This window comes from Hydrogenophaga defluvii (assembly GCF_042665235.1).
Lineage (GTDB): Bacteria > Pseudomonadota > Gammaproteobacteria > Burkholderiales > Burkholderiaceae_C > Hydrogenophaga > Hydrogenophaga defluvii_A.
Genome location: NZ_JBHTBZ010000032.1, coordinates 1 through 55,690, shown reverse-complemented (window position 1 = coordinate 55,690; position 55,690 = coordinate 1). Strand labels below are relative to the sequence as shown.

At 64.5% G+C, this 55,690-nt stretch carries 55 protein-coding genes (1 of these 55 cut by a window edge); 26 read left to right on the top strand and 29 right to left on the bottom strand.

Going from position 1 to position 55,690, the window contains the following annotated elements:
• From ACFQU0_RS12010 to ACFQU0_RS11965, 10 genes are all read left to right on the top strand, one after another.
• Positions 1–241 carry the final stretch of a PulJ/GspJ family protein gene (locus ACFQU0_RS12010; RefSeq protein ID WP_382201037.1) on the top strand. 449 nt of this gene lie to the left of the window's left edge, so the window shows 241 of its 690 coding nt (coding positions 450–690); the start codon falls outside the window, past its left edge; the stop codon is at positions 239–241.
• The gene (gene gspK, locus ACFQU0_RS12005) at positions 238–1,263 is read left to right on the top strand and encodes a type II secretion system minor pseudopilin GspK (protein WP_382201035.1); all 1,026 of its coding nucleotides are present in this window, start codon (positions 238–240) and stop codon (positions 1,261–1,263) included. The genes ACFQU0_RS12010 and gspK overlap by 4 nt, the downstream gene beginning before the upstream one ends.
• 28 nt (positions 1,264–1,291) lie before the next feature.
• Positions 1,292–2,500 carry a type II secretion system protein GspL gene (gene gspL / locus ACFQU0_RS12000; RefSeq protein ID WP_382201033.1) on the top strand — a complete coding sequence of 403 codons (1,209 nt, stop codon included), beginning with the start codon at positions 1,292–1,294 and terminating at the stop codon, positions 2,498–2,500.
• Positions 2,500–3,027: a type II secretion system protein GspM gene (gene gspM / locus ACFQU0_RS11995; RefSeq protein ID WP_382201031.1), complete on the top strand. Its 528-nt coding sequence runs from the start codon at positions 2,500–2,502 to the stop codon at positions 3,025–3,027. The genes gspL and gspM overlap by 1 nt, the downstream gene beginning before the upstream one ends.
• The gene (gene gspN, locus ACFQU0_RS11990) at positions 3,024–3,833 is read left to right on the top strand and encodes a type II secretion system protein N (RefSeq protein WP_382201029.1); all 810 of its coding nucleotides are present in this window, start codon (positions 3,024–3,026) and stop codon (positions 3,831–3,833) included. The genes gspM and gspN overlap by 4 nt, the downstream gene beginning before the upstream one ends.
• A gap of 5 nt (positions 3,834–3,838) precedes the next feature.
• The gene (gene gspD / locus ACFQU0_RS11985; RefSeq protein WP_382201027.1) at positions 3,839–6,046 is read left to right on the top strand and encodes a type II secretion system secretin GspD; all 2,208 of its coding nucleotides are present in this window, start codon (positions 3,839–3,841) and stop codon (positions 6,044–6,046) included.
• A 10-nt stretch (positions 6,047–6,056) separates the two neighbouring features.
• The gene (locus ACFQU0_RS11980; RefSeq protein ID WP_382201025.1) at positions 6,057–7,460 is read left to right on the top strand and encodes a GspE/PulE family protein; all 1,404 of its coding nucleotides are present in this window, start codon (positions 6,057–6,059) and stop codon (positions 7,458–7,460) included.
• A 13-nt stretch (positions 7,461–7,473) separates the two neighbouring features.
• Positions 7,474–8,697 carry a type II secretion system inner membrane protein GspF gene (gene gspF / locus ACFQU0_RS11975; RefSeq protein ID WP_382201023.1) on the top strand — a complete coding sequence of 408 codons (1,224 nt, stop codon included), beginning with the start codon at positions 7,474–7,476 and terminating at the stop codon, positions 8,695–8,697.
• A 106-nt stretch (positions 8,698–8,803) separates the two neighbouring features.
• Positions 8,804–9,700, top strand: coding sequence for a 5'-nucleotidase (locus ACFQU0_RS11970; protein ID WP_382201022.1), 897 nt, complete (start codon positions 8,804–8,806; stop codon positions 9,698–9,700).
• Positions 9,697–11,427, top strand: a complete 1,731-nt coding sequence (locus ACFQU0_RS11965) for an ABC transporter ATP-binding protein/permease (RefSeq protein WP_382201020.1) — start codon at positions 9,697–9,699, stop codon at positions 11,425–11,427. Before ACFQU0_RS11970 ends, ACFQU0_RS11965 begins: the two co-directional genes overlap by 4 nt.
• Positions 11,428–11,447: 20 nt before the next feature.
• Here the strand turns inward: ACFQU0_RS11965 and ACFQU0_RS11960 are convergent, their stop codons facing one another.
• Both ACFQU0_RS11960 and ACFQU0_RS11955 read right to left on the bottom strand, forming a co-directional pair.
• On the bottom strand, positions 11,448–11,744 hold the full coding sequence (locus tag ACFQU0_RS11960; RefSeq protein WP_382201018.1) for a hypothetical protein: 297 nt from the start codon (positions 11,742–11,744) through the stop codon (positions 11,448–11,450).
• 91 nt (positions 11,745–11,835) lie between these two features.
• Positions 11,836–13,476 (bottom strand): S8 family serine peptidase, encoded by a 1,641-nt coding sequence (locus tag ACFQU0_RS11955; RefSeq protein ID WP_382201017.1) that lies wholly within the window; start codon positions 13,474–13,476, stop codon positions 11,836–11,838.
• A gap of 127 nt (positions 13,477–13,603) precedes the next feature.
• Between ACFQU0_RS11955 and ACFQU0_RS11950 the strand changes: the two genes are divergently transcribed.
• From ACFQU0_RS11950 to arsC, 6 genes are all read left to right on the top strand, one after another.
• Positions 13,604–14,647, top strand: a complete 1,044-nt coding sequence (locus ACFQU0_RS11950; protein ID WP_382201016.1) for an ArsJ-associated glyceraldehyde-3-phosphate dehydrogenase — start codon at positions 13,604–13,606, stop codon at positions 14,645–14,647.
• Positions 14,648–14,660: 13 nt separating this feature from the next.
• On the top strand, positions 14,661–15,893 hold the full coding sequence (arsJ, locus tag ACFQU0_RS11945; RefSeq protein ID WP_382201014.1) for an organoarsenical effux MFS transporter ArsJ: 1,233 nt from the start codon (positions 14,661–14,663) through the stop codon (positions 15,891–15,893).
• On the top strand, positions 15,890–16,216 hold the full coding sequence (locus tag ACFQU0_RS11940) for an ArsR/SmtB family transcription factor (RefSeq protein ID WP_382201012.1): 327 nt from the start codon (positions 15,890–15,892) through the stop codon (positions 16,214–16,216). The genes arsJ and ACFQU0_RS11940 overlap by 4 nt, the downstream gene beginning before the upstream one ends.
• 28 nt (positions 16,217–16,244) lie before the next feature.
• Positions 16,245–16,745: an arsenate reductase ArsC gene (locus ACFQU0_RS11935; RefSeq protein WP_382201010.1), complete on the top strand. Its 501-nt coding sequence runs from the start codon at positions 16,245–16,247 to the stop codon at positions 16,743–16,745.
• A 97-nt stretch (positions 16,746–16,842) separates the two neighbouring features.
• Positions 16,843–17,847: an ACR3 family arsenite efflux transporter gene (gene arsB, locus ACFQU0_RS11930; protein ID WP_382201008.1), complete on the top strand. Its 1,005-nt coding sequence runs from the start codon at positions 16,843–16,845 to the stop codon at positions 17,845–17,847.
• Between the two features lie 4 nt (positions 17,848–17,851).
• Complete coding sequence (gene arsC, locus ACFQU0_RS11925; protein ID WP_382201006.1) at positions 17,852–18,229, top strand: arsenate reductase (glutaredoxin); 378 nt, start codon at positions 17,852–17,854, stop codon at positions 18,227–18,229.
• 56 nt (positions 18,230–18,285) lie between these two features.
• Here the strand turns inward: arsC and ACFQU0_RS11920 are convergent, their stop codons facing one another.
• The 14 genes from ACFQU0_RS11920 to flgB all read right to left on the bottom strand — a co-directional run bounded on the left by ACFQU0_RS11920 (position 18,286) and on the right by flgB (position 33,026).
• Positions 18,286–20,352 (bottom strand): PhoX family protein, encoded by a 2,067-nt coding sequence (locus ACFQU0_RS11920; RefSeq protein WP_382201005.1) that lies wholly within the window; start codon positions 20,350–20,352, stop codon positions 18,286–18,288.
• A gap of 96 nt (positions 20,353–20,448) precedes the next feature.
• Positions 20,449–21,177 (bottom strand): 7-cyano-7-deazaguanine synthase QueC, encoded by a 729-nt coding sequence (gene queC / locus ACFQU0_RS11915; protein ID WP_382201157.1) that lies wholly within the window; start codon positions 21,175–21,177, stop codon positions 20,449–20,451.
• Between the two features lie 62 nt (positions 21,178–21,239).
• Positions 21,240–22,478: an HDOD domain-containing protein gene (locus tag ACFQU0_RS11910; RefSeq protein ID WP_382201003.1), complete on the bottom strand. Its 1,239-nt coding sequence runs from the start codon at positions 22,476–22,478 to the stop codon at positions 21,240–21,242.
• Between the two features lie 45 nt (positions 22,479–22,523).
• Positions 22,524–23,828 (bottom strand): flagellar hook-associated protein FlgL, encoded by a 1,305-nt coding sequence (gene flgL / locus ACFQU0_RS11905; protein WP_382201001.1) that lies wholly within the window; start codon positions 23,826–23,828, stop codon positions 22,524–22,526.
• A gap of 20 nt (positions 23,829–23,848) precedes the next feature.
• Positions 23,849–25,777 (bottom strand): flagellar hook-associated protein FlgK, encoded by a 1,929-nt coding sequence (gene flgK, locus ACFQU0_RS11900; RefSeq protein WP_382200999.1) that lies wholly within the window; start codon positions 25,775–25,777, stop codon positions 23,849–23,851.
• 26 nt (positions 25,778–25,803) lie between these two features.
• Positions 25,804–26,694: a flagellar assembly peptidoglycan hydrolase FlgJ gene (flgJ, locus tag ACFQU0_RS11895; RefSeq protein ID WP_382200997.1), complete on the bottom strand. Its 891-nt coding sequence runs from the start codon at positions 26,692–26,694 to the stop codon at positions 25,804–25,806.
• Positions 26,694–27,815 (bottom strand): flagellar basal body P-ring protein FlgI, encoded by a 1,122-nt coding sequence (locus ACFQU0_RS11890; RefSeq protein WP_382200995.1) that lies wholly within the window; start codon positions 27,813–27,815, stop codon positions 26,694–26,696. Before ACFQU0_RS11890 ends, flgJ begins: the two co-directional genes overlap by 1 nt.
• Positions 27,816–27,884: 69 nt before the next feature.
• Positions 27,885–28,598: a flagellar basal body L-ring protein FlgH gene (locus ACFQU0_RS11885; protein WP_382200993.1), complete on the bottom strand. Its 714-nt coding sequence runs from the start codon at positions 28,596–28,598 to the stop codon at positions 27,885–27,887.
• A gap of 23 nt (positions 28,599–28,621) precedes the next feature.
• Positions 28,622–29,407, bottom strand: a complete 786-nt coding sequence (gene flgG / locus ACFQU0_RS11880; RefSeq protein ID WP_382200991.1) for a flagellar basal-body rod protein FlgG — start codon at positions 29,405–29,407, stop codon at positions 28,622–28,624.
• A gap of 15 nt (positions 29,408–29,422) precedes the next feature.
• Entirely contained in the window at positions 29,423–30,163 is a 741-nt protein-coding gene (gene flgF / locus ACFQU0_RS11875) for a flagellar basal-body rod protein FlgF (RefSeq protein ID WP_382200989.1), read from the bottom strand.
• Positions 30,164–30,200: 37 nt separating this feature from the next.
• Positions 30,201–31,493, bottom strand: coding sequence for a flagellar hook protein FlgE (gene flgE, locus ACFQU0_RS11870; protein ID WP_382200988.1), 1,293 nt, complete (start codon positions 31,491–31,493; stop codon positions 30,201–30,203).
• A gap of 18 nt (positions 31,494–31,511) precedes the next feature.
• The gene (locus ACFQU0_RS11865) at positions 31,512–32,171 is read right to left on the bottom strand and encodes a flagellar hook assembly protein FlgD (RefSeq protein ID WP_382200987.1); all 660 of its coding nucleotides are present in this window, start codon (positions 32,169–32,171) and stop codon (positions 31,512–31,514) included.
• Between the two features lie 14 nt (positions 32,172–32,185).
• Complete coding sequence (gene flgC, locus ACFQU0_RS11860) at positions 32,186–32,590, bottom strand: flagellar basal body rod protein FlgC (protein WP_382200986.1); 405 nt, start codon at positions 32,588–32,590, stop codon at positions 32,186–32,188.
• A gap of 28 nt (positions 32,591–32,618) precedes the next feature.
• A complete protein-coding gene (gene flgB, locus ACFQU0_RS11855) occupies positions 32,619–33,026 on the bottom strand; it encodes a flagellar basal body rod protein FlgB (protein WP_382200984.1) in 408 nt (135 codons plus the stop codon).
• Between the two features lie 196 nt (positions 33,027–33,222).
• Here flgB and flgA point away from each other — a divergent pair, with 196 nt between their 5' ends.
• From flgA to ACFQU0_RS11840, 3 genes are all read left to right on the top strand, one after another.
• Entirely contained in the window at positions 33,223–34,002 is a 780-nt protein-coding gene (gene flgA / locus ACFQU0_RS11850; RefSeq protein ID WP_382200982.1) for a flagellar basal body P-ring formation chaperone FlgA, read from the top strand.
• A 91-nt stretch (positions 34,003–34,093) separates the two neighbouring features.
• Complete coding sequence (gene flgM / locus ACFQU0_RS11845) at positions 34,094–34,408, top strand: flagellar biosynthesis anti-sigma factor FlgM (RefSeq protein ID WP_382200980.1); 315 nt, start codon at positions 34,094–34,096, stop codon at positions 34,406–34,408.
• Between the two features lie 74 nt (positions 34,409–34,482).
• Positions 34,483–34,872, top strand: a complete 390-nt coding sequence (locus ACFQU0_RS11840; protein ID WP_382200978.1) for a hypothetical protein — start codon at positions 34,483–34,485, stop codon at positions 34,870–34,872.
• Between the two features lie 14 nt (positions 34,873–34,886).
• Here the strand turns inward: ACFQU0_RS11840 and ACFQU0_RS11835 are convergent, their stop codons facing one another.
• The 11 genes from ACFQU0_RS11835 to flhD all read right to left on the bottom strand — a co-directional run bounded on the left by ACFQU0_RS11835 (position 34,887) and on the right by flhD (position 45,375).
• The gene (locus ACFQU0_RS11835; RefSeq protein ID WP_382200976.1) at positions 34,887–35,606 is read right to left on the bottom strand and encodes an RNA polymerase sigma factor FliA; all 720 of its coding nucleotides are present in this window, start codon (positions 35,604–35,606) and stop codon (positions 34,887–34,889) included.
• Positions 35,606–36,436, bottom strand: coding sequence for a hypothetical protein (locus tag ACFQU0_RS11830; protein WP_382200974.1), 831 nt, complete (start codon positions 36,434–36,436; stop codon positions 35,606–35,608). The genes ACFQU0_RS11835 and ACFQU0_RS11830 overlap by 1 nt, the downstream gene beginning before the upstream one ends.
• Complete coding sequence (flhF, locus tag ACFQU0_RS11825) at positions 36,429–37,898, bottom strand: flagellar biosynthesis protein FlhF (RefSeq protein WP_382200972.1); 1,470 nt, start codon at positions 37,896–37,898, stop codon at positions 36,429–36,431. The genes ACFQU0_RS11830 and flhF overlap by 8 nt, the downstream gene beginning before the upstream one ends.
• Before the next feature lie 49 nt (positions 37,899–37,947).
• Positions 37,948–39,978, bottom strand: coding sequence for a flagellar biosynthesis protein FlhA (gene flhA, locus ACFQU0_RS11820; RefSeq protein WP_382201155.1), 2,031 nt, complete (start codon positions 39,976–39,978; stop codon positions 37,948–37,950).
• A 59-nt stretch (positions 39,979–40,037) separates the two neighbouring features.
• Positions 40,038–41,192 carry a flagellar biosynthesis protein FlhB gene (flhB, locus tag ACFQU0_RS11815; RefSeq protein ID WP_382200970.1) on the bottom strand — a complete coding sequence of 385 codons (1,155 nt, stop codon included), beginning with the start codon at positions 41,190–41,192 and terminating at the stop codon, positions 40,038–40,040.
• 130 nt (positions 41,193–41,322) lie between these two features.
• Positions 41,323–41,967 (bottom strand): protein phosphatase CheZ, encoded by a 645-nt coding sequence (locus ACFQU0_RS11810; protein WP_382200969.1) that lies wholly within the window; start codon positions 41,965–41,967, stop codon positions 41,323–41,325.
• Positions 41,968–41,993: 26 nt separating this feature from the next.
• Positions 41,994–42,380: a chemotaxis response regulator CheY gene (cheY, locus tag ACFQU0_RS11805; RefSeq protein ID WP_382200967.1), complete on the bottom strand. Its 387-nt coding sequence runs from the start codon at positions 42,378–42,380 to the stop codon at positions 41,994–41,996.
• Between the two features lie 56 nt (positions 42,381–42,436).
• Entirely contained in the window at positions 42,437–43,462 is a 1,026-nt protein-coding gene (motB, locus tag ACFQU0_RS11800) for a flagellar motor protein MotB (RefSeq protein ID WP_382200965.1), read from the bottom strand.
• Between the two features lie 65 nt (positions 43,463–43,527).
• A complete protein-coding gene (gene motA / locus ACFQU0_RS11795; protein WP_382200964.1) occupies positions 43,528–44,385 on the bottom strand; it encodes a flagellar motor stator protein MotA in 858 nt (285 codons plus the stop codon).
• Positions 44,386–44,460: 75 nt separating this feature from the next.
• The gene (gene flhC / locus ACFQU0_RS11790; RefSeq protein WP_382200962.1) at positions 44,461–44,991 is read right to left on the bottom strand and encodes a flagellar transcriptional regulator FlhC; all 531 of its coding nucleotides are present in this window, start codon (positions 44,989–44,991) and stop codon (positions 44,461–44,463) included.
• A gap of 54 nt (positions 44,992–45,045) precedes the next feature.
• The gene (gene flhD, locus ACFQU0_RS11785; protein WP_382200960.1) at positions 45,046–45,375 is read right to left on the bottom strand and encodes a flagellar transcriptional regulator FlhD; all 330 of its coding nucleotides are present in this window, start codon (positions 45,373–45,375) and stop codon (positions 45,046–45,048) included.
• Between the two features lie 341 nt (positions 45,376–45,716).
• Between flhD and rfbF the strand changes: the two genes are divergently transcribed.
• From rfbF to ACFQU0_RS11750, 7 genes are read left to right on the top strand one after another with little or no spacing between them, the layout of a single operon-like run.
• Positions 45,717–46,487: a glucose-1-phosphate cytidylyltransferase gene (rfbF, locus tag ACFQU0_RS11780; RefSeq protein WP_382200958.1), complete on the top strand. Its 771-nt coding sequence runs from the start codon at positions 45,717–45,719 to the stop codon at positions 46,485–46,487.
• Entirely contained in the window at positions 46,487–47,572 is a 1,086-nt protein-coding gene (gene rfbG / locus ACFQU0_RS11775) for a CDP-glucose 4,6-dehydratase (protein ID WP_382200956.1), read from the top strand. The genes rfbF and rfbG overlap by 1 nt, the downstream gene beginning before the upstream one ends.
• Positions 47,569–48,132 (top strand): dTDP-4-dehydrorhamnose 3,5-epimerase, encoded by a 564-nt coding sequence (gene rfbC / locus ACFQU0_RS11770; protein WP_382200954.1) that lies wholly within the window; start codon positions 47,569–47,571, stop codon positions 48,130–48,132. Before rfbG ends, rfbC begins: the two co-directional genes overlap by 4 nt.
• Positions 48,129–49,355, top strand: coding sequence for a class I SAM-dependent methyltransferase (locus tag ACFQU0_RS11765; RefSeq protein ID WP_382200952.1), 1,227 nt, complete (start codon positions 48,129–48,131; stop codon positions 49,353–49,355). Before rfbC ends, ACFQU0_RS11765 begins: the two co-directional genes overlap by 4 nt.
• A 39-nt stretch (positions 49,356–49,394) precedes the next feature.
• Positions 49,395–50,468: an FkbM family methyltransferase gene (locus tag ACFQU0_RS11760; protein WP_382200950.1), complete on the top strand. Its 1,074-nt coding sequence runs from the start codon at positions 49,395–49,397 to the stop codon at positions 50,466–50,468.
• Between the two features lie 30 nt (positions 50,469–50,498).
• Complete coding sequence (locus ACFQU0_RS11755; protein ID WP_382200948.1) at positions 50,499–51,338, top strand: NAD-dependent epimerase/dehydratase family protein; 840 nt, start codon at positions 50,499–50,501, stop codon at positions 51,336–51,338.
• Positions 51,335–51,988, top strand: coding sequence for a hypothetical protein (locus ACFQU0_RS11750; RefSeq protein WP_382200947.1), 654 nt, complete (start codon positions 51,335–51,337; stop codon positions 51,986–51,988). Before ACFQU0_RS11755 ends, ACFQU0_RS11750 begins: the two co-directional genes overlap by 4 nt.
• Before the next feature lie 13 nt (positions 51,989–52,001).
• On the opposite strand, the gene ACFQU0_RS11745 is transcribed toward ACFQU0_RS11750, so the two are convergent.
• A complete protein-coding gene (locus ACFQU0_RS11745; protein WP_382200945.1) occupies positions 52,002–54,191 on the bottom strand; it encodes an O-linked N-acetylglucosamine transferase, SPINDLY family protein in 2,190 nt (729 codons plus the stop codon).
• A gap of 30 nt (positions 54,192–54,221) precedes the next feature.
• On the bottom strand, positions 54,222–55,690 hold a 1,469-nt coding region (locus tag ACFQU0_RS11740), incomplete at its 5' end, for a flagellin N-terminal helical domain-containing protein (protein ID WP_382200944.1).

The following is a 55,690-nucleotide window of genomic DNA, read 5'->3' as shown; positions in this document are numbered from 1 at the left end:
GCCGGGCGAAGTCCGGCTGATGCCCTTGGTGTCGTGGGAGCTGTTCTACTACCGCAACAACGCCTGGGCCAACCCGCTGTCGGCCAGCGGTGCACCCACAACGGGAGCCGAGGGCGCGGGCGATGCCTCGCCGCTGCCCGACGGTGTGCGCCTGGTGCTGCAGTTGCCCCCCAACGCCGCCATGCCGGGGCGGCTGCAGCGCGACTGGGCCCGTGCCACGGTGACGAGGCGACGCTCATGACCCCCGGTGTGCGCGCACCCCAACGCCAGCGCGGCGCCGCGCTGCTGCTGGCCATGCTGACGGTGGCCCTGGTGGCCACGTTGAGTGCGGCGGCGCTGTGGCAACAATGGCGGGCGCTGGCGGTGGAAAGCGCCGAACGCCAACGCGTGCAGGCCAGCTGGATCTTGGCCGGGGCCCTGGACTGGGCCCGGCTCATCCTGCGCGAAGACGGGATCAACAACAACCAACGCCCCGCTGACCACCTGGGCGAGCCGTGGGCCCTGCCACTGGCCGAGGCACGCCTGTCCAGCTTTCTGGCAGCGGATCGTGACCAGAGTGCCGACAGCACCCTGGAGGCCTTTCTGTCGGGCGAGATATTTGACCTGCAAGGCCGCCTGAACCTGCGCAACCTGGTGAAGGAGACCGATGGCAAGCAGGTGGTGTCCGAGGTGGACAGCCTGGCCTTTGCCCGCCTGTTCCAGCAGCTCGGGCTGCCCGAGGCCGAACTGGCACGCGTGGAACAAAACCTGCTGGCCGCCAGCGCCGCCCAAACCACCGGCACACCTGCGCCCGGTGTGCCCTTGCTGCCGCAGCGGTGGTCACAGGTGGGCTGGCTGGGCCTGTCGCTGCGCAGCGCAATGGCCCTGGCGCCACACGCCACCTGGCTGCCCCAGCGCACCCCACTCAATCTCAACACCGCCACCGCCGAGGCCTTGCACGCGGCGCTGCCCGATGCCGACATGGCCCTGGCCCGCAACCTGGTGGAACAACGCAAAAGCGCCCATTTCACCAGCCGCGAGAACCTGCGCCAGCGGTTCCCCGCCGTCAGCGCCGCCGTGCTGCAAAGCGAACATTTCGACACACAAAGCCGGTTTTTTGAGGTCCACGGGCGCCTGCGGCTGGACGACACCCTGATCGAAGAGGTCTCACTGATCGAACGCCGGCCCGGTGGCCCGACCAGCATCGAACTCACGCCGCTGTGGCGCGAGCGTCGTGCGGCCACGGTACCGCCCCCGACCGGTCACAGCGCGTCCCTACAATGAGCCTCGAACCGAAAGCCGAGAACCGCCTGTGCTCCTTCTGACCCCCAGCGCCACCACCGATGCCCCCGGCCCTGCCACCGAGTGGTTGTGGGCGCGGACGACCGATGGCCAGCGCGTTGATGCCCACGGCAGCGCGCCTGCCAGCCGTCTGCCCGCCGACGGTGAAATGGTGTTGCTGCTGCCACCACAACTGCTGTCGTGGCACCAGGTGGCCGTGCCCAAGGTCGCCCCCTCGCGCCTGCGCGCCGTGCTCGACGGCCTGCTTGAAGACCGCCTGCTCGACGACGCTGGCCAACTGCACTTTGCGCTGGCACCCGGCGCCAAACCCGGCCAGACGCTGTGGGTGGCGGCGCTGCGGGCCGACTGGCTGCGCGCTGCCCTGGCCGCCCTGAAAACGGCCGGCCACGCCGTGGCGCGTGTGGCGCCGCTGCTGTGGCCACAGCCAGAACCCACACAACGCGCCTTCGAGCGCGGTGGTCAGGTCTGGCTGGCCGCCGCCGGCCCCTTGGGCGTGGTCTGCGCCCCCTGCCCACCCGACTCAGCCTCCACGCCTTGGGCCACCCTGCTCGACCGCGTGGCCGACAGCCCCAATGGCCCAGCGCCCACCTGCATCAGCGAACCCGCCAGCGCGGCCCTGGCCGAACAGATGCTGCAACGCCCCCCCGACATCGTGGGCACGGCCGAACAATTGGTGCGCGCAGCGCAGGGCCCGTGGGATCTGGCGCAGTTCGAATTCAGCCAATCGGCGCAGGCCAGGCGCGGCCACTGGTTGCGCGACACCGCGCGCACCCTGCTCCACGCACCGGCGTGGCGACCGGTGCGCTGGGGCCTGGCGGCCTTGGTGCTGCTGCAGATTGCCGCGCTCAACATCACGGCTTGGCGCAGCCAGCAGGCGCTGGCCGCCAAACAGGCGCAGATTCGACAAACCCTCACCGAACGGTTTCCGCAGATCACGCTGGTGCTGGACGCACCGGTGCAGATGCGCCGGGCCGTGGCCGATCTGCGGCAATCCAGTGGCGAAGCCTCGCCGCGCGATCTGGAGGCCCTGCTGCAAGACCTGGCACCGGCATCCGCTCAATGGGACACGCTGGAATACGGCCTTGGCCAGGTCACGTTGTCGGGTTTCCGTGTGGCGCCCCAGGCCGACAGCAACTGGAAAGACCGCTTCGAAGCCGCTGGCTGGAGCGTGCAACTTGCTGGCGAGCCGCCGGTGCTGACCCTGAAAGCCCGCCCCTGATGCGCACCGTCTCCACCACACACACGGCCGCGATCAGCCGACTTTTTCAAGGCCTGCAACCACGGGAACGTGTGGCCGTGGGGCTGGCCATCGGCACCGTTGTGGCCTACCTGCTGTGGGCGCTCGCGCTGGCACCGGCGTGGCGCCACCTGCAAGCCGCGCCCGCACGCCATCAGGCAGCCGATGCCCAACTGGCCGAGGTCACGGCCCTGGCGCAAGAAGCCCAAAGCTTGTCGGCGCAACGTGGCGCCCAAACCGTGTCGCGCACCGACGCGGTCCGCGCCATCGAATTGGCCACACAACAGACGCTTGGCGCCACCGCTCGTTTGAACGTGAGCGGCGACCGTGTCACGGTGCAGCTCACCGCCGCCACGCCCGACACCTTGGCGCGATGGCTGTCCCAGGCCCGTCTCAATGCGCGGTTGATGCCCACTGAAACCCGGCTGCAGCGCAGCGGCGAAGGCGCAGCGCTGCGTTTGAGCGGTACCGTGGTGTTGGCAGGCCCCGCCCTGGGCGGGGCGCCATGAGGGCAAGCCGCGCCCCTGCGGCACCTGCGGCCCCGTGGCGCGTGGCCATGGTGGCCACGCTGCTCGGTGGGCTGCTGTCGCTCCTGTTGTTTGCACCGGCGCGTTGGCTGGGCTGGGCGTTGGGCACCGCCAGCGGTGGGCGGATCGAACTGACCCAACCCCAGGGCACACTGTGGCAGGGCCAAGCCAACTTGTTGCTGACCGGTGGGCCTGGCAGCCGCGACATGGCGGCCCTGCCAGACGGTGTGCGCTGGCGGTTGAGCCCCACCTGGGCAGCCGGTCCGGCGTTGCGCCTGAACCTGCAGCTGCCTTGTTGTGCACCTGGCGGTCTGCAGGCGACGCTGCGCCCGCTGGGAGGCGGTTTCGAGCTGGCCCTGTCGCCACAACAAAGCCGCTGGCCCACGGCGCTGTTGGCCGGGCTGGGCACGCCCTGGAACACGCTGCAGCTGCAGGGGCACTTGCGCCTGGACAGCCCAGGGCTTAAGGCCCGGTGGGTGCAAGGCCGCCTGCAGCTCGACGGCCGCTTGCAGGTGGACGCGCTGGACCTCAGCTCGCGCCTGTCCACCCTGGCCCCGCTGGGCAGCTACCGGCTGACGTTGACCGCCCCTGCTGGCCAAGACCCGCAACTTGACCTGGCCACGCTGACCGGTGCCTTGCACCTGAGCGGCACCGGCCAGTGGGTGGGCGGACGCCTGCGCTTCAACGGCGAGGCCCAGGCCAGCGAAGCCCACGAAGCCGCCCTCTCCAATCTGTTGAACATTGTGGGCAGACGCAGCGGTCGCCGCTCGCTGATTGCCCTAGGATAAAAGCCATGTCTGGAATGCCGCACCCCTTCTCGCCCCGTCCCCTGCGGGTAGCCCTGCTGGCCGCCCTGCCCCTGCTGGCGGTGGCACAAACGCCGCTGCCCGTGGTGCCTGCACCCGCTGTGGCCGCGCGCCCGGGTGGGCCGATCACGCTCAATTTTGTCAACGCCGACATCGAAGCCGTGGCCCGCACCATGGCCACCCTGACCGGGCGCAACGTGGTGGTGGACCCGCGCGTCAAGGGCAACATGACCTTGTCCTCCGAAACCGCCGTCAGCCCCACCCAGGCCTTCAACCAGTTCACGGCCGCACTGCGGCTGCAGGGTTTTGCGATGGTGGAGGCGCAGGGCCTGTACAAGGTGGTGCCCGAGGCCGAGGCCAAGTTGCAGAGTTCCGCTGTCTCGGTGGCCAACGAGGGCGCGCGTGCGCCAGCCGGCAACCAGATCGTGACGCAGATCTTTCGCCTCAACCACGAGTCGGCCAACAACCTGGTGGCGGTGCTGCGTCCGCTGATCAGCCCCAACAACACCATTAACGTCAACCCTGGCACCAATGCGCTGGTGATCACCGACTACGCCGACAACCTGCAGCGCATCGGCCGCATCGTGGCCGCACTGGATGTGTCCAACGCCAGCGACGTCGAGGTGATCCCGCTGCGCCATGCGCTGGCCGCCGACCTGGCCCCCATGGTCCTCAAGCTGATCGAAAGTGGCCCCAGCGGCACACCCACTGCGGCGGCGGCTGGCCAGGGCCAGACCGACAGCAGCTTTCGCACCACCTTGTTGGCCGAACCGCGCAGCAACGCCCTTGTGCTGCGTGCGGCCAACCCGGCGCGTGTGGCCCTGGTGCGCTCGCTGGTCGACAAACTGGACCAGCCCAGTTCGGGCAACGCCAGCGGCAACATCCATGTGGTCTACCTGAAAAACGCCGACGCCGTGCAACTGGCAGCCACCCTGCGAGCGGCCATGGTGGCCGACGGCGGGGGCAACACGCCGGCCAGCAGCGGTGCTGCGGGCAACATGAACACCAGCAACACGCCCCGCACAGCGGGCATCCTGGGCACAGGCAACGCGGCCGCCACCGCACCCGTGAGCACCAACGCGGGCCCCAGCACCGGCGGCCAGATCCAGGCGGACCCCACCACCAATTCGCTCATCATCACCGCGCCCGAACCCCAGTACCGCCAGCTGCGCGCGGTGATCGACAAGCTGGACACGCGCCGCGCTCAGGTCTATGTGGAAAGCCTGATCGTGGAGGTGAGTGCCGAGAAGGCGGCCGAGTTTGGCATCCAGTGGCAAAGCCTGGTGGGGCGCGCCGGCAATGGTGTCATCGGCGCCATTGGCACCAACTTCGGCGGTGCGGCCACCGGCAACATCCTGAACCTGGCGGCCCAGGGCGGCAGTGGGAGCATCACCAACCTGCCGCAAACCGGCTTGAACATCGCCCTGGTACCACGCATCAACGGCACCTATTACCTGGGCGCCCTGGCGCGTTTTCTGGAAACCGAGGGCGATGCGAACGTGTTGTCCACCCCCAACCTGCTGACGCTGGACAACGAGGAGGCCAAGATCGTGATAGGCCAGAACGTGCCCTTCGTCACGGGCCAGTACACCAACAACAACTCGGGCGGCAACGGCGCGGTCAACCCCTTCCAGACCATCGAGCGCAAGGACGTGGGCCTGACCCTGCGCGTGCGCCCGCAAATCGGCGAGGACGGCACGGTCAAGATGACGCTGTTCCAGGAAGTCAGCAGTGTGGTGGAAACCAGCATCAGCTCCGCCGCCGGCCCCACCACCAACAAACGCTCCATCGAATCCACCGTGGTGGTGGACGACGGCGCCATCATTGCCCTGGGCGGTCTGCTGCAAGACAGCTACGACGGCAAGGTGGACAAGGTGCCTGGCCTGGGCGATGTGCCCATCTTCGGCAACCTGTTCAAAAACGACAGGCGCACCCGCAAAAAGAGCAACCTGATGGTCTTCCTGCGGCCCGTGGTGATGCGCGACGGCCGCCAGGCCGATTCGCTGACCCAAGACCGCTACGACATGCTGCGCGCCTCGCAGCAGGTGGTGCAGCCCAAACCCAGCAGCATCCTCAGCGTGAACGAGGCCCCGGTGTTGCCCACGCAGATGTCGGCGCCCAACCGCGCGCTGATCGACAACCCGATCAAGCGCGCCCCGGCACAAACAGCCACGCCGGTCAGCGGCGAACAATGACGAGGGCGTTGTGAAACACCCCCTCCCCTACGCGTTTGCGCGCGAACACCAGTTGCTGCTGGAGGACGACGGCCAGCACCCGGTGCTGTTGCACCGCATGCCCCTGCCCGCCCACACGAACGCGCTCAGCGCCTTGTCCGAGGTGCAACGCCGTCACGGCCCGCTGGCTTTGCAGCCCCTGGACGCCACCACCCTGGCCCAGCGCATCAGCGCCGCCTACGCCCAGGGCGAATCGAGCGCCGCCGCCGTCATCAGCGAGGTGCAGGACGACGCCGACTTGGCCCGCATGATGCAAGAGCTGCCGGCCATCGAAGACCTGCTGGAGACCGCCGACGACGCGCCCATCATCCGCATGCTCAACGCCTTGCTCACGCAGGCTGCGCGCGATGGCGCCAGCGATATCCACATCGAGCCCTACGAGCGCCACTCCAGCGTGCGCTTCCGGGTGGATGGCACGTTGCGCGAGGTGGTGCAGCCCAACCGGGCGCTGCATGCTGCGCTGATCTCGCGCCTCAAAATCATGGCCGAGCTGGACATCGCCGAAAAACGCCTGCCACAAGACGGCCGCATCAGCCTGCGCCTGGGCACACGCGCCATCGACGTGCGTGTGTCCACCCTGCCCAGCGCACACGGTGAACGGGCCGTGCTGCGTTTGCTGGACAAATCGGAAAGCAAACTCAGCCTCGAATCGGTGGGCATGCAAGGTGACGTGTTGCAGCGTTTTGAGCACCTGATCGCCCAACCCCACGGCATCATCCTGGTCACCGGCCCCACCGGCTCGGGCAAAACCACCACACTGTACGCCGGGCTGCAGCGGCTGGACGCGTCCCGCAGCAACATCATGACGGTGGAAGACCCCATCGAATACGAGCTGGCCGGCGTGGGCCAGACCCAGGTCAACGCCAAGATCGACCTCACCTTCGCAAAAGCCTTGCGCGCCATCCTGCGGCAAGACCCGGACGTGATCATGATCGGCGAAATCCGCGACTTTGAAACCGCGCAGATCGCCATCCAGGCCTCGCTCACCGGCCACCTGGTGCTGGCCACCCTGCACACCAACGACGCCGCCAGCGCCGTCACCCGCCTGACCGACATGGGCGTCGAGCCCTTCCTGCTGTCGTCTTCGCTGCTGGGTGTGCTGGCCCAGCGTCTGGTGCGAAAGACCTGCACCGTCTGTGCGGGGAAAGGCTGCGAGGCCTGTGGCCACACCGGCTACGCGGGCCGCACCGGCGTGTTCGAACTGCTGGTGGCCGACGAGCACCTGCGCGCCCTCATTCACCGGCAGGCGGCCGAAGCCGAACTGCGCGACGCCGCCCTGGCCACCGGCATGGTGCTGATGCGCGACGACGGCGAACGCTTGGTGCAAAGCGGCGTGACCACCCGCGAAGAGCTGCTGCGTGTGACGCGCGATTGAACCCAAAGCGTCCATGCCCGCCTACACCTTCGAAGCCATCGACGCTGACGGCAAGGCACTGAAAGGCCTGCTCGACGCCGACACCGTGCGCGCAGCACGCAGCGCCCTGCGCACGCGGGGCCTGGTGCCGCTCAAGGTGGAACCGGCCATGGCCGACGCCAACGCAGTGGATACACCCGCCACTGGCTGGTGGACACAGCGCGTGTTCAGCAGCACCGGTCTGGCGGTGTGGACGCGGCAGCTGGCCGGCCTGGTGGCAGCCGATTTACCGCTGGAGCGCGCGCTGGCGGCCCTGGCGGACGAAGCCGACACCGAACGCCAGCAGCGGCTGGTGGCCACACTGCGCGCCGAGGTCAACGCCGGCTCGGCCTTCGCGCGGGCGCTGGGCCAGCACACGCGCGAGTTCTCGGCCACCTACACGGCGGTGGTGGCGGCCGGCGAACAAAGTGGCCAACTGGGCACGGTGCTCGAACGCCTCGCCGACGACCTCGAATCGCGCGAGGCCTTGCGCAACAAACTCATTGGCGCGGCGCTGTACCCCGCCATCGTCAGCGCGGTGGCGGTGCTCATCGTCCTGTTTCTGCTGGCCTACGTGGTGCCGCAGGTGGCGGCGGTGTTTTCCGGCAACCAGCGCGCCCTGCCCCTGCTCACACGCGTCATGTTGGGCATCAGTGCGGTGGTGCGCGAATACGGCTGGCTGCTGGCCTTGATCGCTGCCTCGGCCGTGGCTGGCGTGTGGTGGGCACGCCGCCAACCCGCCCTGCGCGAAAAACTGGACGCTGCCTGGCTGCGCCTGCCGCTGATCGGACGGCTGGCGCGCAGCTACAACGCGGCGCGGTTTGCCGCCACGCTGGCGATGCTGGCCGGTGCCGGCGTGCCGATTCTGAAAGCCTTGCAGACGGCCGCCGAAACCCTGGGCAACCGGGCCATGCGGGCCGACGCGCTCGATGCACTGGTGCTGGTGCGCGAAGGTGCGCCACTCGCTTCGGCCATCGGCGGAAAAAAACGCTTCCCCGGCCTGGTGGCCATGTTTGCGCGCCTGGGCGAACAAACCGGCCAGCTGCCCGTGATGCTGGAGCGCGCGGCCAAACAGCTGGGCGAAGAGGTGCAGCGCCGCGCCATGCAGTTCGCCACCCTGCTGGAGCCCCTGCTGATCGTCGGCATGGGTATGGTCGTCATGCTCATCGTGCTGGCGGTGCTCATGCCCATCATCGAGTTGAATCAGTTGGTGAAATGACGCCCCCACGCTCCACCGCTGCGCGGGTCGCTGCCCCCCGAGGGGGCTGGGCCGCCTTGGGAGCGGCCCGGCGGCGGCCCGATCCTCATTCCTGAAAGGCTTCTAAATGGGTGCAACCCTCGACGGCAAGCTGGTGGTGGCGATTTCCTCGCGTGCCCTGTTCGACTTCGAAGAAGAGAACGAGGTCTTTGAACAGACCGACGACCGCGCTTACATGAAGCTGCAGCTCGAACGCGTGGAGCAACCCGCGCGCCCGGGCGTGGCCTTCTCCATGGTGCGCAAGCTGCTGAGCTTCAACGACGTGGGCGCCCAGCGGGTGGAGGTGGTGATCCTGTCGCGCAACGACCCGGTGTCGGGCATGCGGGTGTTCCGCTCGGCCCAACACTATGGCCTGCCCATCGAGCGAGGCAGCTTCACGCGCGGCCAGCCGCCCTGGCGTTATCTGCGCCCGCTCAAGGCCAACCTGTTTTTGTCCGCCCACCTGAGCGATGTGCGTGCCGCGCTGGACGCCGGTGTGCCCGCCGCGCAGGTGTACCCGCGCTCGGTGCACGCGGGCGACACCCACCCGCATGAAGTGCGCATCGCATTCGACGGCGATGCGGTGCTGTTTTCCGACGAAGCCGAGCGTGTCTACCAGGCACAGGGCTTGGGCGCTTTTCAGCGGCACGAGGCCAGCAAGGCCTCCCAGCCCCTGCCCGGTGGCCCCTTCAAGCCCCTGCTGGAAGCCTTGCACCGCCTGCAGCAGGAGGGCACGCCCCACATGCGCATCCGCACCGCGCTGGTGACCGCCCGCAGCGCCCCCGCACACGAGCGCGCCATCCGCACCCTGATGGACTGGAACATCGAGGTCGATGAGGCCATGTTCCTGGGTGGGCTGGACAAGGGCGAATTCCTGCGCGAGTTCGAGCCCGATTTCTTCTTTGACGACCAGACCGGTCACATCGAGTCGGCCGCGCGCCACGTGCCCGCCGGCCATGTGGCCAGCGGCATTTCCAACCCATGACCACCCTGTCCAAACGCCAGGCCTTCCGCCAATTTGCGGGCCAGGCCCTGCGCCTGACCCTGCCCTATTTCCAGTCCAACCAGAAATGGAAGGCGCGTGGCCTGCTCGCGGCCATCGTGGCGCTCAACCTCGCCTCGGTTTACATGCTGGTGCTGCTCAACGACTGGAACCGGCTGTTCTACGACGCCCTGCAAAACAAAGACCAAGTCGTGTTCTGGCGCGAACTGGGCCGCTTCACCTACCTGGCCTTCGGCTTCATCGTCATCGCGGTCTACAAGTTCTATCTCACGCAACTGCTGGAGGTGCGTTGGCGCACGTGGTTGACCGGCCACTACCTCGACCGCTGGCTGCGGCACCGCGCCTTCTACCAGCTGGAACTGATGCGCTACGCCCAGGGCGCCGACAGCCCGCCCGACAACCCCGACCAGCGCATACAGGAAGACCTCAACCTGTTCACCAGCTACACCGTGTCGCTCAGCATGGGCCTGCTCAACGCGGTGGTCACCCTGGTGAGTTTTGTGGGCATCCTGTGGGGCCTGTCGGGCGCCTTCGCGTTTGACTTCAACGGCGCGTCCTTTGAAATCCCGGGTTTCATGGTCTGGATGGCGGTGGTGTACTGCCTGATCGGCAGCGTGCTGAGCCACTACATCGGCCGCCCGCTGATTGGCCTGAACTTCGAGCAGCAGCGCCGTGAGGCCGACTTCCGCCACCACATGGTGCGGGTGCGCGAGTACAGCGAGTCCATCGCACTCGACCAAGGTGGCCCAGTGGAACGCCGCCACCTCGGACAGCGTTTTGGCGACGTGCTGAGCAACTACCTGGCGCTCATCCGCGCCCAGAAGCGTCTGACCTGGTTCACCGTCGGTTTTGGGCAGGCGGCGGTGGTGTTTCCCTTCATCGTGGCGGCGCCGCGTTTTTTCAGCGGCGCCATCCAGCTGGGCGAACTGATGCAGATCGCCAGCGCCTTTGGCCGAGTGCAGGATTCGCTGTCGTGGTTTGTGGACAACTACGACCGGCTGGCCAGCTGGCGCGCCACCACCGACCGTTTGACCGGTTTCGAGCAGAGCCTGACGCAACTGACCGACGACGCGGCCGAGACAACGGTTGGCGCCACCCAGGGCGAGGGTTTTGCCACCGATGGCCTGGACATCTTGCTCCCTCACGGCGCGGAGCTGTTGAACGGATTGCGCTGGTCGGCCGGACCGGGTGAAAGTGTGCTGGTCACAGGCCCCTCGGGCAGCGGCAAATCGACCTTGTTCCGGGTGATCGCAGGCATCTGGCCCTGGGCACGCGGCGCGGTGCAGCGGCCTGTCGATTTTGAGCAGCGCGCCATGTTCCTGCCGCAGCGCCCCTATTTCCCCCACGGCAGCCTGCGCGAAGCCCTGGCCTACCCTGGCCAGGCCAGCGACTACAGCGACGACGCGCTGAAACAAGCGCTGACCGATGCCTTGCTGCCCCAGCTGGTCGCGCGCCTGGACGAACACAACACCTGGGGTCTGAAGCTGTCGGGCGGCGAACAGCAGCGGCTGGCCATCGCACGCGCGCTGCTCAAACGCCCGCGCTGGCTGTTTGCCGACGAGGCCACCAGCGCACTTGACGAAGCTGCCGAAAAAACGCTGTACGAACGCTTGCGCGCCATGGCGCTTGCGGAAAACGGGGCGCTGGTGTCCATCGCCCACCGACCGAGTGTGGCCGCCTTCCACGAACGCCATTGGGCCGTTCGTTGAGTGCTGGCGGCGCGGTTCGGTCAGCGCGGACGCAAGCTGGCGCGCCAGTTGGGCGCCACTTGCACGGGCGCCTGGATCAGCTCGGGCAGATCGGCCAGGCGGTGGGTGAGCAACAGCGCCTCACCACCGGGCGGCGTGGCCAGCTCATAGGCGCCGGCCACCGCCAACGGCCGGGGGCTGAGCCCCTTGCCCACCAAGGCCGCATGCAAGGCCGCTGCCTGGGCCACAGGCGCCACCACCACCACCCCACCTGCGGCCTGGGCCGCGCCTTGGGTATCGGTGCTGGTCTGCCAGGTTTGGCCGTCAAACCACTGCACGGGCGTTGCCTTTTGTGCGTGTGCGCAACCCATAGCCATCACCAGCGACGCAGACAACACCCAACCCCCGAGCCGACGGGCCCACATGTGTTCAGTGACCATACAACACCACCTCCCATGAAAGGACACGGCCTGTGTCCAGCGCTTGTTCATCGCTCACCTGCAGCGTCCAGTTGCCACGCGCGGCTTCGCCCATGTGGCGCACGCTGCCAAAGCTGAACCCGCTGAGCAACGAAGCGCAAATCGACTCCCGGCAGTTGTGTGGCACGCTGAGTTCGCTGAGCCGCCCTGCCGGACTGCGCAACGAAACCCGCAAATCGCCCGTGTAGGTGTGGTCGCTGACCAGGCGCAATGTGACCTGTTCCACCACATTGAGCGAGCAGCTGCCGGCATTCCAGGTCAAGGTCTGCGGGGAAAGGCTGTCGTCCACCAGCACCGCGCCACCGGGCAGGCTGCCGGAAACGCAGGTGCGCTCAGCGCCAAGCGTGCTGAATCCACGCGCCATGTCCACCGCCGCCGTGGCGTTGACGCGACCAAACCCCACCTGCGACTGAAAACCATGGCCGTTCATGGCAGAAGGCACCGCCGCTGGCTGTCCCGCGCCCAGGCTGGCGCTTTGTGCGGTGGCCGCCAGGATCCAGCGCACGTCGCGCCAGCTCAGGTTCGGGTTGGCTTGCAGCATCAGGGCCACCACACCGGCCACCATGGGCGTGCTGGCCGAGGTGCCGTCAAAAAAGGCGGTGTGATCGGCACCCGTGATGGAGGAGGCGTCGGCGTAGCCGCGTGGCCCAGCAATGTCGGTTGTGAGCACGCCCGCCGTGCTTTGGAAACGCCCCACCACGTTGCCCGAAGGCGCGGCCACCAGCACGTTGGCACCCCGTTCGGTGTAGCTGGTGGGACGGTTGTGGTCGTCCACCGCGCCCACCGCCAGCACCGCGCGGAAGTTGGCATAGCCGTCGCGGTTGGCGTCATCGCCACTGGCCCCCCCGTTGCCGGAAGCGATCAGGTACACGGTGCCCAGGCCACCCCGGCCTTGTGCCACCCCTTGCAACACGGCTTGCTGCCACAGGGGCGAGGCGCGGTAGAACGAGCCGGTGCCGCCGCTGGCGGGATCGGGCGGGCCCCAGCTGTTGTTGACCACAGCCGCCCCACCCTGCCAGGCACGCGCCATGGCATCGGCCATGTTCACATCGGTGGACTGGATCAGGGGGTTGAAGGCCATCAGCTGCGCACGCGGTGCCACGCCACGCCCACCGTAAGCATTGTTGTCACGCGCCAGCAAGATGCCCGCCACCGCCGTGCCATGGGCGTCGTCCGGGCCGCCCACGTTGTCGTCAAAGGCCTGGCCGCTGGCGGCTGGCGATGGGCTGGGGTCGGCACTGCCGGTGGCGTAGTTGTGGCTCAGGCCAGCCAAGAGGTTGGGCACCAGGTCGGGGTGGCCGATCTGCACCGCACCGTCCACCACCGCCACTTTGATGCCGTTGCCACGCTCGCCCAGGCTGCCCAGGCTCAGATCGCTGCCGGGGGTGCCGCCACTTTGGCCCGTGTTAAACAGGTGCCACTGCTGCGCCAGCAAAGGGTCGGCCCCGCTGGGCTCGGTTGGAACAGGCTCGGTGGGGGTGGGCGTGGCCGGGTCGGTGCTGGCCGAATCACTGCCACCACCACAGGCGCCCAAGACGGCGGCCAGCGCACACAGCGACAGCCGGACAGACAGCTTGGAAAGGGAACTCATGCAGGCATTATCACCAGCCGCAGGCCCACACACAGCACGCGCACACCTTGCGGGCCGTGTCATGGAACCGTCACGTTGCCCCGCTATATTTCAATGATTCTTTGATTGTTGAAACAGGAGCACACACATGAAAGTGGGCATCAACGGCATGGGCCGCATCGGGCGCCTGGCGCTGCGCGCTGCCTTGGGTGCGGCCGAGCGCCCGAGCGACGATCCACGGGTGGGCAACCGGCTGGAGGTGGTGCACCTCAACGAGATCAAAGGTGGCGCCGCAACCACGGCGCATTTGCTGGCGTTTGACTCGGTGCAGGGCAAGTGGCGGGCCAACATCCGGTCCGAAGGCGACGAAACCATCTGCATAGACGACCAACGGCTGTCCTTCAGCGCTCACGCCACAGCAGCCGAGGTGCCGTGGGGCGACCTGGGTGTGGAAGTCGTGCTGGAATGCACCGGCAAGTTCCTCACGCCCGACACCCTGCAAGGCCACCTGGACCGGGGCGCCAAACGGGTCATCGTGGCCGCACCCGTCAAGGTGGGCGGCGTGCTCAACATCGTGGTCGGTGTCAACCACACGCTGTACAGCCCGGCACAGCACGCCATCGTCACGGCCGCGTCCTGCACCACCAACTGTCTGGCGCCGGTGGTGAAGGTGGTGCACGAGCACATTGGCATCAAACACGGCCAAATCACCACCATCCACAACCCCACCAACACCAATCTGGTGGTGGATGCGCCGCACAAAGACCTGCGCCGCGCCCGCAGCGCAATGGAAAGCCTGGCGCCCACCACCACGGGCAGCGCCACGGCGATTACGCTCATCTACCCGGAGTTGAAGGGCAAGCTCAACGGCCACGCGGTGCGCGCGCCGGTGCTCAATGCATCGCTGACCGACTGCGTGTTTGAACTGCAACGCGACACCACCGCAGACGAAGTGAATGCGCTGTTCAAGGAGGCGTCGCAAACTTATCTGGCCGGCATCCTGGGCTTTGAAGAGCGCCCACTGGTCAGTGCCGACTACGCCCGCGACACGCGTTCGTCCATCGTGGATGCGCCGTCCACCATGGTGACCGACGGCACGCTGCTCAAGGTCTATGCCTGGTACGACAACGAGATGGGCTACGCCTGTCGCATGGTGGACCTGGCTTGCCACATGCAACAGGTCGGCGTGTGAGGGGCATCTGAACATGCAACACGCTGCGCGCAACTACACAGTCGTCACCGCCGCCTACTGGGGGTTCACCCTCACCGATGGCGCGCTGCGCATGCTGGTGCTGTTGCACTTCTACCGCCTGGGCTACTCGCCGTTCACGCTGGCGTTTCTGTTTCTGCTGTACGAGGCGGCCGGTGTGCTGGCCAACCTGATTGGCGGCTGGCTGGCCACACGTTATGGCATCACCCGCATGTTGACCGTGGGCCTGACGACCCAGATCGTGGGCTTCACGGTGTTGTCGCTGCTCAACCCCGCCTGGACCGCGGCCATGTCGGTGGCCTGGGTGGTGCTGGCGCAGGGCATTTGTGGCGTGGCCAAAGACCTGACCAAAACCGCGAGCAAATCGGCCATCAAGGTGACACAAGCGGCGGCCAAGGAACAAGGCGAGACGGGCGACAACGGCCAGCTCTTCAAGTGGGTGGCGTGGTTCACCGGCAGCAAGAACGCGATGAAGGGTTTCGGCTTTTTCCTGGGTGGCGTGTTGTTACAGACGCTGGGCTTTCAGCACGCGCTGTGGCTGATGGCGGGTCTGCTGGCCCTGGTGTTGTTGGGCGTGGTCACGTCTTTGCCGACCCTGATGGGCCGAAGCAAGGCCTCCCAAAGCGCCAAGGAACTGTTCGCCAAAAACGCTGGCATCAACGGCCTCGCTGCGGCGCGGGTGGTGCTGTTCGGCGCACGCGATGTGTGGTTTGTGGTCGGTGTGCCGGTGTTCCTCTATTCGCAGGGCTGGACCTTCACCATGGTGGGCGGCTTTCTGGCGGCGTGGACGATTGGCTATGGCCTGGTGCAGGCACTGGCGCCGGCCATCGTTAAGCGCAGCGCCGACGGCCTGAGCACCGAGGTGCCCGCCGCCCGCCTGTGGTCGGCCGTGCTGGCCTTGGTGCCCATGGCCTTGGCCGCAGCGGTCTGGCTGGACGTGCCCCACCTGCAATGGGTGGTGGTGGGTGGCCTGGGCCTGTTTGGGGTGGCGTTTGCGGTCAACTCGTCCGTGCACTCGTACCTGGTGCTGGCCTATGCCGGCTCCGAAAAGGCGGCCGAGGACGTGGGTTTCTATTACGCCGCCAACGCGCTGGGCCGCTTTCTGGGCACCTTGCTCTCGGGCCTGCTGTACCAGTGGGGCGGGCTGTTGTACGCGCTGATCGGATCGGCCGCCATGCTGGTGCTGTGCTGGCTGTTCACCCTGTACCTGCCGGAGACCCAAACATGAACGAACACGACGCCGTGAAGGCCCTGGGCGCCCTGGCACAAGAGACCCGTTTGAAACTGTTCCGCCTGCTGGTGGTGGCCGGTCAAGACGGGCTCACACCGGGCCACATGGCCGACACCCTGGGGGTGGCGCCCACGGCCCTGTCGTTCCACCTCAAGGAACTCAGCCACGCGGGTTTGGTGCGGTCCGAGCGCGAGGGCCGACACCTCATCTACCGGGCCGAGTTCAGCGCCATGGACGCGCTGCTGGCTTTTTTGACCGCCGAGTGCTGCCAGGGCCAGCCATGCCTGAGCGTGGCCGCGCCGGCTTGCGCTCAATGCTGAGTTTTTGATTCACCACCAGGACTTATCCATGCCCACTCGCACCTACAACGTGCTGTTTCTGTGTACCGGCAACTCGGCCCGCAGCATCATGGCCGAGGCCGTGCTCAACCAGCTGGGCGGCGGCATTTTTCGAGGCCACAGCGCCGGCAGCCACCCTGCGGGCAGCGTCAACCCGTATGCGCTGGATCTGCTGGAGCGCAACCGTTTTCGCACCGACGGGTTGCGCAGCAAAAACTGGGACGAGTTTGCCCAGCCCGGCGCCCCCGTGATGGACTTTGTGCTGACGGTGTGCGACAAGGCCGCTGGAGAGGTGTGCCCGGTGTGGCCCGGTCAACCCATGTCGGCGCACTGGGGGGTGGAAGATCCGGTCCAAGTCGAAGGCAGTGAGGACGACAAGCAACGCGCCTTCACCTCGGTGTTCATCACCCTGCGCACCCGCGTGGCGCTGCTGGTGAACCTGCCCATCGAAAAACTGGACAAGCTGTCACTGCAGAACGAGCTGCACAGCATCGCCACACAACGCGGCTGAGCGGCCAGCCACCACCACGTGGGCCAGGCCTTGACAGGCTTGGCCTTGTGCATTTCAGACGGGCTTCAAACGGGTCCGCACACCGAGGGGTTGTTTCATGGGATTGTTCGAGCGTTTTTTGACCGTGTGGGTGGCGTTGGGCATCGCCGCTGGTGTAGGCCTGGGGCTGTGGCTGCCCGGTCTGTTCGAGGCGGTGGCAGCACTGGAATACGCACAAGTCAACCTGGTGGTGGCCGTGTTCATCTGGGTGATGATTTACCCCATGATGATTCAGATCGACTGGCACGCGGTCAAAGATGTGGGCAAGCGCCCACAGGGCCTGCTGCTCACGCTGGTGGTCAACTGGCTCATCAAGCCCTTCACCATGGCGGCCCTGGGCGTGCTGTTCTTCCAGTATCTCTTCGCGCCTTGGGTGGACCCACAATCGGCCAGCGAATACATCGCCGGCATGATTTTGCTGGGCGTGGCACCGTGCACCGCCATGGTGTTCGTGTGGAGCCAGCTGGTCAAAGGCGACGCCAACTACACGCTGGTGCAGGTGTCGGTCAACGACCTCATCATGGTGTTTGCATTTGCGCCCATTGCCGCCTTCTTGCTGGGCGTGACCGACGTGACCGTGCCGTGGGAAACCCTGGTGCTGAGCACGGTGTTGTATGTGGTGCTGCCACTGGCTGCCGGCATGCTGACGCGGCACCTGCTGCTTTTGCGCTCACAACAGGCGCTGACGTCGTATGTGGCCGCACTCAAGCCTTGGTCGGTGGTGGGATTGATTGCGACCGTGGTGCTGCTGTTCGGCTTTCAGGCCAAAACCATCGTGGCGCAACCCGGCGTGATTGCGCTGATTGCAGTGCCGCTTATCTTGCAGAGTTACGGCATCTTTTTTATTGCCTGGTGGGGCGCCAAGCTGCTCAAGCTGCCCCATGAGGTGGCCGGGCCTGCCTGCCTGATTGGCACCTCCAACTTCTTCGAGCTGGCGGTGGCCGTCGCCATCTCCTTGTTCGGCCTCAACTCTGGCGCAGCGCTCGCCACGGTGGTGGGCGTGTTGGTCGAGGTGCCGGTGATGCTGTCGCTGGTGGCCATCGTGAACGCGCGCCGACAATAGGCGCATGAGCCACATCACGATTTACCACAACCCCAAGTGCGGCACCTCGCGCAACACGCTGGCGCTGATCCGCGACAACGGCTTCGAGCCACAGGTCATCGAGTACCTGAAAACACCGCCCACCCGTGCGGAACTGATGGCGCTGCTGCACGACTTGGGGCTGGGCGTGCGCGACATCCTGCGCGAAAAAGAAGCGGTCTACAGCGAGCTGGGCCTGGCCAACACAGCCTTGAGCGATGCCCAGTTGCTCGACGCCCTGGAACAACACCCCATCCTGATGCAGCGCCCCATCGTGCGCTCGGCAATGGGTGTGCGGCTGTGCCGCCCTGCTGAGCGGGTGTTGGACATCCTGCCGCCCACACAAAAGCCGGCCAACACCTGAAGCGTCAGCCGGCTGGTCTCAAACCGGCGCCCTGTGGGCGCCGGATAGACGGGTGATCAGGTGCCGATCACGCCACCGTCGTTCTTGCGGATCACCACCGTGGCCGAGCGCGGGCGGCCTGCGCTAGCGCCATCGGGCCACTTGGAGAAAGCCGTGGGGTTGTTCGCAATGAAGGCGTCCATGCCGCTGTAGGGCGCGAAGCTGGTGGGGCGGTTGGGGTGGCTGCCCACTTCACCCGGGTGCTGGATGTTGATGAACATGGTCTTGCCATCGGGTGTCCAGCACACGCCTGTCACCTCACAACCATCGGGGCCCACGAGGAAACGGGTGATGGCCTTGGTGTTGATGTCGGCCACCAGCATCTGGTTGTTGCCCTGGCCCACGTAGTCGCCGGTGTTGTTGAAGCTGCCGTCGGTCTGAATCCACAGGCGGCCTTCGGGGTCCACCTGGATGCCGTCGGGCGAGTTGAAGGTGTTGGCGGCGGTGATGTTGGTCGAGCCCTTCTTGGCGCCTTCCAGCGCCGGGTTGCCGGCGATCACAAAAATGTCCCAGGTGAAGGTGGTGGCGGCGGCGTCGGCACCGGCCTCGTTCCAGCGGATCACATGGCCCCAGTTGTTGACGGCGCGTGGATTGGCTTCGTCCACCGCCGGGCGTGCGCTGCCTGCCGTGGTGCTGCCGTCGGCCTTGTTGCTGCTGGGCGTGTCGTTGCTGCCACGGCGGTTGTTGTTGGTGCAAGCCACAAACACCTCGCCGGCCTTGGTCGGGTTGGCGGCTACCCACTCAGGGCGGTCCATCATGGTGGCGCCCACGCGGTCGGCCGCCTGGCGGGCCTTGATCAGCACCTCGGCCTGGTTGGCAAAACCGTTTTCAGGCGTCAGACCGTTCTGACCCCAGACCAGCGGCAGCCACACGCCGGTGCCCTGGTTGTCACCGGTCACGGTGCCGGCGTCGAAGCGGGCCACGTACAGCGTGCCGCTGTCGAGCAGGTTGGCGCCGCTGGCCTTGTTGGCCGGGTTGTAAACGCCGTCGCTGACAAACTTGTAGAGGTATTCGTTGCGCTCGTCGTCGCCCGAATACACCACCGCGCGGTTGTTTTTGGACAGCACACACTCGGCGTTCTCATGCTTGAAACGGCCCAGGGCGGTGCGTTTTTTGGGCTTGCTCGTGGGCGTGTAGGGGTCGATTTCCACGGTCCAGCCGTGGCGGTGTGGCTCGTTGGGGTTGGCCACGAGGTCAAAGCGGGGATCGCCCTTGTGCCAGCCATAGGCAAAACCGGCGGCGCTCAGGCCATAGCGGTTTTGCAGGGTGCTGGGCACGAACGTGCTGTCGTCGGTGCCGAAGTAGCCGTTGAAGTTTTCTTCGCAGGTGATGTAGGTGCCCCAGGGTGTCTGGCCGGCGCCGCAGTTGTTGAGCGTGCCCAGCGCCTCGGTGCCGGTGCTGTCGGCAGCGGTCTTGAGCAAGTCGTGGCCAGCGGCCGGACCGCTGAGGGTAATGGGTGTGTAGCCGGTGATGCGGCGGTTGTAGCTGGAGTTCTTGACGTAGCTCCACTTGCCATCGCTGCCCTTGCGCACCTCGATGACCGACACGCCGTGGCCCGCCAGCATCTTCTTGGTGTTGGCTGCCACTTCGGGGTGGTACCAGTCTTCGCTGCCGGTGACGGCAAAGAAGTACTCGGGGTTGATGTACTCGTGGTTCATCGCCAGCAGGCCGCTGGTCTCGTTGATGGGGAAGAAGTTGATGCCGTCGTGGTTGTCACCGGATTGCACTTCCTGCGCTTCCCAACCTTGCGAGGCGTCGGTGGCAAATTCGGGTGCACCGGCCACGCAGGGGTCACCCCAGCGGTACAGGATGTCGGCGGTGTAGCCCTCGGGCACCACCACGCTGCTGCCACTGCTGGTGGTCACCGCCTTGAAGCCGATGGTGCCGGGTGCCGGCGCATCGCTGCCACCGCCACAGGCCGCCAGGGCACTGCCAAAAATGCCGATCAGGCCCAGGCTGGCGCCCGATTTCAGGAAGTTGCGACGCGCCGGGTTGCGCGCGATTTCGCGTTCGATCAGCTGGTGCAAATGGGCGTTGGACGAAACGTTGGACGCGCCGTCGTCGTCGCGGATGAAATCGGACATCGGGAAAACTCCAGGTAGGGGTGTGTCAAGACGGGGTCTGAGCCCCGACCGACACACTGTGCCGACCACCGATGTAAGGACCGTGACGACTGTGTGTCAGTGCGATGACGGTGGTTGAAAGCCGGCCCAACCCCGCGCGCGCAGCTCGCAAGCCGGGCAATGCCCGCAGCCGTAGCCCCAGGCCTGGCGGTGCGTGCGGTCGCCCAGGTAGCAGGTGTGGGTGTGCTCCACGATCAGGTCCACCAGCGCCTGACCACCACCCTGCACGCCACTCTGTTGGCCCAGTGTGTGCGCCAGCGCCCAGGTCTCGGCCTTGTCGATCCACATCAGCGGCGTCTCGATCAGCAGGCGCCGGTCCATGCCAAGCGAAAGCGCGATCTGCATGGCCTTCATGGTGTCGTCGCGGCAGTCGGGGTAGCCCGAAAAATCGGTTTCACACACACCGGTGACCAGCACCTGCAGCCCGCGCCGGTAGGCCAACGCCGCCGCCAGGGTCAGAAACAGCAGGTTGCGGCCCGGCACAAAGGTGTTGGGCAGGCCACTGGCTTCCATCTCGAACGCCATGTCGCGCGTGAGCGAGGTTTCGCTGACCTGGCCCAGCACGCCCACGTCGAGCAGGTGGTCGTCGCCCAGACGGTCGCGCCAAGGCGCAAACTGATCACGCAGTTGCTCCAACACCACCAGCCGGGCATCCAGTTCAACGCGATGGCGCTGACCGTAGTCAAAGCCCAGGGTTTCAACATGCCCGTACCGTTGCAGGGCGTGGGCGAGGCAGGTGGTGGAGTCTTGGCCGCCCGAGAACAGGACCAGGGCGCGGGTGTGGATGGCAGTCATGCCCCGATTTTCACACCCGGCAAGGGGTTTCAGACCCCGCTTCAAACCGCGTGTCAGACCGGGTTGTGCCGCACATGGCACAACATGCGGATCAAGGCCCGGTTGACGTCATCCACGCGGAAATCGTGGGTGTGACAAATCAACGGCAGATCGCCCATGGCATGGAGGTCTTCCATGTGGCGCGCCACGTCCAGGTAACTGACGTAAGGGCCATGGTGGTTGAGCAGCGCATCCGTCACGCGGGCCGACAAGGGAATGCGCGCCAGCGCGTCCGCCAAAGGCTCCTGCAACAAACCATCAATGCGGGAGAACAACCCGGTGAGGTGAATTTCGGCACGCAGGTCGTGTTCGGGGCCGGCGTCCATCAGGTGGTCCATGAGCTGGGCGCGCAAGACCATGGCATGGCGCACCGGGCGCAGGGCCGGCTCCAGGCTGGCGGCCAGCAGCTGTTCATTGAGCCACTGGCGCATGTTGCTGTGCCCCAGCAGCATGAGGGCGTGGCGCACCGAGTCCACCTCGCGGCTGGTGCCAAATGCCACGGAGTTGACCATGCGCAGCATGCGGTAGGTCAGCACCGGATCGAGGTAAATGCGGTTCTCGACCTCGTCCATGGACAGGTCTTGCTCGAACGCGCGCAGCACATGCAACACCACATTGCGGTCGCAGGCGATGGACTGGTGGCGGTGCTGGTGCAGCACGTCGTCCACCGGCCAGTCACAAATGCCCCAGGCGCGGCGGTCATCCAGGCAATGGGCCGCCAGTGCGCTGCTGCCGATGTTCTGGTAAATGTGGCCGGCCAGCACCGGACTGCGTGCCTGGGGCGCCGATGCCGGTTGGCCACGGTCGGCCACCGAACGCAGCGCCAGCGCCACGTCTTCGGGCCACAGGTCCAGCAAGTGCATGGGCAGGCTTCGCCCGGCCGCAGCCACGCCCTGCGCGGCGCGGGCCAAGGGCCCACACTGCACCAGCTGGTGCCCCATGCGCTGGGCAAACAGCACGTGCTGACGCAACTCATCGGTGGCAAATTCGCCCTCGTCTGGCAGTTCCAGCCAGAGCCCTTCCTGCGGCGAGACGGCCAGCGCCTGCAGCAGCAAAGGCCGGTCTGTGAATGAGACCAGCAAAGGCGGTGTGTGCGGCTGTCGTTCGTCCGACAACAACTGCAGCAGGTGGGCGGCATCGACCACTTCGGGGTGCAAGGCACGCACACGCAGACGCACGGCCACCAACTGGCGCTGCGCGCCCCAGATGGGCTGGTAAGCCAGCCCGAGGTGATCGAGGATGTTCAGAGACATGGCAGTGGACGCCCACCGCGGTGCACAGGCGGTGGGCTGGTGGTTTTACGCAATGTACTGGAACAGCGACAGCTTTTGAACCTGACCGTAAGACTGCAGTGCGGCCTGCAGGCCCAGCTGCAGGTTCTGGAAATCGGAGATGCCCTGAACCATGTCGAGGTCTTCCTGATCGGACTTTTCCTTCTGATGGAACAAGGCCTTGTCGGCAAACACCTCGCCCATGGAGTCGGCGCGGTTGAGCCACTCGCCCACGCGGCCCCGCGTGTCCAGGATGCGGTCATTGCCGTTGTCCATTTCCACCAGCACACGGTCCAGCTCCTGGGTGATGTTGGCCGGCTGGTTGGTGCCGTTGTAGCGCAAGGCGTCGATGGCGCGCTGGAAGGTGGCAAACAGGTCGGTGGGCTGGTCCACCGGGGTGAGCCGCACCACGTCGTTGGGCACCGGGTCGGTGGGCAGCTGAGGCGCCGACGGGTCACCGATGCCCATGGGGTCGCCCGTGAGGGTGAGTTGTATGCCGTCGAACTCGATGGTGGTGCCAGGCTGGTAAGGTTGTGGACCGACAAAGCCGGGCACAGCTTGGGTGGAAGGCGGCGCGGTGATCTCGCGCAAGATCTCGAAAGTGGGCGCCTCGCGTGTGCCGCCCATGGTGATGCGGTAACCGCCATAACCCGCGCCGGTGTCCAGGCCCACGGCCAGGCCTGCGTCCACCACCACCCCCTGGTCTGCCCGCACAAAACCCTGGTTGGCGTTGTCCAGCGACACCGTGAAGTTGCCATTGCCGGGCGCCACCCGCATCCACACCGCGTTGCCGTCCACCGCCTGCGGCAGGCCGGTTTCGGTGGCGGCGTATTGGCCGATCTGGCCTTCGTACTGCACGCCGGTCGGCACGCCATACATGTCGAGAAACGGCTTCGCTGCGCCGCCCAGACCGCCGAACAAGGTCATGCCGGCGGTGTCGGTGCGGTTGGCCACGGCCAGCATCTGTTCGCGCAGGCCTTCGAGCTGGCGCGCCAAGTCTTCACGGCTGCTCTGTGTGAGCACCGGGTTGCCGCCCTGCACCACCAGTTCGCGCGCGCGCACCATCAGGTCGTTGGCCTCACCGAGCCCCGCCTCCACCAATGTGAGCGACGATTTGGATGCCTCCAGCGCGGTCTGGTCGGCCTGCACACGGGCCAACCGATTCTGCGCGCGCTCGGCCAGCGTGGCGGCCACCGCGTCGTCGCTGGCGCGGTTGACGCGTTTGCCCGATGACAACTGCTCCTGCGCCTGCGCCAGTTCGCTCTGGCGCCGGTTGATGTTTTGTATCGTGCGGTCAAAGGTGTTGGCGGTGGCCACGCGGTAGATGCTCATGGTGTTTGCCTCGCGAAGTGTCAGCCGAAGCTCTGGATCAGGGTGTCGAAGGTGCCCTGTGCCACCTGCAAGAACTTGGCCGAGGCCTGGTAGGCCTGCTGGAATTGCAACAGGCGCGCCGCCTCTTCGTCAAGGTTGACGCCGGTGCGGTTGGCCAGGGCGGTGGCGGCGTTGGTGGCGGCCGTGGTGGCAAATTCGGCCGCCATGCGGCCAGACTGCACCTTGTTGGCCAGGGTGGAGAACACCGGGATGTAGCCATCGCCCAGGGTCACACCGCCAAAACTCGCGACATCGCGCAGACCGAGGATGGCACGTGCGTTGCCAAAGTTTTGCGCGGCGTCGGCCACCGTGGCGGGACTGATGTTGAAGGTATCGCCATCGGTGGGCACGCCGCGCAGCACCAGTTCAAAGCCATTGGCCACGATGGGCTGACCGGGCTGGAAGTTGACGAAGGGGCCAGCATCCACCGAGTACTGCCCCAGGTTGTTGAAGGTGATGGTGCTGCCGGCCCACAGCGGCGGCGGGGTGCCCACGGCACTGAGGTTTTCCACCTGGAGGCTGCCCGCATTGGTGGCCGGCACATCCACACGCACCGAGCTGGCGGCCGCCACGTCCTGGGGCGCCGAAATGGCCACACCCAGGTTGCGCGCGGCGTCCGCGTAGGGTTGAAGCAAGAACCGGTCGCCAGCGGCAGGGGCCGGTCCGGTGCCCAGTCCAATGCTCAGCCCGTCGATGGCGATGGGCGGCGCGCCTGTGAACGTGATCGTCTCGTTGGTGGACTTGCGCACCACGGTACCGTCGGTGGCCGAGGTGAAACGGATCTCGTAGTCCGAAGGCTGCAGCGCGTTGAAGTCGCTGATGGTGGCCACCAGGCTGTTGGGCGGTGCGGCACCGATGGGCTTGACACCGATTTGCACCGCACCGGCCGGGCTGCCGTAGCTGTAGATCGATTCGGGCGTGTCGGCGCCCTCGATCTGGTAAAAATTCTGCCCCGGGTCGCCGTCGGCATCCAGGCCCAGGCGGTGCTGCGCGTTGACCTGTTCCGACAGGGACAGCGCCAGTCGCCCCAGCATGTTGTAGCTCTCGGGCAGGTCTTCATTCACAAAGCGCACCAGGCCTCTGAGCGAGCCACCGCCGAGGAAGTCGGCGTTGATTTCAGCCGCCTGACCGGCCTGGTAGATCTTGATGTCGATCTTGTCGCCATCCACCGGGTTGCGCTCGGCCGCCATGGGGCTCACCCGTGTGCCCAGCACCAGCGGCTGGCTGCCCCCCACAAACACCGTCAGCGAACCATCGGCCGCCGGCACGGTGGAGGTCTGCACATACTGGTTGAGCTCGCTCACCAGTTGGTCGCGCTGGTCCAGCAGGTCGTTGGGCGAGCGCCCGGTGCCCTGCGACTGCACGATGGCCTGGTTCACCTGGGCAATTTGTTCGGCCAGGCTGTTGATGCTTTTCACCGCTTCCTGCACCTGCAGGGTGGAAGACAAGCGGGTTTCGTCCAGGCTGGCGGTCACGTCGCGCAGGCGGGCCGTGAGCTCTTCTGCCCGGGCAATCACCACCGTGCGTGCGGTGGTGTCGGTGGGCGATGTGGCCACGGCACTCCAGGCGTTGAGCGCGTTGTTGAGTGTCACGCCCAGGCTGGTTTCGCCCAACGGAAACAGCGATTCGAGCTGCTCGAGGCGCGCATAACGCGCCTCATCACCAGCAGCCACCGAACGCGTGATCTGCGCCTCGCGTGTGAGGTAGCTGTCATAGGCGCGCGAAACGCCCTCGATTTCCACACCTTTGCCAAAGTAGCCATTGCCCAGGAACTGCCCACCCGAGGTGCCCAGCAGGATGTTTTGCCGGCTGTAACCATCGGTGTTGACGTTGGCGATGTTGTGGCCAATGACCTGCATGGCCGCCAGGTTGGTGGTCAGGGCGCGGCTGGCGATGTTGAGGCTGCTCATGGCGGTCTTTCAGTGCGGGCCAGCGCTCAGGCCTGCGCCCGCTGCAGGTTGAGCGCGGTGTTGATGGCGCGGCTGAGCTTGCTCGCGTACTGCGGGTCGGTCGCGTAGCCGGCGCGCTGCAAGCCGGCGGCAAACGACTGTGCCGACTGCAGGTTGTCCATCACCTGCGCGTAGCGCGGGCTGTTGCCGATCAGCTTGGCGTAGTCGCGGAAGGCGTCCTGGTAGCTGTCGTAGGCGCGGAACTTGGCCTTCACCTTCTGCGCCTGGCCGTTGATGTATTCGGTGGTGGTGATCTCGGCCACCTTGCCGGTCCAGCCCTTGCCGGCCTTGATGCCGAACACGTTGAAGGAGTTGCTGCCGTCGGCTTGTTTGATCTCGCTGCGGCCCCAGCCGGTTTCGTGTCCGGCCTGGCCCAGCATGTAGCTCGCGGGGATACCCACTTCCTGCGCCACCTGCTGGGCGGCGCCGCTGAGGCGCGCCACAAACTGCTGCTGGCGGCTGCCCACCGCGCCACTGACGCTGTCGGCGGCGCGGTCCACCGTGCTCCGCACGGCTTGGCCCACGGCGGCGGCGGTCGAGGTCACCTTGTCGATGGCCGGCGCAATCTTCTGCGACAACTGGCGCTCGATCATCTCGCTCAACCCGCCCGGCAGCCCGGTCATCTGGGTGGCGTACTGCTGGTCCAGCAGGTCGGTGCCGAGGTTGCCCTGTTCGTTGTCCAGCAGGCCCGACTTCATGGTGGCTTCGCGCATGGTCTTGAGCAGCTCGCGCATGAACAACGCCTCGAACTGCTTGGCCGTTTCCTTGAGCGCCGCTTTTTCGTCCTTGCCGGCCAGCGCCTTGAGGTCGTTGAGCGAATTGCCATCGGCCGCCAGGCTGCGCTGCAGGCCCAGTGAGACCGTTGAGGACGTGTTCATCAGATCACCTCCAGCTCCGCGTTGAGTGCGCCCGCGGCTTTGATGGCTTGCAAAATCGCGACCAGATCTTGTGGTGTGGCACCGAGCGCGTTGAGCGCCTTGACCACGTCGGTCAACTGCGGCGAGGCGTCAATCTTGATGAGCGAGCCCTTGTCCTGGCTGATCTGGATGCTGGCCTGTTCGGTCACCACCGTCTGCCCGCCAGTGGACAGCGGGTTGGGCTGGCTCACCTGGGGCGTGGAACTGATGCTCACCGACAGGTTGCCGTGGGCCACCGCGCAGGCCCCCAGCGACACCGCCTGGTTGACCACGATGGAGCCGGTGCGCGCATTGACCACCACCTTGGCCGCGGGTGTGCTGCCTTGCAGAGGCAGCTCCTCGATGTCGGCCAGAAAGGACACCCGCTCGTCGGCGTCGGCCGGGGCGCGCACGCGCACACGGCGGCCGTCCAGCGCACGCGCGGTGCCCGCACCTTTGGCCTGGTTGATGGCCTGCGCCACCTGGCGCGCGGTCTGGAAGTCGGCTGCGTTCAACCCCAGGTCCAGCGTCTCGCCCAGGGCCAAAGGGGTGGGCACGGCCCGTTCCACCTGACCACCGCCAGGAATGCGCCCCGCACTGAGGTGGTTGATGGTGACGCTGCTGCCACCGGCCGAAGCCCCTGCCCCGCCCACCAGCAGGTTGCCTTGTGCAAGCGCGTAAATCTGGCCGTCTACCCCCTTGAGCGGGGTGGTGATGAGCGTGCCGCCGCGCAGCGATTTGGCGTTGCCCACCGACGACACGGTGATGTCAATCGCCTGCCCGGGCTGCGCAAACGCCGGCAGTTGCGCCGTGACAAGCACGGCGGCCACGTTTTTGGGCTGCAGGCGCTGCCCCGGTGGCAGGCTGATGCCCATTTGCTGCAAGTAGTTGGCCAGACTCTGTGTGGTGTAAGGCATCTGGGTGCTCTGGTCACCCGTGCCATCCAGGCCGACGACCAGACCGTAGCCGGTGAGCTGGTTGCTGCGCACGCCCTGCACGGCTGCCACTTCCTTGATGCGCAATGCCTGTGCCGGCAGGGCCATCAGTGCGCCCAGCATGATGGCCAGGCAAGGCAGAAGGCGGATGGGGCGAATGAGTTTCATGGGGACCTTTCCCTGAGGTGGGTTGCCATTGGTGTGGCGCCAACCCCATGAAACCGATTGTCGAAAAACTTAAAAGGGCAGAAGCGTTAAAAAGAAGCGGGAAAGCCAGCCAAATGTCTGCGCATCGAACTGAGCGCCACGCCCACGCGACTCGACCCGCGTGTTCGCGATCTGGGTGGACTGCACCGTGTTGCCCGGCGCGATGGTGCGCGGGTCCACCGTGCCCGAAAAACGCAGCACGTCCACGTTCTGGTTGACGCCAATCTGCTTTTCACCCACCACCACCAGGTGGCCGTTGGGCAGCACCTCCACCACGGTGGCAGTGATGGCGCCAGTGAAGGTGTTGGCGGTGTCGGTGGTACCGTCGCCGCTGAACGTGTTCGAGGTGTCTGCGCCCGCGCTGAGCTTGTCCAGCAGGGTGCTCTTGAGGAAGGGGAAGGCACTGACACTGCCCTCCAGGCCAGACGCGCGGTTCACGCTGGACGACGACTTCTGGCTGGCCGTCACCCGCTCGGTGATCTGGATGGTCAGGCTGTCGCCCACCAGGCGGGCACGCGGGTCTTCAAACCCGGGCCGGTACTGGGCCGATGCGAACAGGCTGCCGCTGGGGATGGCTTCGACCGTGCCGGCGCGCGGGGCCTGCGGCCAGCGAATGGGATCGGCCTTGACCACTTCGACATCGGGAATTTGGGACAAAGTGCTGCAACCCGTGCTCAGCAGCAGCACGCCGGCAGCGCCCAACGCAGCACCGAAGCGGCCGGCGAATGGAAAAACGGTTTTCATGGCAAACGCTCCGCAACAGGCGATCAGAGCTGGGCCAGGCGTTGCAGCATCTGGTCCGAGGTCTGGATGGCTTTGGAATTCATTTCATAGGCGCGCTGGGTCTGGATCATGTTGACCAGCTCCTGCACCACACTCACGTTGGACTGTTCGAGGTAGCCCTGCATCACCGGGCCCAGGCCTTCGCTGTCGGGTGCGCCGGTGGTGGCGTTGCCCGAGGCAAGGGTTTCACTGAACATGTTCTGCCCGCGCGGCTCCAGGCCGGCCGGGTTGACGAAGGTGGCCAGCTCCAGCGTCCCCACGGGCTGGGGCTGGGGGTTGTTGCCCACGGTGGCGGTGACGGTGCCATCGGCCGCGATGGTCACGGCGCGGGTGGCCGGGTCCTGGATGGTGACGCCCGGCAACACGCGGTAGCCGCTGTTGGTGACCAGCTCGCCTTGTGCGCTGAGCTTGAAACTGCCGTCGCGGGTGTAGGCGGTGGAACCGTCGGGCAACTCCACCTGGAAAAAGCCGTTGCCATTGATGGCCACGTCCAGGTTGTTGCCGGTCTGCTGCAAGCTGCCCTGGGTGTAGGAGCGGGCTGTGGCCACGGTGCGCACACCCAGGCCCAGTTGCAAGCCGGTGGGCAGGTTGGATTGGTCGGAGCTGTTGGCCCCCACCTGGCGCAGGTTCTGGTAGATCAGATCCTCGAACACCGCGTTGCCGCGCTTGAAGCCCGAGGTGGCCACGTTGGCCAGGTTGTGCGAGATCACGTCCAGCTGGGTTTGCTGGGCCTGCATGCCGGTCTTGGCGATTTGCAGCGAATTGATCATGGTGTTCCTCCGTTATCAGCCGTTCAGGCCAAGAAGCTGCGCAGCGGTCTGGTCGTTCTTTTCAGCCGTTTGCAGCAGGCGCATCTGCTGCTCGAACTGGCGGGCCACGGCGATCATGCCGACCATGGCCTCGATGGCGTTGACGTTGGAGCCTTCGAGCATGCCGTCCTTGAGCCGGGCTTCGGGGTCGGCCGGCAACGGCGCCCCGTCGGCGGCGCGGTACAGGCCGTCGTTGCCCCGTTTGATTCGGGCTTCGTCGGTGGGCGTGACCAATTTCATGCGACCCAACAATTGCGAGGGTTCGTTGCCCACACGGGCCGACACCGAGCCGTCGGACGCAATCGCCACCTGACTGTTTTCGGGAATGGCAATGGGTGCGCCGCCCTCGTCCAGCATGGGCAGGCCGGTGGCACTGGTGAGCGTGCCGTCCACCGCCACCTGCAGGTTTCCCCCCCGCGTGTAGGCCTCCAGGCCATCCAGCCCCTGCACCGCAAAGTAGGCGTTGCCCACAGCCGCCACATCGAGGTTGCGCCCGGTGGAGTTCATGGAACCCGGCGTTTCGAGGTGGCCGGCCGTGGCCTCCAACGCCATCACGCGGGTGCTGGCGCCAGCGCCCTGCAAAGGCACCGAGCGGTAGGTGGACAACTCGGCACGGAAGCCGTTGGTGGAGACGTTGGCCAGGTTGTTGGCGATGGCCTGCTGGCGGTTCACCAGCGCGGTGGCGCCGGTCATCGCGGTGTAGATCATGCGGTCCATGGCAAGCCTCCTGTGGCGTCGGTGCTTTGCTCGGCGATCAGCGCAGGTTGACCAGGGTGGACAACACCTGGTCCTGCGTCTTGATGGTCTGGGCATTGGCCTGGTAGCTGCGCTGGGCGGTGATCATGTTGACCAGCTCGGCGGTGATGTCCACGTTGGACTCCTCCAGCGCACCTTGGCGCACGGTGCCAAAACCCGGGTCACGCGGGGCGCTGGTCACCGGGTCGCCCGACTCCAGCGTGCGCAGCCAGTAGCCACCGCTTTGGGGCTGCAGGCCCTGCAGGTTGCGGAAGGTGCTCAACGCGACCTGGCCACTCAACACCGATTCGCCGTTGGAGTAGCGCGCCAGCAACTCGCCGTTTTCTTCGATGGTCAGGCCGGTCAGCTCACCCGGCGCATAGCCGTCCTGCTCCAGTTGGTAGACCGAGAACCGGGTGCCGAACTGCGTCAGCTCCTCCAGGTTCAGCGTCACTTCAAAGGTGTCCAGCACCGCCGGTGTGGGCGGTGGCCCCGGGGTGGCCGGCGTGGTCGGAGGCAGCGACGTGGTGGGCACGTCGATGACTGCCAGCGAGGCGAGCGACGCCGGATCGATGTTGCCTTGGGAGTCAAACTGGATGGTGCCCAGCTCGACCGGGTCGTTGCCGCCCGCCTTTGCGTACACGTCCCACTCGTTGAGGTTGCTTTTGACGAAGTACAGGTTCACCGGCACAGCGATGCCTTGTGTGTCGTACACCACCACCGAGGTGCCGTAGGTTTCGAGTGGCGGCTCAAACGTGGGCATGGTGGCGGGAGCCACCGGCGGCGTCTCGATAGCAACCTCCGCGCGGGCATCCAGGTTCAGACCCGCGACGATGTTGGTCGTCAGCTGCGCGGGCAGGCCCTTGGCGGTGGGCAACTGCAATGGCGTGGGCAAGGCGCCGCGCAACACGGTGCCGGTGGCGGGGTCCACCTGGAAGCCATTGAGCTGGGCGCCCGAATTGGTCACCAGAAACCCTTCTTTGTCCAGCTTGAAGGCGCCCGAACGCGTGTAGGCCACGTCGCCGTTGGTCTGGGTCACGTTGAAGAAACCGTTGCCGTTGATGGCCAGGTCCAGGTCATTGCCGGTGATGGAAATGTTGCCTTGCGTGAACAGCTGCGAGACCGCCGCCACCTCCACCCCGATGCCGCCGGCCGTGCCGCCGCTGGCACCGATGGACGCCGCATACAGCTCGGCAAATTCGGCGCGGCCGGCCTTCATGCCGGTGGTGTTGGCGTTGGCGATGTTGTGGCCGATGACGTCCAGGTTGCGGCTGGCGGCGTTCAGGCCCGAGAGTCCGGTGTTGAAGCTCATGGTGTTCTCCGGGAAAAATTATTGGAAGGCGAGCACATCGCTGTAGGCAAAGGCGGTGCCGTTGTCGGTACGAAGGCGAATGGCGCCGTCGACCATGCCCACCGAGGCCACGCGCAGCATGGACAGCGGACTGGCAGTGACGGCCTCACCGCCTTGGGTGGCGGTCACACGGAAGCTGGCGATCTTGCTGCGGTCGGCTTTGGACGCATCCCATTCGAAGTTGTGTTGACCAGCAGCCAGCCCCCCCATGTCCACGGTGGCCATGACCTTGCCATCCGTACCCATGATTTCGACCTTGACGCTGTCGGCCGCTTTGGACAGCAACAAACCCCCTCGGGCCATACCCTCTTCGGTGTAACCCAGCTGGCTGCCATTGACCACCGCTAGCTTGCCTATCAACGAGGTGCTCTGCAGCGCCTGCAAGGCATTGAACTGGGTCGACATGCCACTGAGCGTGGCGTTGAGCTGCTGGATGCCGCTGACGGTGTTGATCTGCGCCATCTGCGAGGTCAGCTCGGCGTTGTCCATGGGGTTGAGCGGGTCCTGGTTGGCCAGCTGCGCCACCATCAGCTTGAGAAAGCGGTCTTGCGCGGCCTGTGGGTCGCTGTTGGACGCTTGCGTGCCACCAGCCGCGTTGAAGCTCTCAATCTGTGTGTTGCTCAGGGGTGCCATGAACATGAGGAATCTCCTGGTTACTGACCCATCTGCAGCGTCTTGAGCAGCAGGTTTTTGGCGGTGTTCATCACCTCGACGTTGTTCTGGTACGAACGCGAGGCCGAGATCATGTTGACCATCTCCTCCACCGGGTTGACGTTGGAATGCGTCACGTAGCCTTCGGCATCGGCGCTGGGGTGTTGCGGCTGAAAGACCTTGCGGTTGGGCACATCGCTCTCGTACACGTTCTGCACCTTCACACCTTGCGCCGCCTGCGAGCCCATGGGCACGGTCTCGAACACCACCTGGCGCGCTTTGTAGGCCTGGCCGTCGGGGCCGGCCACCGCGTCGGCGTTGGCCAGGTTGCTGGCCACCACGTTGAGCCGCTGCGCCTGCGAGCTGATGGCGCTGCCGGTGACGTTGAAGATGTTGAACATGGACATGGCGTGTCTCCTTCAGGCTGGCCCGCGATCACTGGCCCTGGATGGCGCTGAGCATGGTTTTCACATGCCCGTTGATGAAGCGCAGCGTGGACTCGTAGCGGATCGCGTTGTCCGTGAAGTTGGCGCGCTCGCGGTCCATGTCCACGGAGTTCTTGTCCAGCGACGGCTGGGTCTGCACGGTGTAGGCCATGCGCTGGTCGGTGCCGGTCTCGCTGGTGGTCAAGCGCAGGTGGCGTGCGTCGGTCGCGACCGGGTCGGTGCCATGGCGTATGCCGGCGTTGGCGTTCTGCAGCGCCTGGGCGAAATTGAAATCGCGCGCCACAAAGCCCGGCGTGTCGGCGTTGGCGATGTTGCTGGCGATCACCTGCTGGCGGTGGGCACGCAGCACCAGGGCGTTGGACAAACCGTCCAGCCGTTGGGTGAATTGCTCGAACATGCAGACCTCGCAGGTTGGTGTGACAGGAGCCCAGGCCGAACCGGGGCGTGGACGAATTATGAAAATCTTGAGGGTGACCCATGCGCGGAAAAGCCGGGTTTGGGGGGCGTATTTCAGCGCCTTGCAGCGCGCCGGGCAGCGCTACATTGAAAGCCCCCGCGTACCGCCATGAGCCCACCGACCTGATTCCACCGCCATGACCTGCCGCCCCGCCCCATCACACGCTGCGCCCAGCCTGAGCTGGCTGCGCATGGGTGTGTTGTGTGTCAGCGGATGGGTCGGTTTGCTGGGCCTGGGAGCGGGTCTGGCTCACGCCAGTTCACCCGCGCCCGACGTGACACCCCAGTTGCTTCAGCAGGCCACCGAATGGGCGCAAAAGCACCTCAGTCCCGATGACGTGCCCGAGGGCGACCTGCCCTTGCGGCCCGAAATTGTGCTGGGCCAGCTCGACAGCCGGCTCAAACTCGCCCCCTGCGCCCGTGTGGAACCCTACCTCCCACGGGGCGCCCGGCTCTGGGGCCGCAGCCGGATAGGCCTGCGTTGCCTGGAGGGGCCCAGGTTGTGGAACGTGTTTCTGCCCATCACCGTCAAGGTGTGGGGCCCCGCCTGGGTGGTGCAGCGCGCGGTGGCGCCCGGCGCCCTGTTGAAAGAAGGCGATGTGGCACCGGGCGAGGTGGACTGGGCCGAGCACCCCGCGCCGGTCCTGGTTCGCCAGGCCGACTGGTTGGGTGTCACGGCAGCGCGTGGCCTCATGCCAGGCCAGGTGATGCGCCAGAACATGGTGCGCCCAGTGCAGGTGTTCAACGCTGGCACCGAGGTCAAGGTGCATGTCCATCAGGCCGGTTTTCAGCTCAGCGCCACCGGCCGGGCCATGGGCCACGGTTTCCTGGGACAGCCCGTCCGTGTCAAAATGCCGGGCGGCCGGGTGGTGTCGGGCCGGGTTCGGCGTGACAACGTGGTCAGCGTGGACATGTGAACCGCCACTTTTTTTCAAAAATAGGGGTAAAGTTCCCTTCAACTCGGTCGATACATCTCCCAAGACGCCCACTTTGGGCCTGGAGAGCGCCATGAAAATCAACAACCTGCCAGACAAGCCAGCCGGTGCCGCCACAGGGGCAGGTAAGCCTGCGGACAGGTTGCCCGCAGCCAACACCCAGCGCAACGAAGCAGCCGGCGAGGCCGGTGTGACCGTGTCGCTGTCGGCCACCAGCCAAACGATTTCCGCCAGTGTGGCGCGTGCCGGTGGCGATGTGTTCAATGCTCAGAAAGTGCAAGCCATCAAGTCGGCCATCGAAAACGGCACCTTCACCATCAACTCCGAAGCCATTGCCGACAAATTGTTGTCCAACGCCCGCGACATGCTGGGTGTGGCGGCAAAATAAGGCCCTCATCGCCTGAGGGCCCACGCTGGGCCCACCCTGTGGGCGGATGAGCTGACACAGCTGAACCGCCCACCATGTCATCCCCCTCCTCTCTCCCTGGTCCCGACGAGGTGCTGCGCTACGTTGAGCAACAGCTCGACCGCGTGGACGCCGCCCTGCGCAACGACCAGCCCGACCAACTGACGACGGAAGTTGAAGCGCTGGGCCGTGGCATCGCCTTGTTCCAGCAGGTTTTTCATCAAATGAAAGACGGCGCGGCGTCGGAATGGCAGCCCAAGCTGAGTGCCGCCAACGGCCGGCTGCAGGCGCTGCAACAGCAGCTGATGGCGCGCAGTGCCGCCGTCAACCGGGCACTGGGGACACTGTTTCCGGCCGAACAAGGCAACGCCTACGCCCGCCTGGGCGGGAAAAGTGGCATGGGGGGCTTGCCCCGCGTCAGCAACCACACCTCTTTCAAGGCGTAGCCGCCGCAGCGGGTTCAGTGTTCGCGCAGCTTGGCGCGCAACCGGGCGATCGACTGGCTGTGCAGCTGGCACACGCGTGACTCGGTCACGCCCAGCACAGCGGCAATTTCCTTCAGGTTCATGTCGTGCTCGTAGTACATGCTCATCACATGCTGCTCACGCTCGGGCAACTTGTTGATGGCCTCCACGAGCGAGCGGCGCATGCGCTGGTCGCCCAGCACGGCAGACGGATCGTCTTCCGCGTCGGCGGGCAGGAAACGGTCGAGAAAATGGTCCTCGTCCTCGCCCCGTCCCCCCATGTCCTCCAGGTAGACCAGTTGTGTGCCACGCACACGGGCCAGGGTTTGCTGGTAGTCGGCCAGGCTCATGTCCATTTCCTGGGCAATTTCGGTTTCTTTGGGTGGGCGACCCAGGCGTTGTTCCAGCCGGTGCACCGCCAGCTCGATGTCTTTTTGCAGCTTGCGCGAGCCACGCGACATCCAATCGCCCTCGCGCAGTTCGTCGAGCATGGCGCCACGTATGCGCTGGCTGGCAAAGGTCTCGAACTGAACGCCCTGCGACGGTTCGAACCGGGACAAGGCCTCGGTCAGCCCGATCATGCCGACCTGGATGAGGTCGTCCACCTCCACACTGGCCGGCAGCTTGGCGATCATGTGGTGGGCGAGCCGGTGCACCAGCGGGCTGTACTTTCGCAGCTGGTCATCGCGCTCAAGCGTGCCTTTGGCGGTGTACATCAACATCTCCGAGAATCCGGTTCGGCGGCCACCTCGGCCGGTTGGCGCAGGTCGCTCGCCACCACATCCGAGGTCACCGTCAGCGCGCTGTCCAGCACCTTGAACCACCACGGTTCGGGCACCCGGGCAGCCGGTGTGTCGCGGCTTTCATCATACGCCACTGGCCAGATTTGCAAATCTGCCCCGAGGTGGGTGCGGGCACACTGCGCCAGCGCCGCCACAGGCGCTTCCAACGCGGCCAGACCTCGGCCGCCGGCCGTGTGGCCCCGGGGTGCCATGGGCACCAGCACGGGCGACAGTTCCCCGGCCTGCAACAAGACCTTGGCCGCGTTGTAGGCCTCCACCAAGGTGCGCGGCTGGGCATCCAGCGGCACCAGGGGCCGCGCCCCGGTGGCTTGAAGCAACACGGCCAGCACCTCCACCGGCGCAGTCAAGAGCACAAACACGCCCTGGGGCAAGGCCTGAACCAGGCGCGCCAGGGTGGCGCTGCCAGGCCGGCCGTGGGCCTGGTTGCCCAGCTGCAGCAGGCCCAGCCGACCCGGCATGATGTGCACGCCAGAAACCGCGTCTTCGGTCCAGTCACCCGGCCAGGGCACTGGTGCGCCGGGCGTGGCCTCCAGCAGGGCACGCAGGCCCGAACCGGCGGATTCGGTGGCCATGCCGTCCAGCACTAACACCTGCTCGCCCTGGCGGGCGAGCCGGCGCGCCAGCAACCACAGCAACTGGTGCGCCACACCGCCATGGGCCGTGGCGGGCACCACCAGCAAGCGGGTGGGCGGAGCAGGCGCGAAGGCGTGCAGCCCGTGCGCCTGATCGAATGCGTCAAACATGCCAGGCATCCAGCGTCACGGGGTTGGTCACGGGTTGCGAGAAAAACAGGCCCAACTCGCTGGACTGGGGGTCGTAGGCCGACTTGGCCGTGGTGCCCATGGACAGCCGCACCAGTGATGCTGCATCGGGGCGCTGCCAGTCTTCGGGCACACGCTGGCCGGTGCAAACACCACGCAACATGGCCTGGTGGCGGATCAGGGTGTCCAGGGCCGGACCCAGCTTGGGTGCTTCGTCCAGTTTGGACAGGATCACACCGTACAGATCGGCGTTCTTGTAGGCGTTGAACACGTCGTCCAGCGTGTCGCCATGGCTACCGGCATTGAGCACCAGCAACTTCTTGACCTTGGGGCTGGCCAGCAGCTCCAGCATGTCGGCGATGCGCGGATCGTTCTGGCTCAGGCCAGCGGTGTCGATGATGACCATGCGCTTGTTGGACAGCAGATTGAGCAGGTCCTGCAGCGCAGCGGCGTCGTGCGCCAGGTGGGCCACCACACCCAACATGCGGCCGTAGCTGCGCAGCTGTTCGTAGCCGGCCACGCGGTAGGTGTCCAGGGTGATCAGGCCCACGCTGTTGGCGCCATACGCCTTGACGCACTGCGCGGCCAGCTTGGCGGCGGTGGTGGTTTTGCCCACGCCGGTGGCGCCCATCAAGGCGTACACGCCACCTTCGTCGCACAGGCTGGAGCTGGCGTCGGCCGTCTTGAGGTTGCGGGTCAAAACCTCCTGCGTCCACTTGAAGGCATCGGCTGCGCTCAGCTCGGGCGGCATGCGCTCCAACACCGCACGCGCCACCGCAGGCGAGTAGCCAGAGCGGATCAGCTTGAGCATGAGGTTGGACTGGATGGGGTTCTGGCGCGAGTTGCCCAGCCACGACAAGGTGTTGAAGCGCTCCTCGATCATGTCTTTGAGGGCGTTGAGCTCGCCGGTCAGGCGTGCTTCCACCGCGCTGGGGGCACCCGAGCCCGCCTGTGGGCTGCGGCTTGCCGCTTGCTGCGGGCGGTTGTGGTCGGGGGTGGGCAGCACGCTGCGCGGCTGAACCACCGCCTCGCGCTGGCGGGGCTGCGCCGCAACCGGCGCTTGTGCGCTCTGGCCCAGGGCCTCGCGGCGTTTGCGCAGCATGCGTTCACGCACATAGTCCTGGAAGGACAGCGTGCTCATGGCCAGGGTTTCGGTGTCCTGCTCAACACTGCTTTGGCTGTTGCCCAGCACGGGGCGTTGCAGCTCGGCACGTTCTTGTAGGCTGCGACGCCCGCCCACCGCCGGTGCCTCGCTCACCGCTTGCGGGCGGGGCGTCAGGCGCTGGGCGGCGATCTGGTCGAGGTTTTCCTCGGCCGTGGCCACCACCTCAAAACCGCCGCCGGTGGAGCGGCTGGACAGGATGACCGCCGAGTCACCAAACACGCTGCGCGCTTTGGCCATGGCCTCACGGGACGTGGGGGCGAGGAATCGTTGGACGTTCATGGGGTGACCTCCGTGCTGGGCACTGCGGGGAAAAAAACAAATCGGTTCATCAAGATGCCACCTCGCCCAGGATTGGGCCGATGCGGATCAGGTGGGTGTCAGGGATCTCGCTGTGTGCCAGCACCTGCAGCCGGGGTGCGGCGCGGCGCAGCAGGCGGGCCATGGCGGAGCGGATGGCGTCGGGCACCAGCAGGCAGGCGGGCACGCCCTGCTCTTCCTGCTGGTTGGCCACCTGTGCGGCCGAGCGGGTGAGCATGTCAGCCACACCCGGGTCGAGTGCGGACTGTGCGCCGCCGCCCAGGGCCTGGGTCAGCAGACGCTCCAGGCCGGGTTCGATGGCAATCACTTCGAGCTCTTTGGTGGGGCCGTAGATCTGCTGCACGATGGCAGGCGACAGCGCGGTGCGCACACGGCGGGCCAGCTCGGCCGGGTCGGTGGTCAGCGGCGCGTGTTCGGCCAGCGATTCGATGATGGTGCGGATGTCCCGGATGTGCACACCCTCTTCCAGCAGCAGTTGCAGCACCTTCTGGAACACGCCGATGGGCACCAGTTTGGGCACCACTTCGTCGATCAGTTTGGGGGCAAGCTTGGCCACGTGTTCCACCAGTTCCTGGGTCTCTGTGCGGCTCAGCAACTTCGCGGCCTGCACTTGCATCAAGTGTGACAAATGGGTGGCCAGCACGGTCTCAGAATCAACCACGGTATAGCCGGCCATTTGGGCGTTTTCACGCTGGCGGTCGTCGATCCAGTGCGCGGGCAGGCCGAAGGCGGGGTCGGTGGTGGGGGTGCCGATCAACGGCGTTTTGGTGCCGCCCGGGTTGATGGCCAGGAACTGGCCGGGCATGATTTCGCCCTCGCCCACCACCACGCCGCGCAGCGTGATGCGGTAGGCGCTGGGGCGCAGCTCCAGGTTGTCGCGCACGTGCACCGGCGGCGGCAGAAAGCCCACGTCTTGCGCAAACTTTTTGCGCACACCTTTGATACGCGCCAGCAAGTCGCCCGAGCGGTTCTTGTCCACCATGGGGATCAGGCGGTAGCCCAACTCCAGGCCCAACAGGTCCACGGGCATCAGGTCGTTCCAGCTGGCTTCGGTATCGGCCGGGGCGGCAGCGGCGTCAGTGGCCGGCGCGGGTTCAGGCTTGGGCTTGCGGGCCTCGTAGGTGAGCCAGGCGGCGATGCCACCGATGAGCAAGGCAAAACCCAGGAACACCACATGTGGCATGCCCGGCACCACGCCAAGCAGCGCGATGACGGCAGCGGTCACACCCAGAATGCGTGGCGAGGCGAACATCTGGCTCGCGATCTGCACACCCAGGTCTTCGTCCTTGCCCACCCGCGACACCACCATGGCCGCGGCCACCGAGATCAGCAACCCGGGCACCTGGGCCACCAGCGCGTCGCCCACCGCCAGCGTGATGTAGGAGTTGGCGGCCTCGCCAGCGCTCAGGCCGTGCTGCAACATGCCGATGGCAAAGCCACCAATGATGTTGATGAACAGAATGAGGATGCCGGCCACGGCATCGCCACGCACAAACTTGCTGGCGCCGTCCATGGAGCCGAAGAAGTCGGCCTCTTCGCCCACTTCGGCGCGGCGCTTCTTGGCTTCTTTTTCGTCAATGAGGCCGGCGTTGAGGTCGGCATCGATGGCCATCTGTTTGCCGGGCATGGCGTCCAGGGTGAAACGCGCGCCCACCTCGGCAATGCGCTCGGAACCTTTGGTGATCACCACAAAGTTGATGACCACCAGGATGCTGAACACGATCAGACCGACCGCAAAGTTGCCACCGATCAACACGTTGCCAAAAGCTTCGATCACGTGGCCGGCCGCGTCGGTGCCGGTGTGGCCCTCCATCAGCACCACGCGCGTAGAGGCCACGTTGAGCGACAGGCGCAGCAAGGTGGTGAGCAGCAGCACGGTGGGGAACACCGCAAAGTCCAGTGCCCGCTTCATGTAGGCCGCCACCATCATCACCGACAACGCCAACGCGATGTTGAGGGTGAAGAACGCGTCCAGCATCCATGCCGGCAACGGCAGCACCATCATGGACAGCACCACCATCACCAGCACAGGCGCACCCATGGCGCCACGCAGCCCGTGATCGGGACCGAGCCAGGTGTTCAAGCGTTGCGTCAGGGCGTTCATGCCGCTGTCTCCTCAAGGTGGCGTACGTGGTGGGGATCAAGCTCGGGCGGCACGCTGGGCGTGGGCACGGCGGGCATGGGGCCTTGGCCGCGCAGGGCAGCGCGCAGCTGGTACACATAGGCCAGCACCTGCGCCACGGCGGTGAACAGGGCCGAGGGGATTTCCTGATCGATCTCGGTGTGGGCGTACAAGGCACGCGCCAGCATGGGCGACTCCAGCACCGGCACCTGGGACTCGCGCGCCACGTCGCGAATGCGCAGCGCGATCAGGTCGGCACCCTTGGCGATCACGCGCGGCGCGGTCATGGTGGCGTCGTCGTACTTGAGCGCGACAGCGTAGTGGGTGGGGTTCATCACCACCAGATCGGCGGCGGGCACGCGACCGATGCTGTTGCGCTGAGCCATTTCGCGCTGAATCTGGCGGCGCTTGCCTTTGACATGTGGATCGCCGTCATTCTCTTTGTGCTCTTGTTTGACTTCCTGCATGGACATGCGCAGACGGTGTTTGTGCAGGTGCTGCTGCAAGGGCACGTCGATGAGGGCCACCAGCGCCACCACCGCCAGCAGGGTGGCGATGCCCATGGTCATCCACTGGCCAAGCTGCGCCATCGACGACTCCAGGGGGCGCAGCAACAGGGTGCCGAACTCGAACACGTGCGACTGGATGAACAAACCACCCAGGGTGAGCAGCACCGCGGTGTAAGCCACCAGCTTGAGCACTTCGAAAAACTGCTGGCGCGAGAACAGGCGGCCAAAACCACTGATCAATCCGATCTTGGACAGCTCTGGCATCAGCGACTTGGTGCTGTAGGCAAACGAGCCAGTGGCCACCGCAGCCAGCACCACGGCCACCAGCAACACGCCGCCCAGAGGCAGGAAAAACAGCAAGCCCTCGACGGTGGTGTCGCTCAACACGCGCTGCAGGTGCTGGGGGTGGTCCAGGGTGGCACGCGTGAAACGGAACTGCGACTGCATGGCCAAGCGCAGCCGGTCATAACCCCAAGGCGCCAGCAGAGACAGCAGCAACATGCCGCCGCCCAACACCACCAGGTGAATGAGATCGCGAGAACGTGGGACCTGACCGTCCTCGCGCGCCTTTCTGAGGCGTTGCTCGGAGGCGGGTAAGTTGCGGTCCTGTGTTGACGAGTCCATGTGCGATCCAGCGGGGGCCTGGATCGCATTGTCTGGCGCAGCGTCAGTTTCTAAAGGGCGAAAAGGGGCGAGGAAATGGGCCTTATTCCATTCGCCCCGCTGGCCACAACCAGCGGGTGAGCGTGACCGCTCAGAACCCCAGGCTGGCCAGCAGGTCGTCCACCTGCGACTGGTCCGTCACAACGTCGGTGCGGCCATCGGCATCGACCACCGGACCCGACAAGGCGGGCAAGGTCTTGGTGGCGGTTTGGTTGTGGTGGGCCTGGGCCTGCTCGGCCACCTCCGGTGGCGCGGTGGCCAGCAACATCTGCAGGAGCTGGTCCTCGATGGTGGCCGCCAGGGACACCACTTTCTTGATGACCTGCCCGGTGAGGTCGTGGAAATCCTGCGCCATCATGATTTCGGTCAGATGGTGATCGGACTTCTCGCTGCTGGCCTGGATGCTGTCGGCCATCTGCGCCAACTCCGGCATGGCCGCGTTCAACCCAGGCACACGCCGGATGGCGGTGGCCAGTTCGCGGCTCATGTCACTGACTTTGCCCTGCTCGGCCTTGGCTTCGTCCACATGGTTGAGCACCTTTTCGGCCGCCTCGCCCGTGAGGCGGGCGATGTACTGCAGCCGGCTCTGGGCATCGGGCAGCTCCTCGGCCGTGCCCTTGAGCTTGTCGGCGTATCCGAGCTCGTTCAACGCATCGTGCAACTGGCGCGTGATCGCACCGAGCCGATGGTAGACCTCGGAGACTTTGCCTTCCTCGCCTGTTTGAGGGTTGTCCATGCGCAGCGTCCTGTTGAAACCGACTGTTAGGACCAGCCCATTTTCTTGAAAATGTTGGCCAGCTTGTCTTCGAGCGTCGCCTTGGTGAAAGGCTTGACGATGTACCCTGCGGCGCCCCCCTGAGCGGCCATCACGATGTCTTCCTTGCGGGCCTCTGCGGTCACCATCAGCACCGGCAGGTGTTTGAGCTTTTCGTCGCCCTTGATCTCGTTGAGCAGCTGGAAGCCGTTCATGTTGGGCATGTTGATGTCGCTGACGACAAAATCGAACTTGCCATTGCGCAGCTTTTGCAGCGCGGCAACCCCGTCCTCCGCCTCGTCGGCGTCCGCGTGGCCGATTTCCTTCAACAGGTTGCGCACGATGCGGCGCATGGTTGAAAAATCGTCCACGATCAAAAATTTCAGTTCAGGCATAAAGTGCTCCGAAGGAACAGGGTGCCAAGTGTAAGGCTTGCAAAGTTGTTTACCTTTCAGCGAGCAGGCGCGGTTGCAGGTGGGGCGGGCACGGGCGCCGGTTGAGACACCCGCGACGCCAGGTCAGGCACAAATGCGGGGCGGTTGGCGGCCGCGCCTGGGGCGGGCGTTGGCACCACGGGCAAGGCACCTGGTCCAGCGGCGGGGTTGTTGAAACTCTGGCGGATGCGCTCCTCGGCCTCACGCGTCATGACGGTGATGCTGATGCGGCGGTTGATCGGGCCGGTGGGGTTGTCCAAGTCCAGCGGGTCGCTGGCGGCCATGCCTTGCAGGCGCAACAGCTTGTTGTCTGGCATGCCGCCGGCCACCAGTTCACGGCGCGAGGCGTTGGCGCGGTCGGCCGACAGCTCCCAGTTGCTGTAGCCCCGGTCGCCGCTGCCATAGGGCGTGGCGTCGGTGTGGCCAGACAGGGTGACCACGTTCTCGATGTCACCCAAAGCGGCCCCGATCTCGCGCAGGATGTCGCGCATGTAGGGTTTGACCAGGGCGCTGCCCACATCAAACATCGGCCGGTTCTGTTCGTCCACGATCTGGATCTGCAAGCCGTCGGTAACCTTGTCGATGCGGATCTGACTCTGGAACTCAGCCAGCTTGGGGTTTTGCGTGATCAGCGTCGTCATTTTCTGCTTCAGCGCTTCGATGCGGACGTTGTCTTTGCGAATCTCGTCCATGCGGGCCAGCTGTGCCCCCATGGTGGTTTTGGCCCGTTCGGCATCACCACCATCCACCTGGCCCGAGTTTTTGCTCAGGTCACGGCCGCCGCCGGGCAAAATGCTGTCGCTGTTGCCGGTGCCGTCGCCGCCCATGAGCGTGACTTTGAGGGGCGATTGGAAGTACTCGGCAATGCCATTGAGATCGCCCTTGGCGGTGGAGCCCAGCAGCCACATCAGCAGGAAGAAGGCCATCATGGCCGTCACAAAGTCGGCATAAGCGATCTTCCACGCGCCGCCGTGGGCCGAATGGCCCGCCTTCTTGACGCGCTTGACGATGATGGGTTGAAGCTGTTTGCCCTGCCCGGCCATGTGCTTGGTTTCCTGCTAATGGGCGATGCGCCGGCTCACCCTCCGCCAGCCGACACGCGCCATGCTTACTTCTTCTTGACGTGCGATTCCAACTCGTTGAAGGTGGGCCGCTCGGTGCTGAACAAAACTTTACGCCCAAACTCGATGGCTGTCATGGGCGCATATCCTTGCATGCTGGCCAACAGCGTTGTTTTTATGCACTGCAACTCCTTGGCATTCTCCTCCCCTTTGGCCTCCAGCAAACCGGCAAAAGGCTCGGCCACCGCATAAGCCAGAAAAATGCCCAGAAAGGTGCCCACCAGTGCCGAACCGATCATGCCCCCCAGCACTGCAGGCGGTTGCCCCACGGAACCCATGGTGTTGATCACGCCCAGCACTGCAGCCACAATGCCGAAGGCCGGCAAGGCGCCGGCCAGCCGGTTGAGCGCCGCAATGGGCGCGTGGTGTTCCTGGTGGTGGGTTTCGATCTCGTTGTCCATCAGGGCCTCGATCTCGTGCGCGTTCAGGTTGCCCGAGACCATCATGCGCAGGTAGTCGGTGATGAACTCCACCACATGGTGGTCGTGCCCGACGTTGGGGTACTTCTGGAACAGCGGCGAGTTGTGCGGCTCTTCCACATCCTTCTCGATCGCCATCAGGCCTTCTTTGCGCGCCTTCTGCAGGATGTCGTACATCATCGCCAGCAGTTCCAGGTAGCGCTCCTTGGTGTACTTGGAGCCCTTGAAGGCGGTGGGCATCATTTTCAAGGTGGCCTTGAGCACCTTGGGCGGGTTGTTCACCACAAAGGCGCCCAGGGCCCCGCCCAGAATCGTGACCGTCTCAAAAGGCAGCGCCTTGAGGATCACCCCGATGTTGCCGCCGTGCAGGATGTAAACCCCGAAGATGCACCCGATCGCAACAACATAACCAATGATGACAAACATACGGCGCGGCCCTGAACGTTATTTCAAACCATTCTATCGGCCGTATGTAAGCAAAATTGACAAATCCGAGCGCGTTCAGTGCAATTTCAGCCCCGCCCGGCCCTTGCCGGCACGTGCCGGCGGGTTGCACAGCCCACACTGAAAGTGCCGGGCGTTTTCGTAGGGCTCGCTGACAAACAAGCCGCCGCAGCAACTGCACTTGGTTTGCACCAACATGCCCGCGTCCATGAAACGTGTCAGGCGCCAGGCGCGGGTAAAACTCAGCAAGGGCTCCACGTCGCTGGCCACCATCTGTTCGGCGTACATGCGGTAGGCCTTCATCACCGCATCGATGTCGTCCAGCTCGCTGGCCTTGGAGATGTAGCGATGGATGTTCACATACAGCGAGGCGTGGATGTTGGGCTGCCAGGTCAGAAACCAGTCGGTGGAGAACGGCAGCTGGCCCTTGGACGGCGACTTGCTAGCCACTTCCTTGTACAGGCGCAGCAAGCGCTCGTAGGACAGGCTGGTCTCAGACTCCAGCACCTGCAGGCGCGCACCGAGTTGAATCAGCGCCACGGCGCGCTCGATGTCGCGGCTCTCGGTCATCACACTTTTGGTTGCCATGGTGCTTGTCCTCAGAAAAAGTTTGCAGTTGTTTTAATTTGAGCGGGTCAATTCTCAATTCGCCTCTGCATAGCGGCCCGACATCAAGATGCTGGCGTGCAGGCGCTGGGTGGTGTCGTTGTCCACCTTGTTGGGTGAATGTTTGCTGGTCAGCAGACTCCAGACCATGTCATCATCGGCACGGAAGCGGCACAGCAGCATGTTGGTGGAGGCGATTTTCAGCAGTTGTGCAGGCGACAATGCCGCCAGCAAATCCGCCGACTCCTCCGTCATGCCCAAACGGAACAGTGCCTCAGCCTTGTCTTTGCGAATCAGCGTCTGAGCCAGCATGAGGTAGGTCAGGTTGGCCTCGCGGATGTCGTTGAGCAGTTGATCGTGTTCCATGTTTCACTCCTGTTTCACCGCCGTTTTCAGCCCTTCAGCACATTGCGAAGAAGTGTTAAGCGTTGAAATGGATTGTGAAAAACGGTCAATCAAACTTGAATCGGAAGAAGGCTGTTTGTGGGGTCAGGGCAAACCGACAGGTTTGTAGGGCAAATTCTTACAAGCGGGCCTCAAGTCCCGGGCCAGGTGCAGGCACGCTCCGGTAGTGCGACCTGGGATCTGCGCATATCTGATCACGAGAGCGCGCCACTCGGTTTTGAGGGCTGACGCCCACAATTCCCAGGCAAAAACGGGTCTATTCCACCCCAGCGTCCCACTCGAAGATGCTAACCTGTGACGCCATGAAAGCAGTCATCTTGGCGGGTGGTCTCGGTACCCGCATCTCAGAAGAGACCCACCTGAAACCGAAACCCATGATTGACATAGGGGGCAAACCCATCCTATGGCACATCATGAAGATGTACAGCGCACACGGTGTCAATGATTTTGTGATCTGTTGCGGCTACCGCGGCTACGTCATCAAAGAGTACTTTGCAAACTATTTTTTGCATATGTCAGACGTGACGTTTGACATGGCAGAAAACAAGATGGAAGTGCACCGCAAACACGCCGACCCCTGGCGCGTCACCGTCGTGGATACCGGCGAAGACACCATGACCGGCGGTCGCCTCAAGCGGGTGGCCGACTATGTGAAGAATTGCGACGCGTTTTGCTTCACCTACGGCGACGGTGTCTCTGACGTCAATATTTCGGAATCGATCAGGTTCCACAAGGCGCATGGCAAGCTCGCCACCGTCACCGCGGTTCAGCCCCCCGGCCGGTATGGCGCATTGCAATTGAGCGGGGCCCGGGTCAATGGCTTCACGGAAAAGCCGCGTGGCGATGGTGGTCTCATCAACGGCGGCTTTTTTGTTTTGTCACCCCTTTGCCTGGACCGCATTGCGGGCGATCCCACCAGTTGGGAAATCGAACCGCTCAATGGGCTGGCCAACGAAGGCGAACTCATGGCGTTTGAACACCACGGTTTTTGGCAACCCATGGACACCCTCAGGGACAAAAATCAACTTGAAGAGTTGTGGGCCAATGGACAAGCGCCATGGAAAGTCTGGTGATGTCGACCGACGCTGAGATGGCCAAACCTGACGCGGGCTTCTGGCGTGGCAAGCGCGTTTTGCTGACGGGCCACACCGGCTTCAAGGGGACTTGGCTAGCGTTGTGGCTTCACCGCCTGGGCGCCCATGTCACAGGCATGGCATTGGCGCCAAGCACCCAGCCCAGCTTGTTTCAGCTGGCAGGTCTGGCCAGCAGTTTGGACCACCATGTGCTCGATATCCGCGAGCCGACAGCGGTCGCAGATCTGGTACGCAACGCCCAGCCCGACGTGGTGTTTCACCTGGCCGCGCAAGCCTTGGTGCGCTCCAGCTACACCGACCCTGTTGGCACATGGTCGGCCAATGTCATGGGCACCGTGCACCTGCTCGACGCCCTGCGCCAGCACCCAGGCGCCCGGGTGGCCGTCTTGGTCACCACCGACAAGGTGTACCGCAACCTGGAGTGGCACCACCCCTACCGCGAATGCGACGAACTGGGTGGACATGACCCCTACAGCGCCAGCAAAGCCGCATGCGAGCTGGCGATTGCCAGCTACCGCGACGCTTTTTTGGGCTCCAGTGGCTTGCGGGTCGCAAGCGCACGCGCCGGAAACGTCATGGGCGGCGGCGATTGGGCCATGGACAGGTTGCTGCCCGATGCTGTGGCTGCGTGGCAGCAAGGCCATGTGCTGAACATACGGCGACCAGACGCCATCCGCCCATGGCAACATGTGCTGGAACCGCTGGCCGGTTATCTCTGCCTGGCGCAGGCCCTGTGGGATGACGCCGCCCCGACAGGACCTTGGAACTTCGGCCCGCACCCCCATGAACGGGCAACCGTGCGGCAGGTGGTGCAATGGGCCAGCGCGGCCTGGCAAGGCGGAGGATGCGGCGTCCATTTTGATGACAGCGAACAAGGCCCCCACGAGGCTGGCCGCTTGGCGCTGGACACCGCCAAAGCACAGACGCTGCTCAAGCTCCAACCACGCTGGGGCCTGGAGCAAGCCGTGCGGCGCACGGTGCGTTGGTACCAAGCCCAGCACGAAGACGGCGATGCCAGGCAGCTCTGCCTGCAAGATTTGGCAGACTGGGAAGCCGCTGAATGAGCCCAAACCTGACCATCACGCCCCTGCCCCTGCCAGGGCTCAAGCGGGTTCAACGCCGGCAACACCGTGATGACCGGGGGGTGTTCGCGCGGCTTTTCTGCGCAGAGGCATTGGCGACCTCCGGCTGGTCGGGGTCGGTCGCACAAATCAACCACAGCGTCACCCACCACAGTGGCACGGTGCGTGGCCTGCACTACCAGCGGCCGCCCCACTCCGAGGTCAAACTGGTCAGTTGCATCCGCGGCGAGATTTGGGACGTGGCGGTTGATCTTCGACCCGACTCCCCCACTTTTTTGCGCTGGCATGCCGAACGGCTCAACGCGCACGACGGCACAGCCTTGTTGATACCCGCCGGCTTTGCCCATGGTTTTCAGGTGTTGAGCGACGACGCAGAGCTTGTCTATGCCCATTCCGCAGCCTATGCGCCAGAGGCGGAGGCCGGACTGAATGCCACCGACCCGACGTTGTCCATCACTTGGCCACTGCCCATCCACACACGCTCACCACGGGACATGGCCTTGCCACTGCTGACACCTGAGTTTGAGGGAGTCTCTGCATGAAATGCCGCCACTGCGGGCAAGAATTGACGCTGCCCTTTCTGGATCTGGGCGCTGCCCCCCCCTCCAACGCCTACCTGACACCCGAGGATCTGAATGCCCCGGAAACCTGGTACCCACTGCGGCTGCTGGTGTGCGCCCACTGTTGGTTGGTGCAAACGCAAGACCACGCAGGGCGAGAGCAACTGTTCGATGAAAACTACGCCTACTTCAGCTCGTATTCCAGTTCCTGGCTGGCCCATGCGCGCGACTATGTGCGAGGCGCCCAAGCGCGCTACGGTCTGGGGCCACACAGCTGCGTGGTCGAGGTGGCCGCCAACGACGGTTACCTGCTGCAATACGTGCGCGAGGCGCAGGTCCCCTGCTATGGCATAGAACCCACAGCCAGCACCGCCCGTGCAGCCCGCGCCAAAGGCATCGAGATCGTGGAACGGTTTTTCGGCGTGGCACTGGCCCGCGAACTGGCCGCAGCTGGCCGGCAGGCTGACTTGATGGTGGCCAACAACGTGCTCGCGCACGTGCCCGATATCAATGACTTTGTGGCAGGTTTTGCGGTTCTACTCAAAAACCATGGCGTGGCCACCTTCGAATTTCCCCACCTGCTTCGGATGGTGCAGGAATGCCAGTTCGACACGGCTTATCACGAACATTATTCCTACCTGTCGCTGACTGCCGTTGAACGCATCTTCGCTGCCAACGGCCTGCGGGTCTTCGACGTGGCAGAACTGCCCACCCACGGCGGCAGCCTGCGGGTGCATGCCCAGCGCAGCGACACGGGCAACAGACCGGTGTCGGACGCCGTGCCCGCGCTGCTGGCGCGGGAACAGAACGCGGGGATGACCACGCCAGACTTTTACGCTGGTTTCCAGGAAGTTGCGGTGCGCATCAAGAACGATCTGCTGGGTTTTCTGCTGCAAGCACGGCGCGACGGTTTGAAGGTGGCGGCCTATGGTGCGGCAGCCAAAGGCAACACCGTGCTGAATTTTGCCGGTGTGCGACCGGACCTCCTGCCCTATGTGGTGGACTTGAACCCGGCCAAACAAGGCAAATACCTGCCCGGCAGCCACATTCCCATCGTCACCGAGGCACGTCTGCGCGCAGACCGACCAGACCGTGTGCTGATCCTGCCCTGGAACCTGCGCGCGGAAGTCGTCGATCAGCTTGCCTATGTGCAGAACTGGGGTGGGCAATTGGTCGTGGCTATACCCCAAATCCGTTCGGCGTGATGGCGGCAAAATCGGCAACAAGCGAAGAAGGAAACCAAAATGGCAAACGATCCTCGTGATCTAGATGGCTCCCGGCTCAAGCAGGCCCTGCTGACCCTGGGCCGCGATCCAGCCCTGCGTGCCGAACTGATGCAGTGGCTCAAAAGAGCGGAACCCCACCTCCATCACAGTGGCTCCGTGCGGGATGACATCACCGGTCCGATCATTGATGCTCTGCACAGCGAGCAGGACGTGTACGAGAAACAGTTGGCCGACGGCACGCGCTTTCGCTTTTTATACCGCACCAAGATCGCGCGAGACTTCATCCTTGCCGACCAAGAACGGCCAAGCCACGTCTGGGAGCCCCAGACCACGCGCCTCTTGCAACATCTGGCAGCGCATTGTCCCGGGGACGTCCTGATCGGAGGTGCCTATTTCGGCGACCATGCTGCAGTTCTAGGGGTGCAGCTCAAAGGCAGCGGCCGCCTGGTGCATTGCTTCGAGCCAAACTCAGACCAAGCGGCCATGTTGACCACCAACGCACAACTCAACGCGCTGGACAACCTGCGTATCAATGAGTTGGGGCTCTGGCATGCAAGCAGCCAGCGGCTGCGCCTGGATGGGTTCGACTCCTTCGCCAATGCGGTGCCTGCCGCCGGAGACGAGGGCTTCGCGACGATCACCATCGACGCCTACGCAGAGGCTCAGGGACGGCCTATCGGCGTGGTGATGCTCGACATCGAGGGGGCGGAACTGAATGCCCTACAGGGTGCGGCAGGCGTGTTGGCCCGCGATAAGCCTGCGGTTGTATTCGAGACTCACCGGGATTACGTTGACTGGAGCGCCGGCTTGGCGACAACGCCCATCTGCAGCCTGCTGAGCAACGCTGGCTACCAGCTCTACGCCGTGCGTGACTTCAACACACACCAGGAAATGGGCACGCGTTGCATTGAGCTGATACCCGTCGACAGCGTTTACCTGGAAGGACCACCCCATGGCTTCAACATGCTGGCCATAGCCGACGCGACACTCATCACGGGCAACTTGTTTCGCCAAGTCAAAAATGTGAGCCCGAAACTGCTGCGCCACAAGTCCCCGGCCCTGCACCACCCAATCGAGGGCATGCCAGAGTAACCCGCGACCCGCCCGAACCATCTGATGCTCATGAGCAGACCCATCGCAACCATTGTGGGAAGCCAAGGCTTCATCGGCGCCGCCCTGCTGCGGAATCTGACGGCGGCAGGATGGGACTGCAGGGCACCCTCGCGCGACATGAGATGGCCCGTGCGAGAACAAGAGCTGGGCCATGTGTTCTATTGTGCTGGCCTCACCGGCGACTACCTGCAGCGTGCGGCAGACACCGTGGAAGCGCATGTCAGCTTGCTCGTGCGTGTACTCGAGTCGACCACTTGGGAATCGCTCGTTTACCTGTCCTCAACCAGACTTTACGATGGTCTGGGTGCAGAACTGATCGCGCAGGAAAACACGCTGCTGCCGGTATCGCCACAGGTGCCCCGACACCTCTTTGACCTCACCAAACTGACCGGCGAATCGCTCTGCCATGTGTTGGGGAAAGGCCGGGCGCGCGTGGCGCGGTTGGCCAGCGTATACAACAGCCCAGACGACGCCAATGGCTTTCTGCCATCCGTACTGCATCAAGTGGCCCAGGCACCCGTCGGTGCCAGCGTGGTGACGGATTCGTCGCCGCATGCATCACGCGACTACATTCACCTGCCGGATGTTCTGAGGGCGTTGGTCGATATCGCCGTGCGCGGTACCCATACGGTTTACAACGTGGCAACGGGTGAAAATCTGCGAAACGATGAACTCGGGCAACTGGTTCGCCGGCTTGCAGGCAGGGAACTGGTCTTCCGCTCGCAGCAACCGGTTGCTGCGCCGGCAGTGATCGACATCGACCGACTGGAACGGGACTTCAGTTGGCGGCCAGCGCGCGTGACATCCGTCATCGCACCTTGGCTGACGGACATGGCACACACACAATGAAAATACTCAACCTCGAGCGTTCCCGCCTGGGCGCCTATGTTCGCACCCAGATCACCCACTTTTTCCCTGTCGGTAGCGAACAAGATCTACGCGTTATTGACACACATCTCGAGGAGGCGCTTTCGCGCCTGGAGCACTGCATTGCACAGGTTCGGTTGTGGACCCCCGGCCAATTCGACGTTCTGCACTCTTCTCAATACTGCATTTTTCTTTACTATCTGGCAAACACCATCTGGAAGAGAGAACAGGCACGCACCGTTTGCGTCAAACTCTTTCTATTAAACAAGGCCCTCAACGCCATTGACTGCTTCTACGAGATCGAGTTGCCCAACGTATTCTTTATTGGTCACTCCGTTGGAATAGTGCTCGCAAAAGCCACCTACGGCAATCATTTGGTGCTGTATCAGAACTCAACCGTAGGAAAAAACCATGGCGAATCGCCAACTCTGGGTGATGGCGTCATCCTCTATCCAAACACAGCCGTGTTAGGCAACTCCTTCGTACACAGCCGCAGCATCATTTCACAAGGGGTCAGTGTGATCAACCAAAACACACGCGCGGGCTGTGTGGTTTATCAAGGCGTGAATGGCGGCTTGGTATTTAAAGAGCCCAAGCACAACATATTGGCTGACTTTTTCCGGGACGCGTGAATTTAAGTGCAATCTACATTGCAGAATCGCACATAGCGTTGTGCGCATAACGCAGGTAGGAGACAGCAAAGTCAGTGTGCCCATGGGCATGCTCGACTTCTGCCAAGCAAGTCAGCGCCACTGGGTCGTTGGGCACGGCATCGAGTATCTTCTCAGCAAACTCTGTCACCTCCTGCCATCGCGGATTCTCAATCTTGTTGGCCATGGCTCCAGCATTCCTCGCGGACTCGCTGGCTTTGGCGGTATTGAGCAACTTTTCAAGCTGTTGATGTGCTTCAGGAAGTGTGACGCGCTTGCCTGGCGCCAAGCCAATGCCAGGGACCACGGGCTCTGACCATTCCGAGGGGAGTGAGGGCAGCCAGCTTTCAATCAGACGACTCTGCGCTTCGGTGTCAGCTGGACACTGCGCTTGCGCCAGCCACTGCAGCCACATCAGGCGCAAGCCCTCGCCGAAGTGATGGGCAAACCGCAACTCGTCCATCAACACAGATTGTTCGACCGCACGCCTTTGTGCCAGTCGATCTGCGCTTAAACGCTGCGGGTCAGCGGCCAGCTGGGTGGCAATTTGCACATATTCGTCGGCGGTGTGAGCCAGCCATTCGGTGCGCCCAAGGTAGCTCAAGATACCGGTGCCCAGTCGGCTTTTGAACGAGTCACCTTCCATCGAAACCAATGGGACACCCATCCACAGAACGTCGAAGGTGGTTGTACCGCCGGTCAAAGGGAATGGGTCCAGCGCAATGTCGATCCGGTGGTAGGTGAGGTATTGGTTGGCGGCATCCAGCGGCACCAGTTCCAGGCGGCTGCTCTCAATGCCCAGTCGTGCGCAACGCTGCCTGTAGGCTTCGGCAAACGCCGGCTTTTCCAGGTTCTTCCCCTCAATCAACAATTTGGCGCCGGGCACGGCCGCCAGAATGCGCCCCCACAAGGCAAGCACCGGGTCGGTCAACTTGCCCAGGTTATTGCACGAACCGAAGGTCACGAACCCGTTTTGCAAAGCGGGCGCGGCCCGCACCTGGTACAGCGGCTGGTACCGCCAAAGCGGGTAACGAATCAAGGGGCGGTAACAGCAAAACAGGGTCGGGAGTCGGTAGAGGCGTTCGCTGTATTGGTCATCCGCGCCCGGCGGGTCAGTCACTTCATCGGTGAACTTGTAGTCCATTGCAGTCAGACCAGTGGTGGCTGGATAACCCAGCCACGAGACCTGCACCGGTGCCAGCTTACGAGCCATTAGCAACAAGCCGTTGTTGCCGGTGTGGCCAGCCAGGTCCACCAGGACATCAAACCGTTGGGCAGCCACCAGATCGACTTGCTCCCGATGAGTGAGACCCTTCAGTTCTAAAAACTGGTCCACATGGCACTTCGCCCGCTCAGTCACCACGTCAGAACCGGGATGCAGATGCAATGCCACCACATTGAACTGCCGGCGGTCCAGTTGCGCCAGCAACCCTTCCATGAAGTACATCACGGAGTGGTTACGGAAATCCGGTGAGACAAACCCCACTTTGAGCAGCTGCCAAGGTGACCTGTCAGCAAAAGAATGGATGGGCCAGTGCTGCTTGATCCCATTCTCAACCACCGAAGCGTACTCGTCGGCAGCCCGACGGATATCAGCCGCCTGCACGTCGGGGTCTGCCAACATGAAGAGGAGTCGATTGGTCTGTACTGTGATTTCCCTGGGATCCAGCGCAATCGCAGCTTCACAGTCCTTTACGGCCTCCTTCACCTGCCCAAGTTCACGCCGGTGAATGGCTTTCTGCATCAGCGCCTGGCTCTTTTGCTCATTGGTTTCGGCCAGCTCCTCTGCCTTCAAAGCGGCGGCGTAACCCTCTTCATGCCTTTGAATGCGGTAGCAACACTGCGCGTACTTGAGCCATACCAAAAAATGTCCCGGCCGCAAGGCGCAGACACGTTCCATCAACGGCAGGGCTTGGTGGTCACGCGCCAACTCCATCAGGGTCTGACTGTGATTGAGCAGCAGCTCGGCGTCGTTGGGCCACCAGACCTCGGCCTGACTGAAGGCCTTCAAGGCCTCCTCAGACTTCTGCATTTTGTGCAATGCAACACCCAAATACCGGTTGGCTTGGTGGTGCCGCGCGTTTTTTCGCAAAGCCTGCCGACTCAGTCTGAGCAGCAAAGGCCAGTCGTTGGCTTGCTGGGCCGCCTTGAGCCGGTCATCCGGCGCTGAATTTGAAGTGTTCAAAACCGAGCCCGAGCCAAAATAAACACCAGTTTAACCCTGGAGCAACTGCAAAACGCCCTGGGGAATCTGGTTGGCCTGCGCCACCATGGCCGTGCCAGCCTGCTGCAGAATCTGCGCACGTGACAGCGCGGCGGTTTCTGCGGCAAAGTCGGCGTCCTGAATCCGGCTGCGTGAGGCCGACAGGTTCTCGGAGGTGATGTTCAGGCTGGATATCGCGGTTTCAAACCGCGATTGCAAGGCGCCCAGCTTGGCGCGCTCACCGCTGATGAAGGCCAAGGCCGAGTCCACCGTCTTGAGCGCATCGGTGGCCTTACCGAACGTGGTCACATCCAGATCAGACACTTTCTTCAAGGTCGAGCCGGTGCTGCCCGTGGCACCCAGTGCGTTGGTGGTGGTGGCGTTCACGGCGTAAGACTTGTCGGAGTCCAGCGTCAGGTAGCCGCTGGTGACCACAAAATCGGCGGTACCGTCCACGGTGAGCGTGCCCACCGCGCCAACCGTGCTGCTGACACCCGCCGTGTCCACCGTCATTTTCTGTATGGTGGCAGCCCCGGCGTTGCTGCCAGCGGTGTCGCCCACCAGAATGTTGTTGCCCGTGTTGTTGGTCAGCACAATGCCGGTTTGGGCCTCGTTCAACTGGGCGGTGATGCCTGTTTTGGCCGATTTTTCATTGATGGCGGCCACGGCCGCGCTCAAACCATCGGCCCCATTGGTGGCCGTCACGCTGAAAGAAACCACCTCGTCGGCGGCGTTGTCGGAACGCAGCACCAACGAGTACGCACCTGTGGCGGGCATGGTCAACAACGCGGTGGTCCGTGCGGTGGCTGTCACGCCCGTTTTGGAAGCCTGGGCGTTGATGGCGTCGGCCGTCAACTTTGTGGACTCGTTCACACCCACCGTGATGTTTGCAGAGCCCTGCGCACCGTTCACCGCCAGTGTGCCGGCAACCACGCCATTGGTCCCAAAGGCGCTGGTGTTGGTCGTGGCAGCTTGCGCACCTGCCCCAGTGCCTGAAATCTGGTTGTTGCCATAGACGTTGGTGCGCAGGTTGGCCGTGGTCGCGACGATCACCTGGTTGGCGTTGGCGCCGACCTGGAACTGGGCGGTGCCAAAGGTTCCATCCAGCAGTTTCTGGCCGTTGAATTCGGTGGATGTCGAGATGCGATCCAACTCGGCCACCAACTGGCCCACCTCTTGGTTCAACGCTTGGCGGTCTGCCGCGCTGTTGGAGGCGTTGGCCGACTGCACGGCCAGTTCGCGGATGCGCTGCAAGATGTTGCCGGCAGAGCTCATCGCACCCTCAGCCACCTGCGCCAGCGAAATGCCGTCATTGGCGTTGCGGGCTGCCTGGTTCAGGCCGCGGATCTGGCTGGTGAAACGTTCCGAGATGGCCAGGCCGGCGGCGTCGTCTTTGGCGCTGTTGATGCGCAGGCCAGAAGACAGGCGCTGAATGGCCTGCGACAGCGAGCCCTGGGATGTGGTCAGGTTGCGCTGCGCAG

Excerpts from the sequence above, each read along its gene's own strand:
- gspK (WP_382201035.1), top strand. The coding sequence starts at position 238 with ATGACCCCCGGTGTGCGCGCACCCCAACGCCAGCGCGGCGCCGCGCTG.
- gspM (WP_382201031.1), top strand. The coding sequence starts at position 2,500 with ATGCGCACCGTCTCCACCACACACACGGCCGCGATCAGCCGACTTTTT.
- gspN (WP_382201029.1), top strand. The coding sequence starts at position 3,024 with ATGAGGGCAAGCCGCGCCCCTGCGGCACCTGCGGCCCCGTGGCGCGTG.
- gspD (WP_382201027.1), top strand. The coding sequence starts at position 3,839 with ATGTCTGGAATGCCGCACCCCTTCTCGCCCCGTCCCCTGCGGGTAGCC.
- gspF (WP_382201023.1), top strand. The coding sequence starts at position 7,474 with ATGCCCGCCTACACCTTCGAAGCCATCGACGCTGACGGCAAGGCACTG.
- ACFQU0_RS11970 (WP_382201022.1), top strand. The coding sequence starts at position 8,804 with ATGGGTGCAACCCTCGACGGCAAGCTGGTGGTGGCGATTTCCTCGCGT.
- ACFQU0_RS11965 (WP_382201020.1), top strand. The coding sequence starts at position 9,697 with ATGACCACCCTGTCCAAACGCCAGGCCTTCCGCCAATTTGCGGGCCAG.
- ACFQU0_RS11955 (WP_382201017.1), bottom strand. The coding sequence starts at position 13,476 with ATGAGTTCCCTTTCCAAGCTGTCTGTCCGGCTGTCGCTGTGTGCGCTG.
- ACFQU0_RS11950 (WP_382201016.1), top strand. The coding sequence starts at position 13,604 with ATGAAAGTGGGCATCAACGGCATGGGCCGCATCGGGCGCCTGGCGCTG.
- arsJ (WP_382201014.1), top strand. The coding sequence starts at position 14,661 with ATGCAACACGCTGCGCGCAACTACACAGTCGTCACCGCCGCCTACTGG.
- ACFQU0_RS11940 (WP_382201012.1), top strand. The coding sequence starts at position 15,890 with ATGAACGAACACGACGCCGTGAAGGCCCTGGGCGCCCTGGCACAAGAG.
- ACFQU0_RS11935 (WP_382201010.1), top strand. The coding sequence starts at position 16,245 with ATGCCCACTCGCACCTACAACGTGCTGTTTCTGTGTACCGGCAACTCG.
- arsB (WP_382201008.1), top strand. The coding sequence starts at position 16,843 with ATGGGATTGTTCGAGCGTTTTTTGACCGTGTGGGTGGCGTTGGGCATC.
- arsC (WP_382201006.1), top strand. The coding sequence starts at position 17,852 with ATGAGCCACATCACGATTTACCACAACCCCAAGTGCGGCACCTCGCGC.
- ACFQU0_RS11920 (WP_382201005.1), bottom strand. The coding sequence starts at position 20,352 with ATGTCCGATTTCATCCGCGACGACGACGGCGCGTCCAACGTTTCGTCC.
- ACFQU0_RS11910 (WP_382201003.1), bottom strand. The coding sequence starts at position 22,478 with ATGTCTCTGAACATCCTCGATCACCTCGGGCTGGCTTACCAGCCCATC.
- flgL (WP_382201001.1), bottom strand. The coding sequence starts at position 23,828 with ATGAGCATCTACCGCGTGGCCACCGCCAACACCTTTGACCGCACGATA.
- flgK (WP_382200999.1), bottom strand. The coding sequence starts at position 25,777 with ATGAGCAGCCTCAACATCGCCAGCCGCGCCCTGACCACCAACCTGGCG.
- flgJ (WP_382200997.1), bottom strand. The coding sequence starts at position 26,694 with ATGAACACGTCCTCAACGGTCTCACTGGGCCTGCAGCGCAGCCTGGCG.
- ACFQU0_RS11890 (WP_382200995.1), bottom strand. The coding sequence starts at position 27,815 with ATGAAACTCATTCGCCCCATCCGCCTTCTGCCTTGCCTGGCCATCATG.
- ACFQU0_RS11885 (WP_382200993.1), bottom strand. The coding sequence starts at position 28,598 with ATGAAAACCGTTTTTCCATTCGCCGGCCGCTTCGGTGCTGCGTTGGGC.
- flgG (WP_382200991.1), bottom strand. The coding sequence starts at position 29,407 with ATGATCAATTCGCTGCAAATCGCCAAGACCGGCATGCAGGCCCAGCAA.
- flgF (WP_382200989.1), bottom strand. The coding sequence starts at position 30,163 with ATGGACCGCATGATCTACACCGCGATGACCGGCGCCACCGCGCTGGTG.
- flgE (WP_382200988.1), bottom strand. The coding sequence starts at position 31,493 with ATGAGCTTCAACACCGGACTCTCGGGCCTGAACGCCGCCAGCCGCAAC.
- ACFQU0_RS11865 (WP_382200987.1), bottom strand. The coding sequence starts at position 32,171 with ATGTTCATGGCACCCCTGAGCAACACACAGATTGAGAGCTTCAACGCG.
- flgC (WP_382200986.1), bottom strand. The coding sequence starts at position 32,590 with ATGTCCATGTTCAACATCTTCAACGTCACCGGCAGCGCCATCAGCTCG.
- flgB (WP_382200984.1), bottom strand. The coding sequence starts at position 33,026 with ATGTTCGAGCAATTCACCCAACGGCTGGACGGTTTGTCCAACGCCCTG.
- flgA (WP_382200982.1), top strand. The coding sequence starts at position 33,223 with ATGACCTGCCGCCCCGCCCCATCACACGCTGCGCCCAGCCTGAGCTGG.
- flgM (WP_382200980.1), top strand. The coding sequence starts at position 34,094 with ATGAAAATCAACAACCTGCCAGACAAGCCAGCCGGTGCCGCCACAGGG.
- ACFQU0_RS11840 (WP_382200978.1), top strand. The coding sequence starts at position 34,483 with ATGTCATCCCCCTCCTCTCTCCCTGGTCCCGACGAGGTGCTGCGCTAC.
- ACFQU0_RS11835 (WP_382200976.1), bottom strand. The coding sequence starts at position 35,606 with ATGTACACCGCCAAAGGCACGCTTGAGCGCGATGACCAGCTGCGAAAG.
- ACFQU0_RS11830 (WP_382200974.1), bottom strand. The coding sequence starts at position 36,436 with ATGTTTGACGCATTCGATCAGGCGCACGGGCTGCACGCCTTCGCGCCT.
- flhF (WP_382200972.1), bottom strand. The coding sequence starts at position 37,898 with ATGAACGTCCAACGATTCCTCGCCCCCACGTCCCGTGAGGCCATGGCC.
- flhA (WP_382201155.1), bottom strand. The coding sequence starts at position 39,978 with ATGGGTGCGCCTGTGCTGGTGATGGTGGTGCTGTCCATGATGGTGCTG.
- flhB (WP_382200970.1), bottom strand. The coding sequence starts at position 41,192 with ATGGACTCGTCAACACAGGACCGCAACTTACCCGCCTCCGAGCAACGC.
- ACFQU0_RS11810 (WP_382200969.1), bottom strand. The coding sequence starts at position 41,967 with ATGGACAACCCTCAAACAGGCGAGGAAGGCAAAGTCTCCGAGGTCTAC.
- cheY (WP_382200967.1), bottom strand. The coding sequence starts at position 42,380 with ATGCCTGAACTGAAATTTTTGATCGTGGACGATTTTTCAACCATGCGC.
- motB (WP_382200965.1), bottom strand. The coding sequence starts at position 43,462 with ATGGCCGGGCAGGGCAAACAGCTTCAACCCATCATCGTCAAGCGCGTC.
- motA (WP_382200964.1), bottom strand. The coding sequence starts at position 44,385 with ATGTTTGTCATCATTGGTTATGTTGTTGCGATCGGGTGCATCTTCGGG.
- flhC (WP_382200962.1), bottom strand. The coding sequence starts at position 44,991 with ATGGCAACCAAAAGTGTGATGACCGAGAGCCGCGACATCGAGCGCGCC.
- flhD (WP_382200960.1), bottom strand. The coding sequence starts at position 45,375 with ATGGAACACGATCAACTGCTCAACGACATCCGCGAGGCCAACCTGACC.
- rfbF (WP_382200958.1), top strand. The coding sequence starts at position 45,717 with ATGAAAGCAGTCATCTTGGCGGGTGGTCTCGGTACCCGCATCTCAGAA.
- rfbG (WP_382200956.1), top strand. The coding sequence starts at position 46,487 with ATGTCGACCGACGCTGAGATGGCCAAACCTGACGCGGGCTTCTGGCGT.
- rfbC (WP_382200954.1), top strand. The coding sequence starts at position 47,569 with ATGAGCCCAAACCTGACCATCACGCCCCTGCCCCTGCCAGGGCTCAAG.
- ACFQU0_RS11765 (WP_382200952.1), top strand. The coding sequence starts at position 48,129 with ATGAAATGCCGCCACTGCGGGCAAGAATTGACGCTGCCCTTTCTGGAT.
- ACFQU0_RS11760 (WP_382200950.1), top strand. The coding sequence starts at position 49,395 with ATGGCAAACGATCCTCGTGATCTAGATGGCTCCCGGCTCAAGCAGGCC.
- ACFQU0_RS11755 (WP_382200948.1), top strand. The coding sequence starts at position 50,499 with ATGAGCAGACCCATCGCAACCATTGTGGGAAGCCAAGGCTTCATCGGC.
- ACFQU0_RS11750 (WP_382200947.1), top strand. The coding sequence starts at position 51,335 with ATGAAAATACTCAACCTCGAGCGTTCCCGCCTGGGCGCCTATGTTCGC.